The organism is Roseateles sp. (assembly GCF_047654805.1).
GTDB lineage: Bacteria > Pseudomonadota > Gammaproteobacteria > Burkholderiales > Burkholderiaceae_C > Pelomonas.
Genome location: NZ_JASGIV010000001.1, coordinates 2956944 through 3013672, shown reverse-complemented (window position 1 = coordinate 3013672; position 56729 = coordinate 2956944). Strand labels below are relative to the sequence as shown.

At 66.4% G+C, this 56729-nt stretch carries 50 protein-coding genes and 3 pseudogenes (2 of these 53 cut by a window edge); 16 read left to right on the top strand and 37 right to left on the bottom strand.

All coding sequences use genetic code 11. From position 1 onward, the window contains the following. Positions 1-2290, top strand: the 3' portion of a protein-coding gene (locus tag QM732_RS13595) for a TonB-dependent siderophore receptor (protein ID WP_415656660.1). Its footprint begins 230 nt before the window's first position; only the last 2290 of its 2520 coding nucleotides appear in the window; its start codon lies off the left edge, out of view; its stop codon occupies positions 2288-2290. Continuing rightward, complete coding sequence (locus tag QM732_RS13590; RefSeq protein WP_415656659.1) at positions 2287-3468, top strand: PepSY-associated TM helix domain-containing protein; 1182 nt, start codon at positions 2287-2289, stop codon at positions 3466-3468. Before QM732_RS13595 ends, QM732_RS13590 begins: the two co-directional genes overlap by 4 nt. A 197-nt stretch (positions 3469-3665) precedes the next feature. On the opposite strand, the gene QM732_RS13585 is transcribed toward QM732_RS13590, so the two are convergent. Then, positions 3666-4052: an ATP-binding protein gene (locus QM732_RS13585; RefSeq protein WP_415656658.1), complete on the bottom strand. Its 387-nt coding sequence runs from the start codon at positions 4050-4052 to the stop codon at positions 3666-3668. A gap of 115 nt (positions 4053-4167) precedes the next feature. Between QM732_RS13585 and QM732_RS13580 the strand changes: the two genes are divergently transcribed. The 5 genes from QM732_RS13580 (at position 4168) to QM732_RS13560 (ending at position 9988) form a co-directional block, all read left to right on the top strand. Next, positions 4168-6108: an FTR1 family protein gene (locus tag QM732_RS13580; RefSeq protein WP_415656657.1), complete on the top strand. Its 1941-nt coding sequence runs from the start codon at positions 4168-4170 to the stop codon at positions 6106-6108. 542 nt (positions 6109-6650) lie between these two features. Next, a complete protein-coding gene (locus QM732_RS13575) occupies positions 6651-7220 on the top strand; it encodes a nucleotidyltransferase domain-containing protein (protein ID WP_415656656.1) in 570 nt (189 codons plus the stop codon). Continuing rightward, the gene (locus QM732_RS13570; protein ID WP_415659442.1) at positions 7204-7638 is read left to right on the top strand and encodes a hypothetical protein; all 435 of its coding nucleotides are present in this window, start codon (positions 7204-7206) and stop codon (positions 7636-7638) included. The genes QM732_RS13575 and QM732_RS13570 overlap by 17 nt, the downstream gene beginning before the upstream one ends. A gap of 591 nt (positions 7639-8229) precedes the next feature. Next, positions 8230-9042: a type IV toxin-antitoxin system AbiEi family antitoxin domain-containing protein gene (locus QM732_RS13565; RefSeq protein ID WP_415659384.1), complete on the top strand. Its 813-nt coding sequence runs from the start codon at positions 8230-8232 to the stop codon at positions 9040-9042. Continuing rightward, entirely contained in the window at positions 9038-9988 is a 951-nt protein-coding gene (locus QM732_RS13560) for a nucleotidyl transferase AbiEii/AbiGii toxin family protein (RefSeq protein WP_415659383.1), read from the top strand. Before QM732_RS13565 ends, QM732_RS13560 begins: the two co-directional genes overlap by 5 nt. Positions 9989-10257: 269 nt before the next feature. On the opposite strand, the gene QM732_RS13555 is transcribed toward QM732_RS13560, so the two are convergent. From QM732_RS13555 to QM732_RS13530, 6 genes and pseudogenes are all read right to left on the bottom strand, one after another. After that, entirely contained in the window at positions 10258-11457 is a 1200-nt protein-coding gene (locus QM732_RS13555) for an MFS transporter (RefSeq protein ID WP_415656655.1), read from the bottom strand. A gap of 2 nt (positions 11458-11459) precedes the next feature. Then, entirely contained in the window at positions 11460-12239 is a 780-nt protein-coding gene (gene arsH, locus QM732_RS13550) for an arsenical resistance protein ArsH (protein ID WP_415659382.1), read from the bottom strand. Continuing rightward, positions 12185-12982: an aquaporin gene (locus QM732_RS13545; protein WP_415656654.1), complete on the bottom strand. Its 798-nt coding sequence runs from the start codon at positions 12980-12982 to the stop codon at positions 12185-12187. Before QM732_RS13545 ends, arsH begins: the two co-directional genes overlap by 55 nt. Positions 12983-12984: 2 nt before the next feature. Then, positions 12985-13497 (bottom strand): arsenate reductase ArsC, encoded by a 513-nt coding sequence (locus QM732_RS13540; RefSeq protein ID WP_415659381.1) that lies wholly within the window; start codon positions 13495-13497, stop codon positions 12985-12987. A 24-nt stretch (positions 13498-13521) separates the two neighbouring features. Next, positions 13522-13981: pseudogene (locus tag QM732_RS13535) on the bottom strand (arsenate reductase ArsC); the annotation flags it as partial. An 11-nt stretch (positions 13982-13992) separates the two neighbouring features. Further along, on the bottom strand, positions 13993-14319 hold the full coding sequence (locus QM732_RS13530; RefSeq protein WP_415656653.1) for an ArsR/SmtB family transcription factor: 327 nt from the start codon (positions 14317-14319) through the stop codon (positions 13993-13995). Positions 14320-14553: 234 nt separating this feature from the next. On the opposite strand from QM732_RS13530, the pseudogene QM732_RS13525 reads away from it, so the two are divergent. From QM732_RS13525 to QM732_RS13510, 4 genes and pseudogenes are all read left to right on the top strand, one after another. After that, positions 14554-14805: pseudogene (locus QM732_RS13525) on the top strand (Arm DNA-binding domain-containing protein); the annotation flags it as partial. A gap of 185 nt (positions 14806-14990) precedes the next feature. Next, positions 14991-15205 (top strand): annotated as a pseudogene (locus QM732_RS13520) (transposase); the annotation flags it as partial. 225 nt (positions 15206-15430) lie between these two features. Next, the gene (locus QM732_RS13515; protein ID WP_415656652.1) at positions 15431-17596 is read left to right on the top strand and encodes a carboxy terminal-processing peptidase; all 2166 of its coding nucleotides are present in this window, start codon (positions 15431-15433) and stop codon (positions 17594-17596) included. A gap of 229 nt (positions 17597-17825) precedes the next feature. Beyond that, the gene (locus tag QM732_RS13510; protein ID WP_415656651.1) at positions 17826-19205 is read left to right on the top strand and encodes a TAXI family TRAP transporter solute-binding subunit; all 1380 of its coding nucleotides are present in this window, start codon (positions 17826-17828) and stop codon (positions 19203-19205) included. Positions 19206-19518: 313 nt separating this feature from the next. Here the strand turns inward: QM732_RS13510 and QM732_RS13505 are convergent, their stop codons facing one another. The 6 genes from QM732_RS13505 to QM732_RS13480 all read right to left on the bottom strand — a co-directional run bounded on the left by QM732_RS13505 (position 19519) and on the right by QM732_RS13480 (position 26158). After that, the gene (locus QM732_RS13505) at positions 19519-20247 is read right to left on the bottom strand and encodes a hypothetical protein (RefSeq protein ID WP_415656650.1); all 729 of its coding nucleotides are present in this window, start codon (positions 20245-20247) and stop codon (positions 19519-19521) included. 348 nt (positions 20248-20595) lie between these two features. Next, entirely contained in the window at positions 20596-21990 is a 1395-nt protein-coding gene (locus QM732_RS13500; protein ID WP_415656649.1) for an IS1182 family transposase, read from the bottom strand. Positions 21991-22150: 160 nt separating this feature from the next. After that, a complete protein-coding gene (locus tag QM732_RS13495; protein ID WP_415656648.1) occupies positions 22151-22954 on the bottom strand; it encodes a PP2C family protein-serine/threonine phosphatase in 804 nt (267 codons plus the stop codon). Positions 22955-23041: 87 nt separating this feature from the next. After that, a complete protein-coding gene (tagH, locus tag QM732_RS13490) occupies positions 23042-24610 on the bottom strand; it encodes a type VI secretion system-associated FHA domain protein TagH (protein WP_415656647.1) in 1569 nt (522 codons plus the stop codon). Positions 24611-24698: 88 nt separating this feature from the next. Beyond that, positions 24699-24860: a hypothetical protein gene (locus tag QM732_RS13485; RefSeq protein WP_415656646.1), complete on the bottom strand. Its 162-nt coding sequence runs from the start codon at positions 24858-24860 to the stop codon at positions 24699-24701. Next, complete coding sequence (locus QM732_RS13480; protein WP_415656645.1) at positions 24857-26158, bottom strand: TIGR02270 family protein; 1302 nt, start codon at positions 26156-26158, stop codon at positions 24857-24859. The genes QM732_RS13485 and QM732_RS13480 overlap by 4 nt, the downstream gene beginning before the upstream one ends. A 126-nt stretch (positions 26159-26284) precedes the next feature. Here QM732_RS13480 and QM732_RS13475 point away from each other — a divergent pair, with 126 nt between their 5' ends. Beyond that, the gene (locus QM732_RS13475) at positions 26285-27103 is read left to right on the top strand and encodes a LysM peptidoglycan-binding domain-containing protein (protein WP_415656644.1); all 819 of its coding nucleotides are present in this window, start codon (positions 26285-26287) and stop codon (positions 27101-27103) included. Between the two features lie 68 nt (positions 27104-27171). On the opposite strand, the gene QM732_RS13470 is transcribed toward QM732_RS13475, so the two are convergent. From QM732_RS13470 to QM732_RS13420, 11 genes are all read right to left on the bottom strand, one after another. After that, positions 27172-28032: a hypothetical protein gene (locus tag QM732_RS13470; protein ID WP_415656643.1), complete on the bottom strand. Its 861-nt coding sequence runs from the start codon at positions 28030-28032 to the stop codon at positions 27172-27174. Beyond that, positions 28029-29114, bottom strand: coding sequence for a polysaccharide deacetylase family protein (locus tag QM732_RS13465; protein ID WP_415656642.1), 1086 nt, complete (start codon positions 29112-29114; stop codon positions 28029-28031). Before QM732_RS13465 ends, QM732_RS13470 begins: the two co-directional genes overlap by 4 nt. A gap of 4 nt (positions 29115-29118) precedes the next feature. Beyond that, positions 29119-31002, bottom strand: a complete 1884-nt coding sequence (locus QM732_RS13460; RefSeq protein WP_415656641.1) for a protein kinase domain-containing protein — start codon at positions 31000-31002, stop codon at positions 29119-29121. A 13-nt stretch (positions 31003-31015) separates the two neighbouring features. Then, entirely contained in the window at positions 31016-31567 is a 552-nt protein-coding gene (locus QM732_RS13455; RefSeq protein ID WP_415656640.1) for a hypothetical protein, read from the bottom strand. Positions 31568-31854: 287 nt separating this feature from the next. Further along, entirely contained in the window at positions 31855-32619 is a 765-nt protein-coding gene (locus QM732_RS13450) for a hypothetical protein (RefSeq protein ID WP_415656639.1), read from the bottom strand. Then, positions 32601-33524 (bottom strand): type VI immunity family protein, encoded by a 924-nt coding sequence (locus QM732_RS13445; protein ID WP_415656638.1) that lies wholly within the window; start codon positions 33522-33524, stop codon positions 32601-32603. Before QM732_RS13445 ends, QM732_RS13450 begins: the two co-directional genes overlap by 19 nt. 3 nt (positions 33525-33527) lie before the next feature. After that, a complete protein-coding gene (locus QM732_RS13440) occupies positions 33528-34451 on the bottom strand; it encodes a PAAR-like domain-containing protein (protein WP_415656637.1) in 924 nt (307 codons plus the stop codon). Positions 34452-34454: 3 nt separating this feature from the next. Then, positions 34455-35534 (bottom strand): beta-ketoacyl synthase N-terminal-like domain-containing protein, encoded by a 1080-nt coding sequence (locus QM732_RS13435; protein WP_415656636.1) that lies wholly within the window; start codon positions 35532-35534, stop codon positions 34455-34457. Between the two features lie 11 nt (positions 35535-35545). Continuing rightward, positions 35546-36598: a DUF2169 family type VI secretion system accessory protein gene (locus QM732_RS13430; RefSeq protein ID WP_415656635.1), complete on the bottom strand. Its 1053-nt coding sequence runs from the start codon at positions 36596-36598 to the stop codon at positions 35546-35548. A gap of 7 nt (positions 36599-36605) precedes the next feature. Beyond that, positions 36606-37139, bottom strand: coding sequence for a DUF6484 domain-containing protein (locus QM732_RS13425; protein WP_415656634.1), 534 nt, complete (start codon positions 37137-37139; stop codon positions 36606-36608). Positions 37140-37150: 11 nt separating this feature from the next. Further along, positions 37151-39439: a type VI secretion system Vgr family protein gene (locus tag QM732_RS13420; protein WP_415656633.1), complete on the bottom strand. Its 2289-nt coding sequence runs from the start codon at positions 39437-39439 to the stop codon at positions 37151-37153. A gap of 140 nt (positions 39440-39579) precedes the next feature. On the opposite strand from QM732_RS13420, the gene QM732_RS13415 reads away from it, so the two are divergent. Next, positions 39580-40371 (top strand): hypothetical protein, encoded by a 792-nt coding sequence (locus tag QM732_RS13415; protein WP_415656632.1) that lies wholly within the window; start codon positions 39580-39582, stop codon positions 40369-40371. Between the two features lie 4 nt (positions 40372-40375). Then, complete coding sequence (locus QM732_RS13410; protein WP_415656631.1) at positions 40376-40843, top strand: hypothetical protein; 468 nt, start codon at positions 40376-40378, stop codon at positions 40841-40843. On the opposite strand, the gene QM732_RS13405 is transcribed toward QM732_RS13410, so the two are convergent. The 13 genes from QM732_RS13405 to QM732_RS13345 all read right to left on the bottom strand — a co-directional run bounded on the left by QM732_RS13405 (position 40812) and on the right by QM732_RS13345 (position 55796). After that, entirely contained in the window at positions 40812-42131 is a 1320-nt protein-coding gene (locus QM732_RS13405) for a tetratricopeptide repeat protein (protein ID WP_415656630.1), read from the bottom strand. The genes QM732_RS13410 and QM732_RS13405 overlap by 32 nt on opposite strands. Next, positions 42121-44823 (bottom strand): type VI secretion system ATPase TssH, encoded by a 2703-nt coding sequence (tssH, locus tag QM732_RS13400; RefSeq protein WP_415656629.1) that lies wholly within the window; start codon positions 44821-44823, stop codon positions 42121-42123. Before tssH ends, QM732_RS13405 begins: the two co-directional genes overlap by 11 nt. A 2-nt stretch (positions 44824-44825) precedes the next feature. Next, positions 44826-45938: a type VI secretion system baseplate subunit TssG gene (gene tssG / locus QM732_RS13395; RefSeq protein WP_415656628.1), complete on the bottom strand. Its 1113-nt coding sequence runs from the start codon at positions 45936-45938 to the stop codon at positions 44826-44828. Then, positions 45935-47815, bottom strand: a complete 1881-nt coding sequence (tssF, locus tag QM732_RS13390; protein ID WP_415656627.1) for a type VI secretion system baseplate subunit TssF — start codon at positions 47813-47815, stop codon at positions 45935-45937. The genes tssG and tssF overlap by 4 nt, the downstream gene beginning before the upstream one ends. A 9-nt stretch (positions 47816-47824) precedes the next feature. Then, the gene (gene tssE, locus QM732_RS13385; RefSeq protein WP_415656626.1) at positions 47825-48349 is read right to left on the bottom strand and encodes a type VI secretion system baseplate subunit TssE; all 525 of its coding nucleotides are present in this window, start codon (positions 48347-48349) and stop codon (positions 47825-47827) included. A gap of 10 nt (positions 48350-48359) precedes the next feature. Next, entirely contained in the window at positions 48360-49160 is an 801-nt protein-coding gene (locus QM732_RS13380; RefSeq protein ID WP_415656625.1) for a type VI secretion system accessory protein TagJ, read from the bottom strand. A 1-nt stretch (position 49161) separates the two neighbouring features. Next, complete coding sequence (locus QM732_RS13375; RefSeq protein WP_415656624.1) at positions 49162-49680, bottom strand: Hcp family type VI secretion system effector; 519 nt, start codon at positions 49678-49680, stop codon at positions 49162-49164. A 22-nt stretch (positions 49681-49702) separates the two neighbouring features. Then, complete coding sequence (locus tag QM732_RS13370) at positions 49703-50185, bottom strand: Hcp family type VI secretion system effector (protein WP_415656623.1); 483 nt, start codon at positions 50183-50185, stop codon at positions 49703-49705. 53 nt (positions 50186-50238) lie between these two features. Next, entirely contained in the window at positions 50239-51729 is a 1491-nt protein-coding gene (tssC, locus tag QM732_RS13365) for a type VI secretion system contractile sheath large subunit (protein ID WP_415656622.1), read from the bottom strand. A gap of 35 nt (positions 51730-51764) precedes the next feature. Then, on the bottom strand, positions 51765-52265 hold the full coding sequence (gene tssB, locus QM732_RS13360; RefSeq protein WP_415656621.1) for a type VI secretion system contractile sheath small subunit: 501 nt from the start codon (positions 52263-52265) through the stop codon (positions 51765-51767). A gap of 17 nt (positions 52266-52282) precedes the next feature. Next, positions 52283-53287, bottom strand: a complete 1005-nt coding sequence (tssA, locus tag QM732_RS13355) for a type VI secretion system protein TssA (protein ID WP_415656620.1) — start codon at positions 53285-53287, stop codon at positions 52283-52285. Positions 53288-53391: 104 nt separating this feature from the next. Next, the gene (locus QM732_RS13350) at positions 53392-55164 is read right to left on the bottom strand and encodes an ATP-binding protein (protein WP_415656619.1); all 1773 of its coding nucleotides are present in this window, start codon (positions 55162-55164) and stop codon (positions 53392-53394) included. After that, on the bottom strand, positions 55161-55796 hold the full coding sequence (locus tag QM732_RS13345) for a response regulator (RefSeq protein ID WP_415656618.1): 636 nt from the start codon (positions 55794-55796) through the stop codon (positions 55161-55163). Before QM732_RS13345 ends, QM732_RS13350 begins: the two co-directional genes overlap by 4 nt. A gap of 200 nt (positions 55797-55996) precedes the next feature. Here QM732_RS13345 and tssJ point away from each other — a divergent pair, with 200 nt between their 5' ends. Together tssJ and tssK are read left to right on the top strand one after the other, a co-directional pair. Continuing rightward, entirely contained in the window at positions 55997-56473 is a 477-nt protein-coding gene (gene tssJ, locus QM732_RS13340) for a type VI secretion system lipoprotein TssJ (protein WP_415656617.1), read from the top strand. After that, positions 56470-56729, top strand: partial view of a type VI secretion system baseplate subunit TssK gene (gene tssK / locus QM732_RS13335; RefSeq protein WP_415656616.1) — the 5' portion only. Its footprint extends 1084 nt past the window's final position; 260 of the gene's 1344 nt are visible here — the first part of the coding sequence; the start codon lies at positions 56470-56472; its stop codon lies off the right edge, out of view. Before tssJ ends, tssK begins: the two co-directional genes overlap by 4 nt.

Here is a 56729-nt window from a genome sequence, read left to right as displayed (position 1 = left end):
GGGCAAGCGGGCGGCGGCGCTGGCGGGCAGCTTCAGCGCGGCCGAGGCCTTGCAGCGACTGCTGAGCGGGCATGGCCTCGCCGGCGTTGTCCAGTACGACGCCACGGGCAAGACCGTGACGGGCTACTTGCTGGCCCCGGTTGCCGCAGCAAAGGCCGATGCGCCGGCTGACACCGTGCTGCCCCTCGTGAGGGTGCGGGCCAACGCCGCACCGGCCCAACTCGGCTACCGCGCCGAAAGCAGCGACGCGATCGCGCCGGGACTGTCGCAGCAGGAGACGCCGGCGGTGGTCAGCGTCGTGACCAGCGACTTCCTCAGGGACACCGGCGCCACTCGCTTCACGGACATCCTGAACTACGTCCCGGGCCTGACGACAGCTGACAACGTGGGGTCGCCGTCCGAGCGGGTCACGATTCGTGGGTTTCCGCTCGGGGCCGCCGCAGTGGGCGTCACGGGCACCTACTTCAACGGCATGCGGCAGGCCGTCACGCGCGGGCAATACCGTTCGCTGGACAACATCGAGCGCGTTGAAATCGTCAAGGGGCCAGCGGGCGTGGAGGCCAGCGTCTCCGATCCCGGTGGCTTCATCAACTTCATCACCAAGCGGCCCCAGAGGGAGTTCGCCGCCGAGGGGCGGGTGGGCTTGGGGGATCACGGCTACCGCACGCTCGGCGTGGATGTGACCGGCCCCATCGCCGCGGCGCCCGACTTGCAGTACCGGCTGATTGCCGCGCACAACGAGCTGGCCGCCTGGCGCCCCGGCCGCACGAACCGGCCGCAGGATGTTGTCGCGCCCTCGCTGAACTGGGACTACGCACCCGGCAGCCACGTGACGCTGGAGTACGAACACCTGAAGACCAATGACCCGCTGGACCGCGGCACGATCTACGTCCGCGGAGCCGGTTTCAAGGATGGCTTCGCCGGTAGGGACTGGAGCATCCATCAGGCGGGCGACAGCATGCCGGCCACCAGCCAGCGGTTCGACCTCGACTGGACGCACCAGATCGTTCCCGGCTGGCGGGCCAAGCTGCGCCTGCAGCGCATGAAGGAGGACCAGGTCACCGACGCCATCCGCAACAACGACACCAGTGGGATCTACGCCACCGATGGCCTCTCGTGGAACGGCACGACCGCGGTGCCTATCTACATCTCCCATGACAGGAGTCATCTTGAGGCCCGTACGGCCGAGCTAACGCTGCAGGGCGACTTCAAGATTGGCAAGGTGGAAAGCACGGTCAACGTCGGCCTCAGCAGAAACCGCAGCCGGGACGCGTTCGTCAGCCAGGCCGGCGACCACGTGTACTGGGACAACCTCAACAGCATCGACCTGTTCGCGCCGACCAACCACCAGACGATCAACGTGATCGACACCTACCTGAGCGGCGACTTCAGGCGGGGCAGCGACCTGAAGTCGGGCTTCGCGCAGTGGCTGGCGCGCTGGACGCCCGCATGGCGAACGGTCTTCAGCCTGCGCCGCGACCACTACGACGGCTTCGCCGTCAGCGAGACGTTGGACGGCACGCCGCCCAGCTATCACCCGACGGTCTCGAACCAGCTGACGTCCTGGCGGCTCGCCTCGTCCTTCGATGTGACGGAACGCGTGACCGTGTTCGCCGGCTACGGCAACTCTTTCGTGCCGCAGGCCGGCGCCGACAGGGTGGGGACGCAGATCGATCCTTTGCGCGCGCAGTCCCTCGAGGCTGGCGTGAAGACCTCGCTGTTCGACGGCCAGGTGCTCTGGACGAACTCGCTGTTCCAGATCACGCAGGACCACCAGACCGTGTGCGACCCCATCGACCCCGTGGACTGCAAATACCTCATGCTCTACGGCAAGGTGCGCATGCGCGGCCTGGAGTCCGAGCTGGTCGGGCAGGTATCGCCGAACCTGCAGCTCAGCGGCGGCGTCTCGCTGATGGCACCGAAGATCCTGGAGAGCGGCGACGGCTACGCCGGCAATCGCTATCCCAACGTGCCCCGGCTTCAGGCCAGCGCGTTCGCGAGCTACAAGTGGGCCGCGTTCGGCCTGTCGCCGCTGAGCACCCGGCTAGGCGTCATGCGGGTGGCTGAGAGGCAGGCCAACAGCGGCAACACCTACCAGCTGCCCGCCTACACGCGCGTGGACGCCGGGTTGGGCTACGCGTTCAGCCCGAAGCTGTCGCTGGACTTCAACGTCGAGAACCTGTTCGACAAGACCTACTACACGAGTGCGCAGGACGGCGGAACGGCGACCGGCCAGATCGGCGTCGGCAACCGGCGTCTGATGCAACTGATCCTGCGGATGAAGATGTGATTCGGCCAGTCCTGGTACTCGTGCATCGCTGGGTGGGGCTGGTCATTGCGGGCTTCCTGCTGCTGGCCGGGCTGACGGGCAGCCTGCTGGCTTGGTACGACGAGCTGGAAGTCGCGATCAGCCCGCAGCTGTTCCGTGTGAGCCTGCCCGGTGAGGGCGTGCCGATGCTGGACCCCGTGCTGCTGCGCGAACAGTTCCTTGCACGCCATCCGGGTGCCGTAATGCCATATCTGCCCTTGCATGCCGTGCCGGGGCAGTCGCTGCAGTTCTTCGTCGAGGCGCAGACGGACACCGCCGACGACCAGTTCTTCGTCGATCCCTACACCGGTGGTGTCCTCGGCTCGCGCAAGTGGGGCGATGTGTCGCAGGGGTTCAGCAACCTGATGCCCTTTATCTACCGCTTGCATCAGCAACTGGCGCTCGGCGTGGTCGGCACCTATGCCTTCGGCGTGATCGCGTTGATGTGGACGCTGGACTGCTTCATCGGCGCCTACCTGACCTTTCCGGCCCGTGCCCGGCAAGGCGTGGCCAGGGCTGGCAAGTCTTGGTGGACGCGTTGGCGGCCGTCGTGGCGCGTACGCTGGACCGGCGGTGCCTACAAGCTCAACTTCGACCTGCACCGCGCCGGTGGGCTGTGGGTCTGGGCCATGCTGTTCGTGCTGGCCTGGAGCAGCGTGGCCTTCAACCTGACCGAGGTCTATAACCCGGTGATGCGGGCGATGTTTGCGCACCAACCCGACGAGAAGTCGGCGTCGAGGCTCGCGTCGCCGCGGCAGGCGCCCGCGCTCGATTGGCCGCAGGCACGCGAGCGAGGCCGTGAGCTGATGGCCGAACAGGCGCAGCGCCTGGGCTTCGTCGTCCACCACGAGGACTCGCTGCTCTACCTCGCCACGCACGGGCTGTACCGCTACGACGTGCACAGCAGCCTCGACCTGCGCGAGCGTGGCGGCTACACGCAGGTGTACTTTGACGGCGACACCGGCGCCTTGCGTGCCACCTGGCTGCCCACGGGCGGCGCGGCCGGGGACACCGTCCGCACCTGGCTAACAAGCCTGCACATGGCGTTGGTGTGGGGCCTGCCGATGAAGCTGTTCATGAGCGCGATGGGGCTAGCAGTGGCCATGCTCGTGGTGACCGGCGTGGTGATTTGGTGGCGCAAGCGCCGTGCTCGAGGTTGACCTTTCTGTGCGCGTGCATATTCCAGTCCCACTTGAGCACCCGATCCAGCCTCTCTTGAGCAGCCGTTCCGGCGGCTGCTGAGCAGCTGGTCCAGCGCGACTTCCACGCGCGCCAGTCCGGCGATGCGTGCACGCAGTCCGGGGCGTTGGGCACCAAGTCCAGCGACTTGGTCAGGTGTTCCAGCGTGCTGGTGGTCCTAGACGGCCTGGAACATCTTCTTCGCCATCACCTTGCGCATCGACTCGCCCTTGAGGTTGACGCGATGCGCCTTGTGCACGATGCGGTCCAGCACAGCATCGGCAACAGTCGGGTCAGGGAAGAATGCGTGCCACTTCTCGGTGGGGTACTGGCTCCTGATGAGCAGCGATCCCGTGCGCATGCGCCCGTCCACCAGCTCCAGCACGAACTGGCTGGATAGCGGGTCGATCTCCCCGATGCGGAAGTCATCCAGCACCAGCAAGCTCGGCCGGGCCAGCGCGAGTTTGAGCTTCGGTAGCGCGCCCTCATGCGCTCGGTCCCTGATGTTGCGGTACAACTCGCTGGCGCGGAAGAGGAGCACAGGTATGACGGTCTTTGCCGACATGGGCGCCAGCCTGCTGGTGATTTTCAACGGCCTGCGTCTGCTGAAAAGCACGCGCTGAGTCCCACGGCTACATGGGCCCGCAATGCGCGGGCCATCTTTTTGCACAAGAACCGAAATGAGTCTCACTAAGTCCGTCCATCGCAGCGCCAAGATGCTCGCCGTCCTCGCCGCGTTCCTCTTCTCCGGGGTGTTGCAGGCGTCTGAAGCCGACGTGAAGCGCGTCTGGCAAATCCTTGACTACTTGGCCGTCGACTACGCCGGTGCCGTCCAGGATGGCAAGGTGGTCTCACAGTCCGAGTACGACGAGATGAAGGAGTTCGCGCTGACGGCGCGAACCAAGATCACCGCGCTGGAAGCCAAGACCGAGCAGGCGGCGCTGGTTGCCCAGGCCGCTGAACTTGAGGCGGCCATCGCGGCCCGTGCCGACGCGGGCAAAGTTGGCACGCTGTCGAAGGCGCTGGCCAAACACCTCATCGCCGCATACCCCGTGCCGCTGGCGCCCTCGACTGTCCCCGACGTCAAGCTCGGTGAGAAGGTCTACGCGCAGAACTGCGCCAGCTGCCATGGCGCGACCGGCAACGGCGACGGGCCCGTTGGGAAATCGTTGGACCCAACACCCATCGCCTTCACCGACAAGGAGCGCGCAAGCCAGCGCAGCCTCTTTGCCCTCTACCAGGCGGTGTCGCAAGGCATCGCCGGTACAGCGATGCCCGCGTTCAGTCAGCTCTCCGAAGAGGACCGATGGGCAGTGGCCACCTACCTGGGCACCTTCGCGCATGACGGCAGCGAGGTCGAGCAAGGCAAGAAAGTCTGGGCGGAAGGCGGGAAGGCGAAAGCCGCCATCTCCAATCTCGACCGCTTCGTGGGCCTGACGCAGAACGACCTGGTCGAGGCGCTGGGCGCCAAGGACGCGAGTGCGGTCATGGCCTATCTGCATGCAAGCCCGGAGGTGCTGAACCAGGCACCCACAGGTGGCTTGACGCTCGCGCGCAAGCAGCTTGAGGACAGCCTGGCGGCTTACAAGGCCGGCGACCTGAAGAAGGCGCAGGACCTGGCCCTGTCGTCCTACCTGGACGGTGTCGAGCCTTACGAGCAGGCGCTCGCGGCCAAGGACGGATCGCTGAAGAACCAGATTGAAGTGGGGATGAGCCTCTACCGTTCGCGCATCTCGGACAAAGCCCCGGTTGACCAGGTGGCCGCAGCTGCAGCCGATGTTGAGCGGCTCTTCACGCTGGGCGACCAGGTGCTTGCAGACTCGCGGGCGGACGCAACGGCCGCCTTCCTGGGCAGCCTCACCATCCTGTTGCGCGAAGGCCTTGAAGCCCTCCTGGTTGTCGTCGCCATGATTGCTTTCCTGCGCAAGGCGGAACGCCCAGATGTCCTGGCCTACGTGCACGCAGGGTGGGTGACAGCGCTCCTCGCGGGCGCGGCGACGTGGGGTGCGGCGACGTATCTCGTCACCATCAGCGGCGCGAACCGGGAAGTGACGGAAGGGCTATCGAGCCTCTTCGCTGCGGCCGTGCTCGTGAGCGTCGGCGTCTGGATGCACCAGAAGAGCGTCGCCGGCCAGTGGCAGACCTACCTGCGTGAACGCATGTCTGCGGCGCTGAACCGCAAGTCGGCGTTCTTCATGTTCGGCCTGGCCTTCATCGCGGTGTATCGCGAGGTCTTTGAAACCATCCTGTTCTACGCGGCGCTCTGGGGCCAGGGCAACGACCACGCCATCCTGGCCGGGTTGGCGACGGGCGTCGTCTGCCTGATGGCCATCACCGTCCTGCTGCTGCGCTTCAGCGCCCGGCTGCCCATCGGCAAGTTCTTCTCTGCCAGTTCGTGGCTGGTTGCGGTGCTCGCCGTGGTGCTGACGGGCAAGGGTGTGGCCGCGCTGCAGGAGGCAGGCTGGATTGCACCGAGCGCGCTGACGGCTCCTCGGTTTGAGCTGCTGGGGGTGTACCCCTCGACCATCGGCCTTGCCGCCCAGGCCGTGGTCCTCGCCGTCGTGCTGGCATTCTTCCTTTGGCATGGCCGCGCGCAGTCTCAACAAGAGCAGCCGCGATGAGCGTCCGGGCAACTCACAGAGCGCGGCCATGACAGCATCCACAGCAGCGAGTCCCCACGCATCCCCTTCGGTTGATCCGAGCCGATACCGTCGTTGATACCGTCAAACGGCTCGGTTTTTGAACTCCTGATACCGTCAATTTTGCGGTCTCGGGCGGTTCTGCTACTGTTAGGACGTACTCCCAACTGGAGGCAGTTTGGGGTGAGACGGTGGGGGACGATTTGGGATCCGTGCAAGCGAACCTGATTCGCCGGCGTCTCAGACGGTATCGAGCGAACTGGGGAGGGCGCTTTTCTCCATTTATCCCAGTAGGTGGTCGGTTAGGTTGACAATCGAGTGGGAGTGAGGGGTCTAAAAGTCCTATACAAATCAACAGCTTGGATTCGGTCCTTGCCGCTGCAAGTGGACGTGAAATCGAGGTCTAAGTGGCCGTAAGTTGTTGATCTGATAGAGGTAATGCGCCTCCCGCAGGGCGGGGTTGGTAGGCCGCTTGACGTTGGTTCCTTAAATGAGTACATTCATTCCCAATTTAGGAAAATGTCATGCGGCCTCTTGACGCCTTCCTGTCCAAGTCCGAGCAGCGGTTGATGAGCCTGGTGTTGGTTCGCCCGGACCAAGACTTTGGGACCCTTGAACTGCTGAAGCACATGGGCAGCAGCAGGGGGGCAGGGAGCACCGTACTCAAGCGATGGGTTGATTCCGGTCTCCTGCGCGAGCGAAAGGTCGGCAACCAACGCAGGTTGTCCGCCAATCCACAGTTCGTGCTCTATCCCGAGCTCCGGCAGATGGTGCTGAAGACGGTTGGGCTGACTGAACCGCTGGCCAAGGTCCTCGCTCCGATTGCAAGCCGACTGACGGAGGCATTCGTCTTCGGCTCGGTGGCCTCAGGTACCGACACCAGCGAGAGCGACATCGACGTGGCTGTCGTGGGTGATGTCGACTTGTTCGACGTCTCTCCGCTGCTCGACGCAGTTCAAAGTGAACTGGGGCGTTCAGTTCACGTGAACGTCTATTCGCCTCAGGAGTGGGCCGCTGATGACCCGGTGCTGGCTGCCATCAAGAAGGGGCCGCGCGTTGACTTGATGGAGGCGATACGTGCCGAGACCACCTGAGTACGACGGACTCCTGAAGACTGGCAGCTTCAAGGAGGCGGTGTCCAACAAGGACTCCATTGCCCAGTTCCTGCGGACGGCTGACGACATGGCGGCTGCTGCCAAGCTCACCATGCCGGACTCGGCCAGGTTCTTCCTCGCGTATGAGGGGATGTTCAGTGTCGTCATGGCCGTGCTCGAGTTCTACGAGGTGCGGCCGGCCGATACGGGCAGTCACCGTGCGACGGCCATCAAGCGGGTGGCGGTCGACCTTAAGCTTGATGTCCCCAAGCTGAGCGTTCTCAGCAGACTGCACGATGTCCGCAATCGGGTGACGTATCGCGCGCCGCTGCCTCCCATCACGAAGGCTGATGCGGATGCGCTGCGGGCCATCTTGGAAGAGATGTTGCCCACGGCCAAGACGCTCATTGGGGTCTAGGCGAACGCAAACAGTCGTTGGGTTGCGTCGGTGGACTTCCGTGGCGCTTGATGGCGCAACATGGCACTGACTTGACGGTATCAGACCGGGGTGCCAGGACGCTTCGACCGCGGGTACCGCCAAGATGTGGGAGCGGCCCTGACGCCGATACCGTCAGTTCCTCCGGGGAAGCTGTTGTTGATACCGTCAGCTCTGGATCGGAGCTACCCCCGAATACCGTCAGGGCGCTGACAACCGACCGGCTTTTGGATGGAAAGAGGTGGTGCTCAAGGGCCATCAGGCGCTCCGGCGGCGCGCAAGTTTGGCAGTCCTTGTTTTAGATGAGCCCGCATGAACCTCGATGGGATGAATCCGATGTTGCGGTCACCCGGTTTGTGTTGCCGTCCCGGTACGACCCGGAACGTGGTGGTGCCGGTACTGAGTGCGACCGTGTAACAGGGGGATCGCATGCAGATCCTCTTGGAACGTTCCGCCGATGGACGGCGGGTGGTTTATTGTTGTTGCAAAAAGATCACTTTAAGTGATCGAATTTCCAGTTTGACGAACTATCGAGACTTGGTATGGGTTCGAGAAAGCTGTATTTTGAGCACTATGGGTGACCAAAATGCAGGAAAGCTGAACCGCCTCTTGGCCGATCTGGGCGACACGCGCCTGGTTTCCAGTCGTTGGCTACGGGCGCACGGCTACTCGAACAGCCTCGTCGCACGCTATGTGGGCAGTGGCTGGCTAGTTTCGCCGGCCCGTGGTGTGTACCTGCGCCAAGGCGGGCGTCTGCAGTGGGATGGTGTGGTGCGCAGCCTGCAAGCCGGAGAGCGGATGCCGCTGCATGTAGGGGGGCGCTTCGGGCTGACCCTGCAGGGGCACGAGCACTACCTGCGCCTGGGCGATGCCGGGACGATTACCCTCTATGGGCCGGAGCGGCCGCCAGGCTGGATGAGCAAGCTGCCGCTGCAGGAGCGCTTCGCGTTCCTGGGCAAGGGGCCGTTCGATCTGCCTGCCGTGTCGTTCACGGCCGAGGTATCCGAGTCCGTGCTGGCCGGGCAGGGGCTGGCGTGGCATCGGATGGACTCGGGTGCCGAGTCGGCACTGGTGTGCTCCACGCCCGAGCGGGCCATGCTGGAGCTGTGCGATGGCGTGTCGGATGCGGCGCTGGTCTATGAGGCTGATGCGCTGATGCAGGCGATGACGACGCTGCGGCCGCAGCGTGTCGGTCTGATGCTGCGCCACTGCCACAGCATCAAGGCGAAGCGGCTGTTCCTGGCCCTGGCCGAACGCCACAAGCATGCGTGGCTGTCTCACGTACCCCTCGATGGGGTTGAACTGGGCCGGGGCAAGCGCGCGCTGGTGCCCGGCGGGCGCTTGCATCCGACTTACCAGATCACCCTGCCGGGGGACCTCGATTAGCACCTGGCTTGACCATTGGGATCGGCGCTACACCGACCGGGTGCGGCTGCTGGTCGATGTCCTGCCGGTGCTCGCGCAGGAGCCGCACTTTGCGCTCAAGGGCGGCACGGCCATCAACCTCTTCGAGCACGACCTGCCGCGCTTGTCGGTGGATATCGATCTGGCCTGGCTGCCTGTCCACGACTATGCCGAGGATGCGAAGCTGATTGCCGAAGCCCTTGGGCGATTGGCAGACGTGCTGCGCGCCCGCCCGTTGCAACTGCAGGTGCAGACCTCGGTGGGCGAGGGCGCAGGGACGGTCACGCGGCTGGTGGCTAGCCGCGGCCGCGCGCGCGTGCAGATCGAGACGACGCCGGTGATGCGCGGCACGGTGCATCCGGTGCGCAGAATGGTGGTGCGCCCGCGGGTGGCGGACGCATTCGGCTTCGCCGAGGTGCAGGTGCTGGATTTCGCCGACCTCTATGCCGGCAAGCTCGCGGCGGCGCTGTCGCGGCAGCATCCGCGCGATCTTTTCGATGTGGGCTTGCTGCTGAACGATGAACGGGCGGATGAGATGCTCTGGCGCACCTTCCTCGTGTACCTGACTTGCAGCCCCAAACCGGCGTGGGAGATGCTGGCGCCGCGCGCGCCTGCCGATTTCGAGGCCACTTTTGAGGCGCATTTCAAAGGCATGACGACCGAGCCCGTTGAGGTCGGAGCCTTGCTGGAAAGCCGCGAGCGCCTGTTGTCGCGTGTGGCAGCGTGGCTGGATGAGCCGTCGTGTGCGTTCCTGTGCTCCGTGGAGAACGAGCAGCCGGACTTCGGCCTGATCGGGCTTGCGCATGCGGCGGAGTTGCCGGGTGTGCGGCGCAAGCTGCACAACCTCGCGCAGCGCACGGCAGACAAGCGCGCGGCAGACCGCCAGGCGCTTGAGGAAGCGCTGGCACGGGTTGCAGGCGGCGGATGATGGGGAGGGCTGACGCGATGGCTCACAGCTTCACACTGGCCTGTGAGTTAGGCCGAGACTTTGGATGCAGGACTACGCGGGTTTGGGCGTCTTTTTGATGATCGAGTGGGAGTGAGGGGCTGAAAGCCCCTTTTGAAATCAACAAATAGATGAGTTTCCGGCCGCGGGTTGAGCCGGCCACATCGCCTGCCGCGTCACGCGCTGCTGTGCTGGCTGCAAGTTCTCTCTGAACTGAGACTGGGGCCTGTGCTATGCGCCGGCCTTTGCTTTCAAGCGTCGCTGGGCAGTTCGCCTCCTGCGCGGCGCGCCGATTCGACACGGATCAGAAGCAGCGCCACCAGGGCAGTGAGCCCGACGCCCGCCGAGAACCACAGCGCAGTAGTGCCGAAGCGGCTCAGTATCAGACCGAACAGCCACGGTGACAGTGCCTGCGCGAGCCGCGCCGGCATCATCAGCAGCCCCTGCCGATGCCCGTAGCCCGCCGGCCCGAAGAGCGCTAGTGGCAGGGTGCCCTTGGCGATGGTCAGGATGCCGTTGCCAGCACCGTGTAGCAGTGCGAAGGACGCTGCGGCCGGCGCACCCAGCACGGCCAGCAGCGCGGCACCGAGCGGATGCATGAGAGTCGCGACCCGCGCTGACTGCAAAGGGTGCATGCGTCTCAGGAGCCCGAACTCCAGCAGCCGCCCTGCCACCTGGGCCGGCCCGACCAGCGCGCCGATGGCGACGACTGCGCCTGGCGCGGCGCCCATGGCGCCCAGAAGGTGAGGCAGGTGCGCGGCCATGGCGGTACTGATGAACCAGGTGACAGCAAACACCCAGGCCAGCAGCACTGCGGTTCTGAGCGGCGGGCCGTCAACTGGCGACTCAGATTTGATAGCCATATCCCCAAGGGCGGCCGTGGCAGCTGGGCCAACTCTGGGCAACCCAGCATTCAGCGGCAGGCCCACCAACAGGTGCAGCGTCGCCCAGCAAGCGCAGGCGCCGCGCCAGCCCCAGGCATGCTCCAGCAGCGCCGTCAGCGGCCATCCCACGGTGCTGGCGAAGCCAGCGATCAGCGTGATGCCCGTGATGGCGCCGCGTGCCTCGTGCCCATACAGGCGCACGAGCGACGCGAACGCCGCCTCATAGAGGCCGCCGCCCATCGCGACGCCCATCACCAGCCAGGCCGCGAACAAGCTCATGGGCCCGGTGGACAGCGCCATCATCGCGAGCCCCAGCGCGAACACTGCGCTGGTGGTCACCAACACTGGACGACCGCCCCAGCGGTCGATGAACCGGCCTGCATGTGGGCCCACGAGCGCGGAAATGACCAGCGCCGCTGAGAAGGCTGCGAACACCGTGGGTTCGGCCAGGCCCAGCTCGCGCGCCATGGGTCTGGCCAGCAGCGCCGGCAGGTAGTACGACGACGCCCAGGCAATGGTCTGGACGATGCCCAGTGCGGCTACGACGTGCAACCGGCCGTTGGCCATCCTCAGTTGCGGCGGCGCGCTGGTTGCGCCGATGTCTCGGCCACGACGACTGGCACGGCTGCAGGTGTTGCCTTCGACGCGCAGTTGGCGGGGCTACAGCCACAGGAGGCCGCGCCGACCGCCGCGTCCAAGTCGACGCGCCGGCCTAGCTCCGCCGTGCTTTCCTTTCGCTCGCTATAGCGGCTCAGCAGGTAGGGATTGAGGTCGCGCGTCAGCAGCGTGAACTTGAACAGCTCCTCCATCACGTCCACCACGCGGTCATAGAACGACGACGGCTTCATGCGACCCTCGTCGGTGAACTCGGCGAAGGCCTTCGCCACCGACGACTGGTTGGGGATCGTCAGCATCCGCATCCAGCGCCCGAGCACTCGCATCTGGTTCACGGCGTTGAACGACTGCGACCCGCCCGACACCTGCATCACCGCCAGCGTCTTACCCTGCGTGGGCCGCACTGAGCCTGACGACAGCGGAATCCAGTCAATCTGGGCCTTCATGATGCCCGTCATGGCGCCATGCCGTTCGGGCGATGTCCAGACCATGCCCTCGGACCAGGCGGCGAGCTGGCGCAGCTCTTGTACCTTGGGGTGAGTGTCTGGCGCGTCATCGGGCAACGGGAGCCCGCTAGGGTCAAAGATTCGTATCTCTGCACCCATGGCCTCCAGCAGACGGGCCGCCTCGAAGGTCAACAGCCGGCTGTAGGACCGCTCGCGCAGGGAACCGTACAGCATCAGGATGCGCGGCCGGTGCCGAGACGGCACCGGCACGACCAGGCGCTCCTGGATCGGTACATCGAGTAATGCGGCACTGAGCGCCGGAAAGGTGGCGTCGGGAAAGAGACGGTCAGACATGATGGGCGGACTTGGGGGGGAATCTCGCTCGGAGCCTGGCGCGACAGTACCTGGTGCACGCCTATGGCGAAGGCGGCGCCGAGCAGCTCGGCGATGACGAACCCCGGTGCGCTGGACGGCGCAATGCCGGCGAAGCTGTCGCTGAACATCCGACCGAACACAGCAGCCGGGTTGGCGAAGGACGTGGATGCTGTGAACCAGTAGGCCGCGCCGATGTAGGCTGCGACCATCGCGGCCACGCGCGAGCCCGGCGCGCGCAGGATGACCAGCAGCAGCCCGAAGGTCGCCACGCCCTCGGCGATCCACTGGCCGGCGCCGCTGCGCATCTTGGTGGAGAACTGCAGGATGCTCATGTCGAACATTGCGTGGGCCAGCCAGGCGCCCAGCATGGCGCCGACGAGCTGGACTGCGACGTAGGGCGCCAGTGCGGCTACCGGCAGCTCGCCGCGCCAGGCCATGACGGCGCTGACGGCGGGGTTGAAGTGTGCGCCGCTGGTAGGCCCGAAGACCTCGATGAGGATGTAGAGGCCACCGACCGTGGCCAGCGTGTTGGCCAGCAGCGCGATAGCGACGTTGCCACCCGAGAGGCGCTCGGCCATGACGCCGGAGCCGATGACGACGGCCATCAGCAGTGCCGTGCCCAGGCCTTCGGCCAGGAGTTTGCGGGACAGACTCATGCTCAGCTCCTACAGATGCCGGCCAGTGCCTGCTGCATCTCGGCCTTGCTCAGGTCTTCCAACGGCAACTGCAGGAGCTGCAGCATGCGGAAGCCGATGGCCTGGCGAGTCAGCTCGAAAGCGCGCCGCTTGCCCTCGTCGCCACCCTCAGCGTTGGACGGGTCCGGATAGCCCCAATGCACTTTCACCGGCTGGCCTCCATCCCGATTTGCGCCGAAGAACACCGGGCACTGCTCGGCAGCGGCGCTGTCACAGACCGTGATGACAACGGACAGCGGCGGCGCACCGTCCTGGCTGAACTGGTCCCAGCTCTTGCTGTAGTAGGCGCTGGCGTCAACGCCGGCGTTCTGCAGCGCTTCAACGGCGAACGGGTTGATGCGGCCGCTCGGAGCGCTGCCGGCGCTATGGGCCTGCACGTCCTTGCCGAGCTTCTTGGCCCAGTGGTTGAGCATGCCCTCGCTGAGGATGCTGCGAGCGGAGTTGTGCGTGCAGAGGATGAGAACGTGAGTCGTCATGGGAGAGCTCAGCGGGTGCCGATCTGTCAGGGGTTCAAGCTTGGTGATGGGCAGCGGCAGCAGCAGTTCGATGCGGCGCTTGAGGGGGCTGTCCGCGTCGAGGAAGGCCCGCGGTTTCGCGGCCCTCCGTTCCTCCCACATGGCCAGCGTCGGGCACGCCCCAGCGGGCCTTCATTGGCTGGCAAGGCCACAGGGGACAGGGCTCGCCCGCCGCCGAGTCACGGACGGTGAACACGAAGTCCATGATGGGCGAGCCAGCGCCGGCGAACTCATCCCAGCTCTTGCTGCGGACTCCGTCAGTTGAGGCGTGCAACGCGGCCAGTGCCTGAAGGGCCATCGAGTTGACCGTGCTATTGGAGTGGCTGCCAGCGGAGTGGGCCTTGAAGCGCCGCTCGCCCAGGCCGCTCATCAGGCCCTCGGCCATGACGGAACGGGCCGAGTCGCCGGCGCAGATGAACAGGGCGTTGAAGGTGTTGTCGAGCATGGGGGGTTCAGTCAGAAGCCGCAGGAAGCCGAACTGCTCTCGACGACGCATGCTTCGCCCAGGCAGCAGTTCTGGGTCAGGTAGGCGAGTAGCGAGTTCATCTGCTCGTAGTGCGCGCGATAGATCAGGTTGCGGCCGGCACGCTCCTGGGTGACGAGACCGGCATTGACCAGCTCCTTCAGGTGGAACGACAGCGTGGCGGGCGCGACGCCGAGTGCTTCCTGGATCGCGCCCGGTGTCAGACCGGGTTCGCCGACCACCACGAGGGCGCGGAATACCTGCAGCCGTAGCGGCTGTGCCAGCGCGGCGAAGCTCTTGATGACTTCCATGCATTCCATGATTCCAGTTTGATGGAATAATAAAAACATTGCAAGCACCCATTTGAGCGAGCCAGCGACGGAAGGCCGCTCTGCGGGCGTCGAGTTGCTCCTCGCCAAGGCGGCAACATCTGCGCTGCGACGATCCGGTATTGGCTCCGGTTTGCAGCGCGAAGTCCTTGGATCCCCCTTCACATCCCGACAGCCGGCCTTGGGTGCGGGCGGCAGGGGGCTGCCCGATCAACTGCCATCTAGATGCTCACGGACACCGCGTTTCTCAATCTCAAGCCTCGCGTCAAGTCCTTCAAGGTCGCGGACCGAGACGCCATGTACGTCGTCATCAGCCCGGCCGGAGCGATCTCATTTCGGCGCGACTATCGAGTCAGCGGACGACGGGAGACGCTGACTCTTGGACACCATGGCCGCGATGGCCTTTCGTGGGCTGCCGCCCGAGAGAAATCGACGGGTGCCAGGCGCGCCGTGGGTGAGGGCAGGTCGCCGGCAGTCGAGAAGCAGCGCGGGAAGCGCCGTCTGGCTAACGCGCAGACGTTTGGTGAATTCGCCGCCCAGTGGTTCAAAGAGGCGCGCATGGCGGAGCCCACGCAATCGATGCGAAAGAGCGTTCCTGTCCGCGACATTGCACGCTGGTGCGGTCGATACTGCCGATCCTCTCCGTGCCGCGGCGCCACGGTGCAGGCCTGGTGTGCCGTCACCTGGAGGGCATCCTGTCGTGGACGCAGACTCGCCAGACCAACGGATTCCTCGAGACCATCAACGGGCTGCTCCAGCCCCCAAGCGTCGCGTTCGGGGTTTCGTGAGGATATCGACCCTCAGGACCGTAATCTTCCTGATCGCGGGCAAGCTCGATATCCGCGCGATCAACCCTCACGCCCGGCAGCCCACTTGAATTTCAACAGAGTCAGCTGATCTCATGCGGCTTTTCAGGCATCGGCAGCTCTTCTGGCCTGGGCGCAACCCGCACGTAGGCTTCTGTCGCGCCAAGCGCTCGACATCTTCGTGGCCTTGCACACCGACGCGGCGGCGGCAGCGTCGTCGTTGACGTGCGACGATCATGGACTCGAAATGCGACTTGCCACAGACAGGTTTTCTGTTCACCCGCGGTGGAGCGAGATTGAAACAACAACTGATTGGGTTTTTTCTGGCCCTGGTGGTCGCGGCGCAAGGCGCCGCGGCGGATTCGGAGCTTGCTTACCCACCCCTACTTAAGCCGGCGGTTCAGGAAGCCAAGGCCGCCCGCCTGGCCGCAGAACTGCTTTCACGGTATCACTACAAGGCCGTCCCGCTCGACGATGCGTTGTCGAGCAAGGTATTCGACCAGTACCTGAGAGCGCTCGACCCCGAGAAGAGCTACTTTCTGCAATCCGACATCGACCGCATTGGCGTCGAAAGGTCCCGGCTTGACGACGCGATCCTGAGTGAGGATCTGCGCGCGCCGTTCGAGATTTTCAACTTGTACGAACGCCGGGTCGTTGAGCGAATGGCCTATGCCCGCAGCTTGCTGCGCGAGGGGTTCGATTTCGCCAGCGACGAGACGCTGATGATCGATCGCAAGGACCAGGCTTGGCCTGCGACTGAGGCAGACGCGCGTGACCTGTGGCGCAAGCGTGTGAAGAACGATTGGCTACGACTCAAGCTCGCAGGTCAGGACGACGAGGCCATCGCGAAAGTCCTCGACAAGCGCTACGACAGCGCCTCCAAGCGCCTGGGCAAGATCACGGGCGCGGACGCCTTCGAAGCGTTCATGAATGCCTACACGATGGCGATCGAGCCCCATACCAACTACCTGGGCCCGCGCGCAGCAGCCAACTTCGACATCGCAATGCGGCTGTCGCTGGCAGGCATTGGCGCCGTTTTGACCGACATCGATGGTTACGCCACTATCCGCGAACTGGTCGCGGGTGGGCCAGCAAGCCTCTCTGGGCAACTGCAGGTGGGAGACCGTATCGTGGGCGTCGCGCAAGGCGCGACCCGCGCGATGGACGACGTCGTCGGCTGGCGTCTGGACGACACGGTGGCTCTGATTCGTGGCGCAGTCGGGTCGACGGTGCGCCTGGATGTCCTGCCCGCCGACAAGGGGCCCGATGCGCCGAGCAAGACGGTCGTCCTGGTCCGCAACACGATCAAGATCCAGGACAGCGCCGCCAAGGCCAAGGTCTATTCAGTGACGACGGGTGAGGGCAAGCGCTTGATCGGCGTGATCACCTTGCCTTCGTTCTACGAGGATGTTGATGCCCTTCGCAAGGGCGACAAGGAATACCGGAGCGCAGGCGGCGACGTGGCCAAGCTGCTGGTGGATCTGAAGGCCCAGAAAGTCGACGCAGTCTTGATGGATCTGCGCAATAACGGCGGTGGTTCTCTGCGGGAGGCCATCGGTCTGACGGGCCTGTTCGTCGGGAAGGTGCCGGTGGTTCAGACGCGCAATGCCAAAGGGGAGGTCAGCGTTGGGGAAAACGTCAGCACCGACTTGGCATGGGGTGGGCCGATGGGCGTGCTGATCAACAGGGCCTCCGCGTCAGCGTCGGAAATCTTCGCGGCAGCGATCCAAGACTACGGTCGCGGCCTGATCATCGGCGAGCAGAGCTTTGGCAAAGGAACGGTCCAGACCGTGGCCAGCCTCGATCAGGTCGCTCGCAATGTCAGTCCGACCTATGGCGAGTTGAAGATGACTGTGGCGCAATTCTTCCGCGTGAACGGCAGCACAACGCAATTGCGCGGCGTGACACCGGACATCGGCTACTTGCAAAGCGACAACGCCACCTTGTTCGGTGAATCGAGCTACGAAAACGCCTTGCCGTGGGCCCATGTCAAGGCGGCCGACTATGCCGCTGTGGGTGACATCACGGCGCAGCTTCCGCGCTTACTGGCGTGGCATGAGAGCCGCGTTCAGCGCGACCATGAATACCAAGGTCTGCTGGAGGACATTGCCAAGGCACGAGAGCGGCGCAAGGCCAATGTGATTTCACTCAACGAAACGGTACGGCGCAAGGAGCGGGCCGCAATGGAAGCCCGCCTGACAGCCATGTTGGGCACCGAGGGCGCGGCTGCCGGGGGGGAGTTGGCAGACGATGGCTTGCAGTTCAACGAACGCAAGTTGAGCAAGGATCTTGCCCTGGAGAAGACAAGGAAATCCGTCAACGATGTCCTCTTGAATGAGGCGGTCAGCATCCTGTCCGACAGCGTGGCGTTGAAGGAGGGCAAGTCGCAATTGGCCGCGAGCGCGTTGTCGACCCGTCCGGTCGTGGTCACGTCCCTTCCGACAGAGGCATCGAAACCATAGGGCCGCCCGCCCCTGGTGTACGGCCGGTCCAGCGAAGGCAGGCGGAACAGTCCGGCCATTACGCCTCGAATACGATGAGCCGTTCTCCACCGGCAAAGGCCCAGTCCATGCGATGCCTCGGCATCACGATCATGCTCACCCTTGCGGCCACTGTTGATGCAGGTGCTCAGGAGTGTGAGCGAAGCAGCAACACGCAGCTCCAGACCTTGCACGCTCAGGACGGCACACCATGAGCCCGATTCAGCAATGGCGTGCCGCCCGCAGCCTACGCCTGTTGCTGCAGACGCTGCGCGACATGATGGTCTCGATAGGCCCTCTGCTGCTGCTAGGCGGAGGCCTGCTGGTAGCGGCCTACTGGTGGCTGGATCCACAGCCACCGCGCCAGGTGAGGCTGGCCACTGGTCCGGCCGGAAGTGCCTACGCCGGATTCGGTGAGGGCTACGCGAAGGTGCTGGCGCGAGAGCGCATCCGGGTGGAACTGATTGCCAGTGAAGGTGCGCAGGACGATCTGGCCCATCTGCGTGCGGGTACGGCAGATGTGGGCTTCGTACGCGGCGGCATGGCCGATCCTGCGGCCGATACCGAGGCCGGCATCGTCTCGCTGGGCAGCCTGTTCTACGAGCCGATCTGGATCTTCTATCGCCGCGATCTGGGCATCGCGCGTCGTCAGCCCGGCGGCGAGCTGCAGGGCCTGGCCCAGCTGCGCGGCTTGCGAGTCAACGTGGATCAGGACGGGAGTGGTGTGCCGCAAATTGTTGAAAAGCTGTTGGCGCTGAATCAGCTGAAGCCGACCGATCTGCGGCTGTTCAATCTGGCTCCCGACGCCGCCGGCGCGGCCCTGCGCCAGGGCAGGCTGGACGCCGCGGTACTGATCTCGGCGCCACAGGCAGGCTTGATTCGAACGCTGCTGCGCGACCCCACGATTGCGCTGATGGCCTTCGAGCAAAACGAGGCCTATTCGCGCCACCTGCCGTTCCTGTCCACTGTGAGGCTGCCGCGCGGCGTGGTGGATTTGGCGGCGGATTTCCCGCCCCACGACGTGCCGCTGCTCGCCACCACCACCGCATTGCTGGCGCGCGAGCAGACGCACCCCGCGCTGCGCCAGTTGTTCGCACAGGCGGCCTTGAGCCAGCACAGCGAGGCCGGCTGGTTCAATGGCGCGCGCGACTTTCCCAACACCCGCACCAGCGAGCTGCCGGTCAGCGCCGAGGGCGACCGCGCGATCAATGGCACGCCGCCGGGCTGGGCACGCTACCTGCCCTTCTGGGCCGGCAATCTGCTGGAACGCATGTGGCTGGTGGTTGGCGGCTTGTTGGTGCTGATGCTGCCGCTGTCACGTGTCGTGCCGCCGCTCTACACCTTTCGCGTGCGCTCGCGCGTGTTCCGCTGGTATGCGCGGCTGCGTGAGGTGGAAGCAAGGTTGGAAGCCGGCACAGGCGAACGCGACGCTTTGCTGGACGAGCTGGACGAGTTGGACCGGGTCACACACCGCATTGCGGTGCCGCTGTCCTACGCCGAAGAGCTTTACGCGCTGCGCAACAACATCTACGCGGTGCGCAAGCGCCTGCTGGCGCAGCGGTCACAGACAACAGGTGGGCGGACTGACTGATCAACGAAGCGTGGCGGCGCGCTCTGCTTTCCCATCTCGCCATCCAGTTCGATTCCGGGCAAGCGCGAGTCTCTCAGGCGGTGGAGTGTGTTTGTTGCGGACAGGCCGGCGAGAAAGTGCTGTTGGACGGTCGTAGATGCCTTGGTTTTTCCGGAAATCCGATTCAGTTTGCTGCCGACACTCCGTTGCGACCGACAGCTCCGCCGGCGGTTGCTGCCGGTCGCGGCCAACGTCCGTACGGCAGCAATGTGCACAAAGCCGAAACTGACTCTGCTAAAAGAAGCCGCTACCCGCCAGGCAGCCACTAGTCAGCCTACAGCGCTGTATCAAGCGAGATCGTCCGCGCGACCTGGCCCTTGTCATCGAGCATCTGAATGCTCGGCTTGCCATCCGCAGTGACGAGCAGCAACAGCCGAGGCCGACCCTGTGCATCGCTCAATTGCAAGGCTGATGCGCGGTCGGCCGTCGTCCCGATGCGCACTCGGTTCTGCGGCAGCAAGCCCTCTGCCCGCAGCTTTGCCATCTCGGCACGGCGCTCCTCGATCGGCCGGGTCGAGATCTCGCGCATCAATTCCTTGCGTTGCGGCAGATCCAGCTTGAGCGGATCCGCTTCGTCGTTGATCGCGAACTCGGTGCGTACACGCCCATCCTGTTCAGCATGAAGCAGTTGGAGCACCTGGTCTGTCCGGAAACGGTCGAATGTCAGGCTGAGGCCGGCATTCACCTTGCCGTCTGCACCGATGGCTCCCTTCTGGATCAGCCCGCCGTTCTCCGTGCCTTCATCGTTGATGAAGAGCATGCCCGCCATGGTGCGTCGATCGGGTCTTGGCTGTTCGGCACCCTTCCACGGTGTGCCGGGGAACTGCTCGCGGTTGGAGATGACCATGCGCAGTTGGCCATCGGGCTCCCGGATGTTGATGCGGCCAACGTCGATCTCTTCGAACTTGGTCGGCGGCGCCTTGGCGCCCGTCAGAAGCGTGACGGCGGCGAGGATTGTGGCGCAGGCAGTCATGCCGGCGAGAAAGCTTCGGGTTCGGCTCAAAACGGCTCCAATGCAGAAAGGGATCAAAGCGTAGTGCCCGGTTTCGCCAGCGTGATGCAGCTCATCCCACCCAAACGACGTTTCATCGGTTTCTGCGCTTGGCGGCCCCGACGGAAGTGACGGGACACCCACCCCGAGTTGGCCGCTTCCGCTGCGAGGCCGCTTGTGGCCGATCTCAAGCTGCGGCTTTATGGCACTTTGCCGACTCTCGGACGCAAACTACCAATGACGGCACCCAGCCGATTCTGTTGAAGAACTCGTTTGATCCGCGGCGCCGAGACCATGCCGAGGACGCCCGAGACGCTGGAGCGTGGTGATGTTGAGACCGAGGCGGCCCCGTCCGGCCCTTCAGGCCGGTACCGAATCCTGACTTCCCAGTCGCTTGACCATTCGCCGCAGGTTCTGAACCGTGGCGGCCAGCAAGAACTCATCGCGTGCCCCTGTAAGCCCTCGCAGCCGTAGTCGGTCGAGCTTGAGGATCCGCTTGAGGTGGGCGAACAGCATCTCGACCTTCTTGCGCTCTCTGCGGGACTGACGGTACTTCGGCGTGTCCGTCAATTGACGGGCGACATCGCGTGCATCTTCATGGACGCTGCGCGCAATCTTGCGCATCGGCGTGTTTGGACAGCACTGCTGCTTGCGAGGGCACTGTGCGCAGTCATGTTGGCTTGCCCTGTAGATCACGGTGTCCGCCTTGGTCACTCGGTCGCGCTCCACCGTGAAAGTGCGCCGGTCGCAGCGAAGCTCATGACCCTCTGGGCAGAGGTACTCGTTGCGCTGGGCGATCCACTGGAACTCCGAACTGGAGAGCGTTCCATCCTTGCGACCGGTCTTGTCCCACACAGGCACATGCGGCTCGATGCCCTTGTCCTTGACCATCCAGCTGAGCATCGGTGCGATGCCATAGGCCATGTCTCCCACCAATCGCCTTGGCTTGAGGCCGAAGCGGCGCTCGACGCGGTCGACCATGGCCTTCGTTGCCTTCAGCTCATGAGGTCGAAGCGCAGGCGTGGCCTCGACGTCCACGATGACGCCCGCCGCCAGATCGATGAGGTAGTTGGTCGAGTACGCGAAGAACGCTGGGCCAGCAGGCGCGGCCGTCCATTGCGCGGCGGGATCCGTCAATGAGACCTTCTTGGGTGGAAGTGGCGGCGATGGCTCATCGTCGGTGGCAGGATTCGCGGCCTGCAGCGCCTCGATGTACTCGCGCACGGCGCGTGTGCTGGTGCCGTCATCGCGCCACTTCATTGCCTCGGCGCCAGGCACGCCACGGGCACGACTGGCATCGGCCTTGATCACGCTGGCGTCCACGGCAAACCCCTCGCCGCGCACCAGGCCCTCATACATGCAGCGGCGCAAAACGCTCTCGAATACCAAGCGGAAGGCGTCGCTCTGACGGAAGCGCCCGTGACGGTTCTTCGAGAAGGTCGAGTGATCGGGAATCGGGTCTTCAAGGTCAAGCCGGCAGAACCAGCGATAGGCCAGGTTCAAGTGCACTTCCTCGCACAGCTTGCGCTCGGATCGAATGCCGAAGCAGTAGCCAATGAGCAGCATCCTGATCATCAGCTCCGGATCAATCGAGGGGCGGCCGGTGTGGCTGTAGAACGGGGCGAGCTGTTGGCGAAGGTCGCCGAGGTCGAAGTAGCGGTCTATACCCCTGAGCAGATGGTCGTGCGGTATATGGTCGTCGAGGTTGAAGCTGTAGAAGAGTCTGTCCTGCGTGCCGCCGCTCTGACCCATCATCTGCTTGCCCTCCGCCGCCGCGATGCAAGAACTTAGGTCAGCAGGCTCAGATTGCCATCGGGTTTTTCAACAGAATCAGCCTGAACCCGACCATGAGCGCGCTGCATCGGAGCGCCGCGCTGGGGCTGGGTGAGACGCCCGGTTAGGGCGGTGGCTCCGCTCAGGTCGAGGGTAGGCGTGGCCGCGTGTCCTCATCGCCGTATAGGGGGATCTCGCCCGGGTCTCCCACCCAGACTGCGATGGCGCTGTAGTTGTCCTGGCGCGGCTTGGCGCGGGCTGCGATCTGACTGCGCATGTCGGCCAGCCAGTCCTGCGGCGCAAGGGCGCGTTCCAGGCTGGCAGCTAGATCGTCGTCGCTGAAACCCTCCCACCAGCCGTCGCTGCACAGAAGGAAGGCGTCGCCGTCCTGCAGTTCGACCGGCCGTGCCACCGTGTGAGGCTCGATGTCGCCTTCCATGCCCAGCGCCGCCAGCAACTGATTCTTCTGCGGATGGCTGCGTACCTGCTCGGCGCTGATGAGACCGGCCAGCAGCATCTGTTGCACGACACTGTCATCGGTGGTGACGATGTCCACGCGACCGCGGCGCAGCCGGTACAGGCGCGAGTCGCCGACATGGGTCCACAGTGCATGGCGTTCGTCATCGGAGATCCAGAGTGCGACAACGGTGGAATGCATGCGCGCCTCGGGACTGTCGGAGCCCTGGTGGTGCAGCAGCTCGGAGTGTGCGAGCCGCACGATCTGCGTCAGGTTGGCCGGCGAGAAGGCAACGGTGTCGTCGCGTAGCAGGCGTTCCAGGCAGGCCACGGCCCGCAGCGAGGCTTCGCCACCGCGGCGATGGCCGCCGGCGCCGTCGGCCAGTACTGCGTAGTGGCCGTAGCGCGCCGCGCCATGGGCGAGCGTGTCTTCGTTGTAGGTGCGCGCCCCCTGCTCGCTACAGCAGGCCAGACGGATGCGACCGCTCACGGTTGCGCCTCCAGCCCTACGGGCTCTCCCGACACGCGGGAGCGAGCTTGCTTGGAATGACTCGTGGCGACGCTCATTGCAGTGCCCTCAAGGGGCCTTGTGCTCGCGCCTCAGGCGCTCCACCTGCTGGTCGTAGGCCGCGAGGAAGGCCCGGCCAAACAGCGTGTGGAAGTCCTCCTGCGCTTCTTCGAGGATGGCGCGGTGGCGCTGCACGTACAAGTCCCACAGCCGCGCCTTGCGGTTCATGGGTAGCAGGTTGTCGAGCATGGAGCCACCGACGAGCTTCGTTTCCAGTGCATCGGGTGCGAAGCGGCTGAGCATGCCTTCTACCGCCGCGCGCATGCCGGCCACGGTGCCAATGGCGTGGCCAACGAGATCCTGCATCGCGTCGTCCATCGCAGCCGGGCCGGGTAGGAAGCCGCGCAGTGGTGGTTGCAGCAGCTGCTCCAGCCCTGATTTGCCGTCGGGCGAGAACTTCAGCGGGTTGTTGTCGCGCTGCCGGATCACGGTGACTTCGGCGCGCAGCTCGTGCTTGGTGCTGGCGCGCACCTGCATCAGCTGCAGGCTACCGTCTATGGCGCTGCGCAGCAGCCGGCCGACGAGTTGCATGCGCTCGGCAGCCTCGGCGGGCGCTAGCGGCAGCTCGATGCCTGCGCCGTCGCAGAAGGCGCTCCATAGCGCGGCAGTGTCGGCCGGGTTGGCACTCGCCGGCGCCGGGGCGGGCTGGGTCAGGGGGGCAGGAGCCGGCAATGGCGCCGCGACCCGCGGCAGCGCGAATGGGGCATGGATCGCAGGCAAGTCGTCCGGTTGCGGTGCGCCCGCCGTGGGGAGCGGTGCAGCGGCGCCGAACAGCGCCAGGGGATCGACCGGCAGCTCTCCTGTGCCTGCGATGGAGGGTGGAGCGCCGAGGCCGGCCATGAAGTCGGCCAGTGGGTCCGTTCCGGCTGGGGCTGCCTGACGCTGCGCGTTGATGAGGTCGTCGATGCTGCCCCCCGCGCTGCCTGGCAGCAGGCCGGCGAAGGGGTCGTGCGGGGCCGCCGCGGGCATGTCGGGGCGCCGCTGTGGTGGCGGTGTGGGCGCGAAGGGGTCGAAGTCGTCAGGCAGCAGCGGCCGCGTGGCTTGCGCTGGTGCTGAGAAGGCGGGTGGTTGGGGCGCCAGGCCTGCCGGGGGCGGCATCAGGTCGGCGAAGGGGGCGCGCGAGCGGCCGGGGCTGGTAGTGGGCGGGAGCAGGTCGGCGAAGGGGTTGCTTCCTGCGGTTGTAGGCTGAGCAGCGGGTGCACGCGGCGAGATCGGATGGCCGAGCACCGGCGGCAACACCACCGTCGAAGGGTCGAGCTCGGCACCGGCCTGCACTTTGAGCAGGTAGCCACCGATGCGGACCATGTCGTCCAGCCCCAGCGGCGCGGATTCGCCCTGAGCCAGCGTGCGGCCAGAGACGACGATGGGATTTGCACCGCCGACGTTGCGGATCAGGTAGCCACGCTGAGCGGGTACGACCTCCGCCTGACGGCGCGAGATGTGGCGCTCGGGGTCAGGCAGTGCCATGGTGTTGTGGTCGGCGCGGCCGATGGTGCCACCGCGCGCGTCAAAGCTGGCCGTGATCGGCTGCGAGAGCGGCTGCTCGTTGAGCGAGACAGCGACGAGCGTGATTGACATGAGGGGTTTGTGCCTTGGCGGGTGGCGCCAGGGGCCGGCACCGCGCCGCATGCTGGCGCTGCTGCCGGCCAGCGGCAACGAACCAAAGTCACGCGCCGCGGTTCAGCCAGAGGCCGATGCCACCGAAGATCAGCGCCATCAGCAACCAGGTGGAGGCGGCGCCGCGCCATGCACCGCTGTGCCAGCGCTTCAGCAAGGCTGCGGCCGCGAAGGCCAGCGCCAACAACGGGAACAGCCAGGCCGGGTTCATGGCACGTTGGTTGCCGGGAGCCGGCGGCGTTGGCGCCGTGCGGGCGCGGCGATCTGGAACAGCGCCTGACCCGGTTGCAGCACGCAGCGCCACAGCGCCGCCAGCGCGCGCATGCGCTGCGTGCCCTCGCGCAGTACTTCTTCGGCAACTGCCAAACCACAGGGTGAGCCGGCGAAAAGTCGCGTTCCGGCCGCCGCAGCAGTCTGCAGGCTGGCCTGCTCCTGCCACCAGGCGCGCAGCCGGGCAGCATCGGGCCAGGGCAGGCTGTCGTCCTCGTCGAGCGATACGTCGTCGTCCTCGGGATCGTCGCTGGGGTGCTCTGGCAGCTGCGGCGGCGTCAATGTCTCCAGCCCCTGTCGAACGAGGTCGGCGCCGGTGATCCAGCTGAAGGATTCGCCGGCCAGCCGCATCGTCGCCGGCTCCTGCATGTTCTCGATCAGCCAGGGCAGGAAGCGCGCGTCGCCCAGCAGGCCGATCACGCGCAACGCACGCCGGGCGCGCGCCGGCCCGTGGGGCGCGGACAGGCGACGTGCCAGCTCGCGAGCCTGCTCGAATGGGCTGGCCAGCAGCGCGAGAGCCAGGGCGCGCGGCGCCAACGGCGAAGGTTGCTGCGCTGCAGCGCCCAGTACCTGCAACGACACATGGCGATCACCGAGCAGGCAGGCTGCCCAGGCGGCCCAGAACACGACGTCAGGCTGATCGTCGGTGATGGCGGCGCGTGCGGCATCCAGCAGACCGAGGCGGCCCAACTCGCCGGCGCAGCGCAGCGCGGCGGCGCGCAGGTTGGCATCGGCATCGCCCAGCGCGGCCTGTAGCGCCCCACCCGGGTCCACGCCGTGCATGCGGCAAGCCGTCAGGCCCAGCTCGCGCTCGTGGGTGGAGCGCGCCCCGAGCAGCTCGCGAACGACGCCTTGCAGCGTGGAAGGAGACACCCAACCCAGTGCCGAGGCAGCGCCACGCCGAGCTGCCGGCAGCGCCGACGTTAGCGCGAGCACGTGATGCCAGGCGCGGTTGTCGCGGCCTTCGAGCGCGCGTACCGCCAGCGCGAACACCTCGCCCGGGCCGGGCGTTTCCAGCGCCGAGACGCAGCGCTCGGTGCCGTAGGCGCCGGCCACGCACAGGCCGTCCAGGTGGGCGGTGATGCGCTCGTCGAGCCGGCCCAGCTCCAGCAGCCGCACATGCGGCGCACGCACCATGGCGCTGCGGACGTGGCGCAGCATGGCCGACTCCTCGGCATGCTGCTGCACGACGACCGGGATCACGTGCTGGGCGGCATTGGGGTGGGGTAGGGCGGGCACGGAGCGGGCGACAGATGGCTCGGCGAAGCTAGCCGCCTGGCCGGTGCGCGGCCAGCGCCCAAAGTCATATCCGTTCCGCCAATGTGACCCTCGCGTGCCGGCCCGGTGCTCGGCAGAATGCGTGGCGTGAAAACCGTGTGCAAAGAGGCTCGGCTTGCCGTCACCCTTGGTGTGGCGCTGTTGAGTGCCTGTGCGGAAGTCCGCCCACCGGCCGCGGCGGGACGGCCGGCGGCGCCGGTCGTCGCAGCGGTACCGGCGTCCGCGCCTGCCCCCGAGGCGGCGCCGGCGCCAGCTCCCGCGGTGCCGATGTCGGCCGAGGAGGTGCGCGCCGCTCTGGAGAGCGTGCGCAACCTGCTCGACCAGGGGCATGAAGAAGCGGCGCTGGGCGAGCTGGACCGTGTGCTGCGTGCCGACCCGGGCAACCGAGCGGCGCAGTATCTGCAACGCCAGATCCAGGAAGACCCGGTCGTGCTGTTCGGTCGCGACTCCTTCTCCTACGTCGTGAAGCCTGGTGACACGCTGGCGGTCATTGCGCAGCGGCAACTCGGCGAGCGTGACGCCTTTTATGGGTTGGCACGCTACAACGGCATCAAGGTGCCGCGCCAGTTGCCGCTTGGGCAGTCCATCAAGCTGCCAGGCAAGCCCCGGCCTGCGCTCGCGGCGCCCGCTGCGGCGCCAGCGCCGGTAGCTGCGGCACCGCAAGTTGCAACGCCGGTGCCGCCACCGGTTGATCCCGAGGTGCAGGCAAGGGCGCAGGCCCAGCAGACCAAGGCGGCGATCAACAAGGCGTCGCGGGCAGCACGGGTCTGCATGGTTCGTCAGGACGTCTGCTGCGCGATCCGTCACTGGGACGAAGTACTCAAGCTCGACCCCTCCAACGGCCCCGCCCAGGCCGAGCGCGAACGCGCGATGCAGTCACTGAAGAAGCTCAACGGCAAGTGCTGAGGGCCATCTAGAAACGAGGGCTGCTGCGTTCGAGGCGCTCGACGCAGCCGGGGCATCAATGTCCAGCTTCAGCGCGCCGTGTCACGCAGCTTGCGCCACAGCAGTGCGGCGTCCTTGTGCCGCGGGTCCAGCTGCAGGCAGCGCATCAGGGCCCGCTTCGCGCTCGTGGGATCGCTAGTGGCCAGCATGGCGGCCTGCCGGTAGTACACGTCGGCCAGCGCGCTGCGGGCCTCGCGGTCCCCACCGGGGGCAAAGGCAAGGGGTTCGAGCAGCTTGATCGCGGCATCGAACTCGCCCTGGCGCGCCAGCAGTCCGGCATGCTCGAACTCGTTGCGTGGGCCGGGGGAGGCGGCGGGGACGGTGCTGCTGGGCGCTGTGCTGCGGAGCGTGGGGGCGGGGTTGCGCGCGACCGCGCGGGGCGCGGCGCGTGCGGCCACCGCGGCGGCATTGCGCCGTGGCGCCCGGGCGGCTTCAATCTCGCGCAGCGCGGTGGCGGCCGATGGATCGTCGGGGCGATGTGCCAACGTCTCGAGGTACAGCTGCACGGCCGCATCCGTGTCGCCGCGCTGCTGGGCGGATCGGGCCTGCTGCAACCTGTCGCTGGCCGCCTTGTCGGCCGCGCTGGCGGCGGCTGCCCGTCGTGCCAGTGCTTCGCGGTCGTCGGGCTCCAGTGCCAGCACCACGTCCCAGCCCCACACGGCATCAAGCCAGCGGGACTGCTGCTCCGCGGCCCGAGCCGCCTCGCGATGGCGGCGGCTGAAAGCGTCCAGCGCAGCCTCCGGACTGGGCGCGCGGACGGCAACAGGCGGCGCTGCGACGGGCGTCGGTGCCGTCTGCGGTGGGGGCGCGGCGCAGGCCGCCAGCAGCAAAGTGACTGCCAGGCTGCCTGCTGGCGGCACGCCCCGCCGACGTTGCGTGCGCGCTGTCACGGCTCGACCGCGCCCTGTCGCGCCGGTGCGCGCAATTGCACGCGGGCCCGGAACTCGTCGAGATCCTGATCGCCGTAGACCATGGTGCGCCTGAGCAGCAGCGGCGCGGCGTAGAAGGGGTTGCCGCCAGGGTCGACCGTCAGCCCCAGGGCCCAGCTGCCATCGCGCCGCATGGCGTTGAGCACGGCCTCGTTGGCGTCGCCGTAGGGGTAGGCGTATTGCGTCACGCGGGCCCCGGCGGCGCCGAGATTCTTCTCGATAAGCGTCCGCGGCTGGCGCAGTTCCATGTCGATGCGCTGGCGGTACGCGCTCTCGTTCTCGCTGCTGAGCCGATCGACCAGGTTGCGGTGCGACTTGGAATGCGCCTGCACGTCGATCAGCCCGGAGCGCTGCATCTCCTCCATCTGCTGCCAAGACAGGCCATCGCGAGAGCCGACGAAGTCGCTGTAGACGAACAGCGTCGCCGGAAAACCGTACTTGCGCAGCACGGGGAACGCCTGCCGGTAGACAGATTCGTAGCCGTCATCGATGGTGATGACGACCGAACGTCTGGGGAGCGCGCGTCGGCCGGCCAGGAACTGCGCAAAGTCCGACAGGCGTACGACCTGGTATTGGTGGGTCGCCAACCACTGCATCTGCGCCTCGAAGCGTGCGGCGGTTATGTTCATGCGGGTCGGCGGGCCGCCGAAACGGTGGTAGCAGAGGATGGGCACGGCCTGCACGCCGTCGCTGCCGACGCCCAGCGTGCGGGGCCAGGCCAACGGCACCACCAGCGGCTGGCCCGGCACGGGCTGCCAGACGTCGCCATTGGCCTCGGCGATCTGCCAAGCACGCTCGGCGCTTCCGAGGTGGCGGACTGCGATGTCGGCCAGCGTGTCGCCGGCGCGCGGCACGTAGACCAGCAGGCGTTCACTGCGGCCGACCACCTGACCCTGCGGGCCGGCATCAGCCGGTGCCGCGATCGTCGGGGGGGGGGCTGGCGGCATGGCCGGCGGGTTGGGCGTGCTGCATGCGCCGAGCAGAGTCAGCAGTGCCGCGGCGAATGCGGCAAGCGGCGTGCGGGGCCTGTTGCCTGGCGGCATGGCGTCAGCCGCCGGGCTTCGCCTCGAGGGGCGGCTCGGGGGGCGGATCGGCGGGCATGGCCGCCACGGGCTCTGCGGGCGTCAGCCGAGCCTGCAACGCGGCTGCCATGGCGTCGAAGGCAGAGAACAGTTGGCCGAACTCGTCGTTGCGTGTTTCCGCGATGCGAGTGGCGAAAAGGCCCTGGCCGATCTCGGCCATAGACTCGCTGACCAGCTTGACCGGCTTGGCGATCCAGTCCATCAGGAAGTACATCGCGACGGCGACGGCCAGCACCGTGACGAGCAGCAACAGCCCCATCAAGGCGATGGACAGCCGCGCCACCTGCGTCAGCGGCTTCTCGGCGATGCCCAGGGCGACGCGGCCGACCAGCTTGTCCTGGAAGGTGATGGGCGCCTCGAAGCCCAGTACCGATTCGCCGCTTGCCTGGTAGCGCACCGCATGTGCACCGCCAGCGAAGCGGCTCAGCAGTTCCGTGCCGGCGACGTTGTAGGGCTTGCCGACCAGCGCCGCGTTGCTGGCTGCCCGCGTCGTGCCATTGGCATCCATGACGACGATGCGCTCGAAGTCGCGAGTCTGCATCATGTCCTGCAGTGCCACGTCGATGACCTCCCATTCGTCATTGAGCGCCTTGTCGGCGTACTGACGCGCGATGAAGCGGGCTTGCGAGCTGCCGTACTGCAGTGCCTGGTCCATCAGAGCCGCGTACTGGCGCTGAGCGACCACCGTCGCGGTGATGCCCATCACTACGGCGACGACCAGTGCCATCGCCAGCGCCCAGCGCACGCGCAGCGAGACGATGCGCGGCCCGCTGCGCTCGCGTGCAGCCTCATCGATTTCGGCCAGCACCTTGGCGAGTGCGTCGGCCAGCTCTTTGCCGTTCTGGAAGCGCTGCTCGGGTCGCTTGGCCAGACAGCGGTCAACCACGCGCCGCAGCGAGGCCGGTGCGTCGGGCCGCGCCTTGGCCAGTGGGGCCGGTGCGTCGTTGGCGATCTTGCCGGCTAGCGCTACCAGGTTGTCACCGGCGAAGGGGCGCCTGCCGGTCAGCATCTGATACAGCACGACGCCGGCGGAGAACAGGTCGGAGCGGCCGTCGAGCTTTTCGCCGCGCGTCTGCTCGGGTGACATGTACTGCGGTGTCCCCAGTACCTCTCCGACCTGGGTGCGCTGGTTGGCACCGTCATCCATGTGGGCGATGCCAAAGTCGGCTACCTTCACCGTTCTACCGTCGGCCAGCACCATGATGTTGCTGGGTTTGATGTCGCGGTGGACGATGCCGCGCTCGTGCGCATACCCCAGCGCGCGAGCGAGCTGCATGCCCATGATGACCGCATCGCGAACAGCCAACGGGGTCTGCTTGTCCAGCAGGTCGGAGAGCGGTTGGCCTTCGATCAGCTCCATCGCCATGTAGGGGCGACCTTCGATCTCGCCTACGTCATGGACGATGACGATGTTCGGGTGCGATAGGCCGCCAGCGGCGCGCGCCTCGCGCAGAAAGCGCACTCGGCATTCCTCGTCTTCGGCCAGCGAGGCATGCAGGAACTTGATCGCCACCGCGCGGCCTATCGACGGGTCGAGCGCCTTGTAGACGGTCGCCATGCCGCCGCGGCCCAGGCGCGACTGCACCATGTAGCGGCCCACCTGGCGCACCGTCTCGCCGCCAGCTCCGACCACGCTGCCTCGCGGCAGTCCCGGCAGGCCGCTGGTGGAGGGCGAAGTCAGAGGGTGAAGGGTCGCGGGCGTGCCGGTGTGGATGGTGCTGTCAGCGACCTCGGGCGCAGCGCTGGGCAGCGTGCCGGGCGGCAGCACGAGAGTCCGGTCCTCGCTCCCCTGGGGCGCGTCGGGCTGGCGTGGGATCAGCTGGGTTGGCTCGTCGTCGCTTGAGTTCATGCGAGGCTCAGAGCTAGAGCGCTGTCAACTGCACAGGTTGGTCGAACACGGTTTCGTACAGCTGCGGCCTGTGACCGCGAATGAACAGACCCGGCACATAGAGTTGGCGCACGCGCACATGCTGAGTGGGAATCCATGCGGTACCGCGGTCGGCGCCCTGGTCCGCGCCCTGGGCCGGCTTGCCAGCGCCCGCGTAGGCGCGCAGGGGCTCGCGCAGGAGTGCGCGTACGAGGCGGTCCACGCGGGTCCAGGCATAGGGCAGGGCCAGCATCAAGCGCGCCGCTTCGCGCAAGCTGTAGTCGTTGTCGGTGGCGAAGCGGCGGATGGTGTTGAAGCTCTCGAAGTCGATCCACCAGCCGCCGCCCAACTGCGATTCACGCGATGCGGTGCTGCTGGCGAAACGGTAGTAGTACTGGCCGCCGGGCAGCCGCTCGGGCTGTGGATTGGCGATCCCGCCGGTGCCGACGGCCTGGCCGTCGTTGAACCATCGTTCGGTGTCGAAGCCGCAGGCGATGACACGCCAGTGAGGCTGGGCGAAGACGTCGGCGTTGGCGGCGGTGGGCATGGCGCTGGTGGCGGAAAGCCCGGCGATGCTGGCTCTGCACGGCGAGGGCAACAATGGCCGAAGGTCACGCGGGCGTCGTCAGGTGATGGCCCTCCGGGCCCTCGTTGCGCTGCGGTGCACGCCAGTCCGGCATCGGCAGCGCCAGTTCCGCACCTCTCGATAAAAGGGCCACGCCCACCGAGCGCGATGATCAGCGGTGCCGCATGCGTTGGAGCAAACCCGAGGTGGCTGGCTTGGCATCAGCACGCTCAGCGGCGCAAGGGCCAGGCCAAGTTGATGGGCTCCCGTCAGGTGATTTCAACGAGCGCCAACCCGCCGAGCCCGTAGTGAAAGCTAGTCAGCATGTTCGTGAGCACCTGGAAGCCAGACCTGCCAACCCGCGAGCGCCCGTAGACCACCTGCATCCCGATGGAAGTGATCTGCAGTTCGTTCTCCAGCACGATCGCGACCTCTTCCGACGGGCGAAATTCCTCGTCCGAGAATCCTGCAGCGGCCGCGACCAAATACCACGCGTCGAACTCATCTCGGCATGGCTGCCAGCGCTCCGCGTCCTGTCGGTCAACAAATTCAACGTCAACGACGACGGTCGGCGACCTCACGTCCAATTTGTACTCGTAGGGCAATGGCTGATAGACCTTCACCTCCCGAGTGGCCGGACCGTGGCCCTGGTCGCTGAATGCCGTCCAGATCCTCACGCCCTCCAAATGGCTGTTGCGGCAATGCAATCCGTGGGCTAGGTTCTCCAGGGTGAGGATCAGTCCGTCGCCGACATTCATGTGCGCAAATGACCAGTGAAACTGGTCGCCAGCCAGGTTCCGGTGCCCATTGAGGATGACGCTGGATTCCCTCGGATGGAACTGCTCACCGCTGAATCCGCCACGTCTTCCCACGATTGCTACCGACGTCATCAACGCCGCGATGTCGCTTGCCACCTTTTTGCTCGAACCGCTGTCCAGGGATCGAAAGCTGAATTCGATGCGTGTCTCATTGGGGTCTTGCGCAGGCAAATAGGCGCAAGTGAATGGCCGCGCACTCACGTCGATGGGCGCCATGGTCGATTCTCCAACTCGTCGTATCGAGCCAGCCATTCCTGCGCGTTCACGGGACCTCTGAATGCCGACACAGGGGTCCGCAGCGGCTTGAAGAGCCTGGCGATCTCTGGAATCGATCCGATGTCGGGCGCACGACGATTGATATCGCCGACGGGTGGCATGGGCGCCCCTTGAACCAACAAGCCGTTCTTCAGCTTTGTCAGCCTGCTTTCTGGCAGTGCCTTGGCGATGCGTGCCTCGCCTCCCAGTTGTTCCACCAGGGTCATGTCGAAAGCATTGAGCCACTGCGGATTGCCGGTACGTCCCGCCATCATGTCACGCAGCGGCTCGTAGCCTGGATCGAACCCGTAGTACCTGGAGATCTTTCTGTCCACGCCGGTCGCTGCTTTGTCCTTGGAGCAGTCCAAGCGCTTGTAAGCGTACCCCGCATGGCTGCTGTGAAACGGCAACTTCTCAAGGAGGTCGCCGTACCAGCGGACGAAACGGTCAACCGTGTCAGGCTGGATGAAACTGATGTCGAAATCCAGCCGGAAAAAGTTGGTTGCGAGTGGCTCCGACTCCAGGAACTTCTCAATGATGTGGATGTAGGCTCCGTAGGATCCGGGTCGGCCGATCACGTCATCGGAGTTGTATTCAAAGATGAACCCGAGAACGTCGCTCGGATAGTCCCGGAGCTTGGCCATGTCCTTCTCGAGCTTTTTTCTTGCCAGCGCACGCCACTCTCCGCTGTTTGCCGAGTATTGATTCAGCTTGTCGCGGCCGACGAGGTCTTCGTAGGCGTTCATCGCATCACAAATCGGTCGCGCGATTTCGTGAGCCGGCTTCGAGAAGTAGACGCAGATGCTGATGGTGGGTAGGGCAACGAGTTTGCCTGCGTGGAGCACGGCCAGAGTAGACAGGTCCATCGGCTAGCAATCCTCGTTGGTGATGAGCTCAGGTGCTTGCGACTGCTGGTTCGGGTCGATGCCAAGCCGCTTGCTCAGGTCCTTGTACTTGTGTTCCTGCGAAAGAAACTTGGACCCTTTGGCGCCGCTGTATTTTGTCCACCCTTGCTCACGCCACCCATCCGAGTCGCCGCGTTGGCATTGGAACTTGAAGTCCACGACTTTCAGTGGGTTGCCTTTTCCGTCGGTGATGATGGCGTCAGGCCAGCTGGAATCTGCCGGTGCAGCAGTACCCCTGGGGCCTTTCAGCTCCGTGGGCGGGGTGCCGGTGGCCGAGTAGCCCGTCTCGCCCTTGACTCCGGACTTCGAGCCTTGCCTCGTGTGATCCCGGATCTTGGCCTCGCAACACTTGTGTTTCAGGACGCCAAGAAACTGGCAGCTCCTCTCGTTGTCGGTGCCGTCAGCGTTCTTGTCCTTGATCTCTTCGTTGCATTCACATGCGATCTCCTGGAGTTGCGCCATGCGCCACGCGACGATCGCCTGGATCTCTCCAGCCATGTCGGCCGTGTTCTCGTGATTTTGAAACTTCTTGTCCGTCAATCGGCAGGCATTGCTCCCATCCATCTTGACGTCGAACGAGTACAGGATCCAGGTACTCTCCTTCATGAAGGTAGATGACTTGACGCCACCTGCCACGCCAGCGTTGTCGCCGTTGGATAGCGAGAATTCGCTGCCTTTGATGGCGATCATCATGCCGCCGTCTGCTTTGACGGTCGTGGTGCCCTTGTCTAGGGTGGCCGACTGACTGATGTTGGGGTACGGGATTGGTACCGGTCCGCCGGGTGAGGGTGTCTTGCACACATCGGGGATCGTGGCGGTCGAGATGCCATTGCTGCCTTTGTGCACTAAAGAGTTTGCGGTGCCGTTGACCTTGACGGTGACGGACATTGCTCAGCTCCTCATCACGCGCCGGGTGCCCGGTGCGCTGCACGCAATCAGCGCCGCAGCGCGCTCACCGGTCGTGGCGCTGGCCCATACCAATGCCGTAGGCCCACTTGCGTAGCCCTTCTCGGCTGCGGCGCAGGCCAGGGCCAAGTGCAGCGGCGAGCCCGCTGCACCAACGTCTCCCCAACAGTCGGCCGGCGCAGTGAAGTGAGAGACCGACGCGAAATGCTCCTTCGTTCGCAACGCCGTGAAGCCGAACTCGTCGGACCGGTATGGCTCGCCATTCATGTCGCAGTAGGTGTCACTGACCCTCGCCCCGCCCATTGGCAGCGAGGCCAGCGCGCCGCGGAATGCGTCAGTGAGCCCTTTACCGATGCAGATCGTGTTGGTCATGATCCGATTCGGCTCGTTCGCCAGCCCCACCCCGAGCACCGAAGCCAGTGCGGGTTGCTTCAAAGAGTTCGCGACGGCGGCACGCACGAGCAGCAGTGCTGAGCCGGCTTCGCCGGGGATGAAGCCCCAGGCGTTGTTGAGCGCTCCGGCGCCGTGCAACTGGTCGCAGGATTCGAGCCACTCAAGCGTCTCAGGTTCTATCCAGCTGTCGACACCGGCGACGATGCAGGCGTCCAGGTCGCCTTGGCTCAGCTTGGCGCATGCGGCCTGCAGCGCGAACAGCCCCGCGGCATGCCCGGCGTTGAAGGCCGCCGCAGCGCTGAACAGTTTGGCGTAGCGGCGCTTGACTCGCTTGAGAAGTTCGGGGCCAATGTTCTCCGGCAACCCCGGTCGGGAACTGGGCAGCCCCAACGCAATTGCCCAACGCCCGGCGTCTACGGACGCTTGAAGGGGCGTCGCCAGGGCCTCATCGATTGCAGGGAAAAGCAGGGCCTCGAAACGGTCGATGCCTTGCACGGTGATGTCGATCCACGGCGCGATGGCGGCCCGCATCGGTTCGCCCGCGGTGTCGATCATGTAGGGGTGCTGCGTGAAGCCGCTGACGCCCGCGCGAACCGCAGCTGCGCTGGCCCAGGCGTCCTGGCCCACCGCTGTGGTGGCACCCAGGCTGATGATCAGCGCAGCGTCGTTCATGCTCGCCACGTTCAGGCCAGTTCGAAGTTGATCCGTTCAGCGCGCGGCGCACCAGTGCTGAGGTCGGTCTTCAAGGTAACGACAGTACGTTCCAACTTCTGCACCTTGAAGTGGCAGGGCAGGGCGCTGTGCCAGACGAGCGAGACGCGTGGAAAGTCGGGCTCCAGGATCACGGTGTGCAGCCTGCGGTTCTGGTGCACCTGGCGGCCACCGTCGTAGAAGCGGGTCTCGAAACCAAGGTGGAGTTTCGGCAGCGTGAATCGCAGCTCGCCACCAGGCGTGAGCTTGAGCAGCACCGCGGGCTCGCCGCCGCGCAGGAACTCGGGTGCCTGCTGGTCGGCGGGCGCGCACTGGAAATAGCGGTCGTCAAGATCTTCGGCCAGCAGCGGCTGGCGTGTCTTCATCCAGTGGTCGTCGTACGTGCCGGCAAAGCCGACGCGCGGCTGCCAATGACTCGCGACCACGCCAAAGCCGGCAGGGGCGGGCCGGTCACTCCAACTGCCGATCAGGCGCTTCGGATCTTCGATGTTCGGCAGCGCCAGACCGTTCGCATGGCTGCCGCTCGTCGCAAAGCCTGCGCCGACCGGGTTGCGCCACTCCCAGTCCTTCTCTGGCGTCTTGGAGGCCAGGTCCGTGCCGCCGTAGGCGCGTTCGTAGATGATGGGCATCTTCTCGAACGGCTCGGGCGCACTCATGCCCATGGCGCGCCAGCGCCGATCACCGAAGACGCGCAGCACCTTCTGCACCGGGCCGACCTTGAAGCCGACATCGGCGTGCGTCACCGTCGCTCCTGCTGGCGGGTAAGCGTGGCCGACGACGATGACGTCGGTGGTCTTCTTCGTGAGCACCAGGTCTGCGTCGTACTTGATGCTGCTTTTCCCCGGCTCGCCGAAGTGTTCGGGCAGGCGCAGCACCGCCGGCTGCTCCTTGGCGATCTCGGTCGTGCCGTCAGGGCGGATGTCAAACGTGGCCTTCACCGCAACGACCCAGATCTCGGCGCCGTCGCGGTCACGCAACCAGCCGCGCTCGGCGGCGAAGGGTGTGCGGTTGTCGACCTGCCACATCGCCGCGTCAGTTGATGTCGACGGCGGCACCTTTGATCTTGTTGTAGCCGGTGGAGCGGCTCAAGACGTAGTTGCCCTTGATGATGACCTTGCCGGCACGCGTGAGCGTGATGCTGGCGTCGCCGCAGCGCAGCACGATCTCGCGTTCGGCCTCGATGAGCTGGCGCTCCGAACCATCCACTTGGATTGTTGATGGGCTCGGTGCCGCCGGCTGCAGCGCAGCCGGCTCGATCAGGCCGACGATGATGGGCTTTCGCGTGTCGCCACCTTCGAACAAGACGAGCACGTCGCGACCGACCATTGCCTGGCGCAGCACCACGGTGCTGCGGCAGGCCAGCACTTCTCCCGGATGGGCCGCGAGCGCATGGATCAGTGGCTGCTCGAGCAGGTCGAAGCCACGCAGGCGAGCGATCGCGGGTGCCGCATAGGGCATCGCGGGCGACATGTGCAGGCTGCTGCTCATGTCGCGCCGTTCGAGGGCGTCGAAGTCGTCCACCGCCGTTTCGACGAGCGGGATGAAGGGGTCGGTGGCTCGATCCATCGCTGGCGTCCTCAGTTGATACCGACCTTGGAGCCCTTGACCACCACGTCGCTGTCCGCCTTGACGTTGATCTTTCCCGATCCCTGCAGCGTGATGTCCTTGCCCTTGATCTGGATGGTTCCGTCCTTCTTCATCGTGATGCTGGCGCTGCCCGTCTTGATCGTCACCGAGTCTCCGGCGTCGATAACGAGGTTCTTGCCAACCTTGAGGCTGTCGTCCTTCGAGACACTGGCATTGCGCCCCTTGCCGACGGTCGTTGATTGATCGCCGCCGACGCTGATCGAGCGGTTGCTGCCGACGTCGGTGCTCTGGTTGGCCCCCACGCTCGTGCTCTGATTGGCACCGACGCTGATGCTTTGCGCCGCACCAACCGCAACGGTCTGCGCTGCGCCGATGACCACTTCCTGCGCGGCGCCGATGGCGATGGTCTCGTTGACGCCCACGGAGTGCGTGCGCTGCAACGCAACCGTCGCGGTCTCGCTGGCACCGACGCTGATGCTGCGACTGCTGCCTATCGTGATGGTCTCGTTCGCGCCCACGCTCTCGGTGCGGTTGACGCCTATCGTGATGTGCTCGTTCTGGTCCACCGTCTCCGTGCGATTCTGGTGGATGGTGATGGTCTCGTTCTTGTCCACGGTCTCGGTGCGCTGGCCGTGGACTGTGATGGTCTCGTTGTTGTCGACGGTCTCAGTGCGGTCGTGCTTGACCAGCGTGGTTTCGTCGTGATCGACGGTCTTCTTGCGGTCATGGCCCACCCAATGGGTCTCGTCGTTCTCGACCTCGATGTCCTGGTTCTTCTCGGCATGCAGCCAGACCTGCTCGCTGCCTTTCTTGTCCTCGAAGCGCAGTGCGTTCGCGTTGCCGTAGGCACCACCCTTGCTGCTGCGGGTGAGCACGCCGCTCTGCGTCGCGTTGGCCGGCAGATCCCACGGGGGCATCTGGTCGGCGTTGTATACGCGGCCCGTCACCAGCGGCTGGTCAGGGTCGCCCTCAAGGAAGTCGATCACTACCTCCTGGCCGATGCGCGGCAGCTGCACGAAGCCGAAGCTCTTGCCCGCCCAGGGACTGCAGACGCGTACCCAGCAGGAACTCTTCTCGTCCTTGTTGCCCAGGCGGTCCCAATGGAACTGGACCTTCACGCGGCCGTACTTGTCGGTGAAGATCTCGTCGCCCGCCGGGCCGACCACGACTGCCGTCTGTGGTCCCTGCACGAAGGGCTTGGGCGTGCGGCGTGGCGGTCGGTAGGTCTGGTCCGCCGGGATCGCCTCGAAGCTGCATTGCAGGCCGCCAGGCCCGCCTCCAGCCTCGCCGGCCTGGTCGCTTGCACTGAGCCGGATCTGCGTGCATAGGTAGTCGGCATTCATGTCCTCGCGAGGGTGGCGTGCCAGCGTGAAGCTGCGGCCCGGTGCCATTGCATGCGAGACGCATTGACCGGTGCTCTGGTCGAAGCGGCACTGCTGCTCGTCCAGGCGGTCGTCAACCATCTGCTGGCCGTCGGACTTCTGGACGTAGTCGCCCTGGAAGTCATACAGCTCCAGTGCAGCGAAGTCATGCTCGCGAGGACTCTTCTGCGTGACCTCCAGCGTCATCGCCGGGCGCTCGAAGTCATAGCTGCGCAGCGCGGTAGACCCGGACTTGACGGCTCGCGCGGCCTGCCAGTCGCAGACGTAGTCCAGATCAGGTGGCAACTGGCCTTCGTTGCCGTAGAAGGGCAGAGTTCTGTCGCCAGCAATGGGGTCATGCGAACTGGGGGCATCCACCAGGATCAGCTTGTGCTGGCCTTCGCCATGCTCGAAGTACCAATAGATGCCTTCGTCTTCCAGAAGCCGGGCGACAAAGTTGAAGTCGGTCTCGCGGTACTGCACGCAGTAGACGCGCTTGCGATAGCTACGCAGCAGGTTGAAGTGGTAGCTGGCCTGGCCGCCGTAGTCCTTGAAGACGGCCTCGACGATCTCAGGCACGGTCTGTTCCTGGAAGATGCGGCAGTCGGCACGACGCGTTAGCAGCCAGAGCCAGGGACGCACGGTGGCCTGGTAGCTGAACGCTCCGTGGCTGTGATGCCCTACCGAGAAACGCGTGACGATGCCGCAGAAATGGCGCTTGCCACCCTCCCGCAGCCGCACCGACAGGTCGATGGGCTTGCCAAGCAGCTTCTCGGGTTCGATGTCGGCCTTGGGGCTGAGCAGGGCGAGCTGCATCTCTTCCAGCGCACTCAATCCTGCAGTGTGCGTCATGGCCTCGAAGCGCAGATCCTGCGCAGGCAGTGGCGTCTTGATGGAGAAGGGCGTGGGCGATGCCATGGGTGGTTTCGCGTATCGACGCGCCCGGGCATGGTCGTGGACGCGGGCCGGCGGCGACAGCGCCGAAAGTCATGCGAAGGCGTGTCGGGTCCGTCCGTATGGGCTAGCCTTGGGGGTCGCATTGCCGGAGGATTCCAAAGATGGGCGGCGCCGCAACTACCCCAGGCCCCACTGGCGCGGGCGAGAACCGGGCCGTGGTCAACGCGAGCACGCTCGCGCGAATCGCCACGCCGGCGCCAGCTGGCGACGACCGACGCCTGTTCGACGGTGCCCGGCAGGCGCTGGAGGCCGAGATCGCCAACATGGGTGCCCACGGCGCGATCGACGGCGCGACCCGGCTGGCCTATGCGCGTCAGGTGCGCGCTGCGGCCGATGAACTCGCAGCGCAGGCCGCTGCAGGCCGCATCAGTTGGCGTCAGGCCGCCGAGCGGGCGCATGGCCTGCGTCACTCGGTCATGGAGATCATGCGCGTCCGCAGCACGCCGGTCGGACGCGCATTCGCCGAGTGGCTCAAGAGCGAGGGACTGACGCTCAACGAGCTGATTGCCCGCTACACGGTCAAGCTGCATGGATCCGGAGCCGACTTCAATGCGCTAAGCGCGGCACAGAAGGAGGCGGTGTACGCCGAGATCGTCGCCGCGGCAGGACGGGCCAACCCGCGCGTCACGGCCTGGATGCGCGGTGCCTCGCGTGCCGGACGGGGCTTGATCGTGCTGTCGCTGGCGCTATCGATCTACCAAGTCGCAACGGCTGACAACAAGCTCGATACCGCCAAGCGTGAGGTCGCCGTTACTGGGGGCAGCATCGCCGGCGGCATCGCGGGGGGCGCGCTCGCGGGCCTGGCCTGCGGGCCTGGTGCGCCGGTCTGCGTGACGGCCGGAGCCTTCGTCGGCGGCGCGCTGGCCGCTTTCGGCATCGATTTCTTCTGGTAGCGCGATGCAGATCAAGACGGCGGCTGACGTGGAGATCGCGCGCCTGGATGTCCCGGACGATGCGCTGCCGCAGGCCGAGCTCGTGCTTGCCGGGCGCCGCACGGGCTGGCACGTGCGCGGCGCCGTGCTCGAGGCGGCGTTGCGCTTCGACGACCGCCTGCTGCTGTTCATGACCGATGACCGTCCCTACGAGGAGTCGCTGTCGCTGCACCTGCTCGATATGGACGGCCGGCTGCTGGACTCGGCCACCCTCGACGCCCCCTATTCGACGGGCACCTTCTCGGACCTGGCCGTCGAGCCGCCCGATGGCGTCCGCTTCCGCTTCATCGGGGGCGTGGACTGGCGCGTGCGGCTGCTGGCCAGGCGACGTTGGCGCTGGCCGCCGGTGCCGGATGCGCCCGGTGTGCGCCACCGACCGGGTTTGACGCAGTACTTCGTCGTCAGCGGCAGGCCGCAGCCGCAGCCGCGCTGACCAGCCAGCCATCGACCGGCAACCCGGCTTCCAGGCGCAGCACCTCGGGAGAGATCGTCGGCGCAGAGAAACCGGCGTCGTTCAGGGCCCGGCCCAAGTATTCCCGGTCATGCACGTAGCGACCATTGGGCTGAAGCGCATGCGGCCGTGTGCCGGCTGCGGACTCGACGGTGAACACCAGCCAGCCGCCCGGCCGCAGCGCGCGGCGCGCGGCGGCGAACACCGCTTCCAGCGGGCCGAAATAGCACAGCGTGTCGGCCGATACGATGACGTCGAAGGTTCCAGGCTGGGTGTCGAGGTAGTAAACCAGCTCGGCCTTGTGCAGCAGGTCGTAGACGCCGCGGGGGCGGGCCTGGCGCAGCATGCCCACCGACAGGTCGCAGCCGGCGAGCCGGCGTGCGAATGGCCTGAGCAGCGGGCCGCACAGCCCGGTGCCACAGCCGACATCGGCGATGTCCAGCATCGCGCGGGGTTCACCGGCCGCGGCACGCAGTGCCTGCGTGACCAGCTCGGGGGCACGGTAGTGCAGTGACTGAAGCTTGGCGTCAAAGCTTTTCGCGAAGCTGTCGAACACCTTTTCGACATAGGCATCGCTGGCGCGTTGCGGCGGGGCTTGGCCGAGGCAGGCTGCGAGCTGGTGCTGCACGACCGGGTTGTCGGGATCCTCGGCCAGCCATTCGCGGTACAGCGTGGTGGCCTGCTCGCGCTCCCCCTGCAGCAGCAGCGCGCGGATGAACTGGTCGCGCGCCGTCAGGTGGCGCGGCGACAACGTGATCGCGTGGCTGTTGGCCAGCAGTGCGTCGTGGATGCGATCCTGGCCCATCAGTGCGAGCGACAGGTTGTACCAGGCCCCGGCCAGCTCGGGCCGAGCCGCTACGGCCGCGCGGCAACTGGCCTCGGACGCTGCCCATTGCCCGCGCATGCGTTGCACGGTGCCGAGATTGTTCAGCGCCTCGGCGCCGCCGGGCCCGTCCCGGGCCAGCTCGGCGCTGCGGCGGTAGGCACGCTCGGCCTCATCCAGTCGCCGGCATTCGACCAGCACGTTGCCGAGGTTGTTCCATGGGCCGGGCTCGCCGGGCATGGCCTGGATGGCCTGCTCGATCAGCGCCAGGCTTTCAGTGCTGCGCCCCTGGGCGTGGCGCAGCACGCCCAGGAAGTGCAGTGCATCAGGCTGGCCGGGTGCCATCCGCAACGCCTCCTCAAGCAGCGTCTCGGCTTCGGACAGGTGCTCATGACGCAGGTGCGCGATGGCCTGTTCGAGCAGTGCTTCGGCAACCTCAGAACTCATAGCTGAAGCCGCCGTCCTGAACGCCGACCGTCACGCGCTCGATGGGGCGGCCTTCGAGCATGCGGTTCAGGAACTCGCGTGAGATGTCGGGCAGCATGGTGTTGGTCAGTATGGCGTCGATCATGCGCCCGCCGGACTCGCTCTCCGTACAGCGCGAGACAACAAGTTCCACCACCTCGTCACGGACTTCGAACGGTACCTTGTAGCGTCCCTGCACCCGCTTGGCGATGCGTCCCAGCTGCAGCCGCACGATGCTGGCCAGCATCGCGTCCGATAGCGGGTAGTAAGGCACGGCTACCAACCGGCCCAATAGGGCCGGTGGGAACACCTTCAGCAGCGGTTCGCGCAGTGCCTTGGCCATGGCCTCGGCGTCAGGCATCAGCTCAGGGTCCTTGCACAGCCCCGCGATGAGTTCGGTGCCGGCGTTGGTTGTCAGGATGATCAGCGTGTTCTTGAAGTCAATGAAGCGGCCTTCGCCGTCTTCCATGAAGCCCTTGTCGAAGACCTGGAAGAAGATCTCGTGCACGTCCGGGTGGGCCTTCTCGACCTCGTCCAGCAGCACCACGCTGTAAGGCTTTCGCCGCACAGCTTCTGTCAGCACACCGCCCTCGCCGTAGCCCACGTAGCCCGGCGGCGCGCCCTTCAGGGACGAAACGGTGTGTGCCTCCTGGTACTCGCTCATGTTGATCGTGATGAGGTTGTGCTCGCCGCCGTACAGCGCCTCGGCCAGAGCCAGCGCGGTTTCGGTCTTGCCGACGCCTGAAGTGCCGGCCAGCATGAATACGCCGATGGGCTTGCCCGGGTTGTCAAGCCCGGCGCGGCTGGTCTGGATGCGCTTGGCGATCATCTCCATCGCGTGGTCCTGGCCGATCACGCGCCGCGCCAGGATGGCTGGCAACTGGAGTACGGTCTCGATCTCGTTGGCTGCCATGCGGCCGACCGGGATGCCGGTCCAGTCGGCAACGACGCTGGCGACGGCCTGCTGGTCCACTGTCGGCAGGATCAGCGGGCTCTCGCCCTGTAGGGCGGTCAGCTCGGCCTGCACCGACTTCAGCTCGGCCAGTGCGGCGGCGCGCTGGTCGGCGTCCAGCCCAGCCTCGGTGCCCTCGGCGGCCCTGGCCTCGAGGGCGCTGCCGGTGCCTTCCACGGGCGCGGCGCCGCCGCGCAGCTGCGCGCGCAATGCCAGCAGCTTGTCTACCAGCGCCTTCTCTGCCTGCCAGCGCGCCTGCAGCGCATCCAGCCGCTGGTGCTCGTCGGCCAGCGCCTGGTCCACCGCCTGCTGCCGCTGTGTGGTGTCGATGCCGATGGCGGCCTCGCGGCCGATGATGGCGTTTTCCGTCTCCAGCGCCTCGATGCGCTTCATGCTGTCGTCCACTTCGGCCGGTGTCGCGTGCAGGCTGACGGCCACGCGTGCGCAAGCGGTGTCTAGTAGGCTGACGCTTTTGTCGGGCAACTGCCGCGCCGGGATGTAGCGGTGGCTGAGCCTGACGGCGGCCTCCAACGCCTCGTCGAGGATCTGCACGCGATGGTGCTTCTCCATCGTGCTGGCTACTCCGCGCATCATCAGCGTGGCCTGAGCCTCGCCGGGCTCGTCCACCTGCACGGCCTGGAAGCGCCGTGTCAGGGCGGGGTCCTTCTCGATGTGCTTCTTGTACTCGGCGAAGGTGGTGGCGCCTATGGTGCGCAGCTGGCCGCGCGCTAGCGCGGGCTTGAGCAGGTTGGCGGCGTCGCCGGTTCCGGCAGCACCGCCGGCGCCGACCAGCGTGTGGGTCTCATCGATGAACAGGATGAGGGGCTTCTCGGATGCCTGCACCTCGTCGATGACAGATCGCAGCCGCTGCTCGAACTCGCCCTTCATGCTGGCGCCGGCCTGCAGCAGGCCCACATCCAGTGCCAGCAGTGCCACGTCCTTCAGTGCCGGCGGCACGTCACCGCGCGCGATGCGCTGCGCAAATCCTTCAACGACAGCAGTCTTGCCCACGCCCGCCTCGCCGACCAGGATGGGGTTGTTCTGGCGCCGCCGCATCAGGATGTCGACAACCTGGCGGATCTCGTCGTCGCGGCCGACGATGGGGTCCATGGTGCCGCCACGGGCCTGTGCGGTCAGGTCGGTGGTGAAGCGCTTGAGCGCCTCTTGCCTACCCATGGCCGCGGGGGGGATGGCGTCGCTGGCCTCGCCAGGTGCCGCCCCGGTCTCACTGGCCGCGCTGGCGGCCTCGGGCGACTGCGCCAGCAACGTTGCGAAGCGGCTGCAGAGGTCGTCGACGTTGATGCGCTCAAACTGCCGCGAGATTGCCAGCAGGGCACCGCGCAGCGAGGCGGTCTTCAGCATGCCGATCAGCACATGGCCGGTGCGCGCCTGGCGCTCGCCGAACATCAGCGAGGCATAGACCCAGGCGCGCTCGACCGCGGTGTCGACGAAGCTGGAGATATCGCTGATGGAGGCCGCGCCGCGCGGCAGCCGGTCCAATGCCTGTGTGAGGTCGGCCGCAAGTGCCGACCCGTCCAGCTCGTAGTGGCGCACGATGCGGTGCAGGTCGCTGTCAGGCGCGTTGAGGATTTGCACCATCCAGTGCTGCAGCTCGACGAAAGGGTTGCCTCGCAGCTTGCAAAACACGGTGGCACCTTCGATGGCCTTGTATGCGACAGGCGACAGCTTGCCGAACGATGCGGTGCGGGAGATGTCGGGCATGGTCAGGTCTCCGGTCCAGGGGCTGTTGGCTGGCACTCGCGTTGCAGAAAACAGGTGCCGGGACGGATACGCAGCGGGCGCACAGGCCGTTGCGGTGCGTCGCCGCGGCCGGTCAGCCAGCACGCGACGCCCAGCCTCGCGCCGGCCAGGCCGTTGCGGCGCGCGCCCAGGCGAGGCTCGGGGCGCTGCGGGTCGGCCAGGGTGAGTTCCAGTTCCCAGCTCAGCTCCGCGCCGGCCAGCAGCCGCACCCATTCGAGCAGGGGCTTCCAGGCTGAGCCGCCCGGCAGGAAGCTGTCGTGGCGCGCCAGAGGCAGGGGCCCCAGCCGCAGTCGGAAGCGGAACTGGCGGTCCCAGACGCGCGAGCCGGCGGTAGCGCTGGCGCCCAGCTGCGCGGCAGGGTCGCGCGCCGCAGCCTCGGCGCGGTTGCGCGCATAGCCCAGACGCGAACGGTCCTCGGCCGGCAGCGAGAGCCAGTGGCCGGCGTGGGGCGTCACGCCGACCGGCACATCGAAGTACTGGCCCAGCACCTTGACCAGCGCCTCCGCGTGGCGGCTGCGTCCGGACAGCAGGCCGGCCTGGTAGGCCAGTGCCGGTGCGGCCAGGGCGGGCGGTGCCGGCGGCAGGCCGGCCGCCGCGCCCAGCCAGACCAGATAGCGATCTGCGCCTGGGCGATCATGCTGCACCACCGGCTGGGCCTGCGCCCAGGCGCGGTAGAACAGGCCCAGCATGCGGTGGTGGAAGAGGTCGAGGAAATGTGCCGCCGCACGGTCGCCGTGCTGGTGGACGCGCTCCCGCACATACTCGGTGAAGTGCAGCGGCATGGGCCCCTGAGGTCCTAGCAAGCCGAGGAAGCGCACCGCCAGTCGCGGCACACCATCGGCGCGCCGCTCCAGGCGTGCAACCGGTGCCGGTGCGAAGTCCAGTTCCGGGGGGTGGGCCAGGCGCAGCGCCTCCTGGGACGGGCGCAACGCCTCGCCAGTTCGCGGTGCAGCAGGCCGCAGCGCGTCGATGCGGCGCAGCAGCGCGAAGAAGTCATGTGCCCATGGCTGGGCCTGCACGTCGACGAGCAGCCGCTCCAGCGCAGCGGATGGACTGGGGGCGGGGCTCGCGCTCACAGCCGCGCCTGTGTGCCGGCGCGCGGCGGCCAGCTCATCATGCGGCCGCGCTGCGCGCTGCTCAGCGTCAGTTGCACGAAGCTGTTGACGGCCACATGGCGCGCGAACCAGGCCTCGATGGCGCTGCTCAGCAAGAAGGCGCTGGCCCCCTGGAATGCCTGCTCGTCCACTTCAAGGTCGAGTGCGGTGCCGCTGGCAAAGGTCAGCGGCCCCTTGAAAGGGAGGCGGCGCACGGTAGGCCGTGCACGTAGCGCGCGGATGCCGTCGGCCTGACGTGCCCAGCTCACGTCATGGGCCGGCCCGTGCAGGCGCAACAGTTCGCGCAGCGAGGCTGCGTTTTCTTCGGCGTCATCACCCAGTCCGGCGTGGTTGCGCGCCAGCTGGGCGATGAGCTGCCAGCCGATGTCGCCCGTGGGGCGGCGCGAGACGGGGCGCGTTGGTCCTCGCAGACAGTGCACGGCGGATACCGGGCCGGGCACTTCCAGCCGCCAGGCTGTCGCGCCGCCGGCCTCGCCCTGCGGCAGCAGTGCTGGCAGGTCGCGGTTAGTAACCCAGGCGTTGACCGAGAGCTGGCGCAGCGTCTCTCGGAACGGGCCGTGACCCGGATCGACGAGCGACAGGAACACCTCCTCGCCCAGGTAGGACGGCACGCGGGCGCCCTGCAGGCGCTGCTTCTCCGACGGCAGGCGCGGCTCGCGACGCAGTGTGTAGTAGCCATGAGACCCGGGCCGGCTGTCGTGGCGCCAGTGGTAGAGCGGCCGGAAGTCCAGCACGCCTTCGCTTGCGACGCCATGGCCTTGCAGGCGTTCGATGCTGTGCACCTCATAGTCCATGGGCCGTGTGCGGTCGGGGACGACGTGGTACTCCCACTGGTCGTGGCCCGGCGCGATGCGGTCGAGCCGCTTGGGGAAGAGATTGATGGCTGGCGTGCAGTGCAGCGCCAAGCTCTTCGCGTCCACCAGCGCTTCGAGCGCTGCGTCGCCGCGCTCGAAAAGGAGCGCAATATCTACCTCACTGGCAGCCACGGCGGCCAGCCTCGGCGCGAGGTCGGCAACCTCGAAGAAGAGCAGGCGCTGCGGCAGCGCCGCAACTTCCTGCAACAGCCGGTGGCCGGAGAAGCCGCGCAGGGAGTCGGGTAGCAGGGCCTCATCATCTGCAAAGCCCACGGGCCGCACGCTGTCGGGCCCACGCCATCGCGACGAGATCTCGCCCCCGCCCTGGTGGGCAACGAGGCTGCCCAGCGCGGTGCCGAGGACCAGTTCGTGCAGCCGGAAGGCCACGTCGTCGGGGGCGCTGATATACAGCCGCAACGCATCGAGCGCGATCTGGTCGAAGCGCAGGCCGCCGCCAGCCTTGAGCCGGATACGCAGACCGCCGCGGGTTGCGCGAGCCGCAGGCCAACGTGTCAGGCCCAGATCCGGCGCGTGGCTGAAATACTGCACTTGCTCGATCTGGATCGGCCACAGCTGCACGGCCATCGCCGTGCGGAACTCGCACAGCGTCTGCTGGCCGCGCGGCAGGGTTGACAGCAGGCTGCTGCCGCGCGGCATCACCTGCCCCTGGGCCAGGTTGGGGTCCGCGGTGTCGACGGCCAGCCGCGCCACCATCATGGCCGGCAGGGGTGCGAGAAAGTTGGGATACATGGACTCCAGCAGTTGCGCGATCAGCCGCGGCTGCTCGGCATCCAGCTTGAGCCGCACCCGCGCGGCGAGGAAGGCGAAGCCCTCGAGCAGGCGCTCGACATACGGGTCGGCGACTTCCATGCCCTCCATCCCCAGACGGCCGGCGATCTTGGGGTGCTCGCGCGCGAACTCCTGGCCGGACTCGAACAGATGCGTTAGCTCGTCCTGGTAGAGCCGGGCAAGGCGGGCGTCCATCGTCTCTCCCTACCGGTTGCCCGAACGCGGCAGCGGGGCTGACGAGGCGTCGCTGACTTCGACCAGCCCCGCTTCAAGGTCCATGTGGGTGCGCAGCAGTACCTCCAGCGGCACAGGTTGGGCCCACAGCCAACCGCGGATCTCGAATTCGATCATGTTGTGGCTGTCGAGCACGCTGCCAGTCTCGACGGCACGCACAGACAGCGTGTCAGGCAGGATGCGTGGTTCGAAGCGACGCACCGCCTGCGCAATGGTGCGCTCCAGCGCGTGCACGTCAAGCCGTGAGACGCGCTGCCCGGCCAGCGGAGGAAGGCCGAAGTTGAGGACGCTGGCAGCGACCGCGGGCGGCTGATCATTGCCAGGCGGCTGCGTCGCGTTGAAGAGCCAGGCCAGGTCGCGTAGCACCGCCTGGCGCAACTGGGCCTTGCTCATCACCCGCTGGTCTTCGGGCTCGTTTCGCAACTCAGGCGCCTCGTCGGTGAGGCGGTCGAGCAGCGCGGGCTGCAGGCGGTCGCGGAGGTCGGGGCCGGCCATAGTGCCCGGCTCAGGTGCCGTCCAGGACGAGGTGGCGCGCTTCGAGCAGGCCGATCTCGGCGGTGTCGGTGGCGAGCACGCGCTGGCCCAGCCCGCAGTACTGGTCCTGGCCAGCGCCGAGCTCGAGCCAGTCGGTGCGGCGTGCAAGTTGCAGTGCGCCATCGGTGCAGGCTGCCGTACCGGCATATCGCGCCGGAATCAGCGCGACAGTCTGCGCGCCGTTGGCGAAGCTGAGCTGGGCCGGCGCCCAGACCAAGTCGCGCAGGTCGGATACCGGCTCGATGAGCAACTCGCCAACGTGGGCAAAGGGTAGCCAGCCGTAACGGCCATTGATGATGACTTCAAGCACTGGGCCGAGGCGGGAGTCTGCGTCGGCGATCCACTCGAAACGTCGGCCATCGAGCGTGCCGCGGCTGGCCGGTGCCTGCTCCAGCGCGGCGGTTCGCGCGGCCGATGCCTGTTCGGGATGCCCCTGCGCCTGGAGCTGCATGGCCTGCGCCAGTTGCGCGACCCAGGCCGCTGGCGGGCCGAAGACGTGGGGCAGGGCGCGGCCCTCGAATACCGCCTCGCGCACCGCCTCGCATTGCAGTGCGGGCGCGTAGGTGTTGACCATCGCCAGTGTTCCGGCGTCGAGTTCGCCGCAGACCTTGAGTTGGTCGAGTGCCCGCTGCCATTGACCCAGCACGGCCAGCAGCTGGAACAGGAAGATGCGCAGCCGTGCGTCGGCGGCGTTGGCGCGCACTTGCTGTTGCAAGGCGCCCAGCGCACCCGCGGGGTCGGCAGCGACGAGCAGCTCTTGTGCTGTGGGCATGTCAGGTAGGCAGCAGTTCGTCGCTGAAGACCTGGCTACCGGCGCGCAAGCCGCTGGCCTGCTGAGGACGGTACTCGACCTGCACCTTGGCGAAGGCGAGGGTCACCGTCTCGAGCGTTTCTCCAGTGGCGTCACTTGAGTGCTGCAACGAGCTGATGCGGGCGTTCTTCAGCGTGATGATGAAGTAGTCCTGCTGGTCGCCGCCGGAGCGACGCATCGTCAGTACCGCCTCCTTGACCTCATCGTTGGTGGCCAGCGCCGACATCAGCGCGGTGGTGGCGCTGTCGATGCGCTTGTGCACCGTGAGTGCGCTGTAGCTGCGCCGGGCGCTGGCCTGGGCGCTGTCGATCGCCGTGCCAGCGGCCATGCCCCATTGCCAGGCGGTGACCTCGATCTCGCCTTCTCGGCTGCCTGAGGCCTCGCCCTTGACCTTGCCGGCGCGCTTGGTCTGCACGCTCAGGAAAACGTCGCCTCCGCCGCCGGCCGCGGCGGCGCCGATCTGCTGCAGGTTCAGCGGCATGGCATGACTCCCGTGCTGGCGCTCAGGTGATCTCGGTGGTCTTGACGTTCCATGCGAACTTCACCTCGCCGCCCAGGCCGCCCTTTTCGTCCTGAGGCTTGTAGGCGAAGTCGATGGAGCCGTAGCTCATCGTGATGGACTCGAGGATGTCGCCTCCGGCGGAGCCCGACGGTGAAGCCGCCGTGATGAAGACCTCCTTCATGGTGACCTTCAGGAAGTCCTTCTGGCCCTCGCCCGACTTGCGTGCAGTGATGACGGCTTCCTTGAAGTGCACGCCCTGAGCGCACTTCTTGGCAAGTACCGGCGAGGCCTTGTCGTAGAAGTGGGTGAACGCCAGGTCGCCCGGCGTTGCCTTGCCCTTGCCGCTGCCGCCGCCCGACGTGGCGGTGGTGGCATTGGAGACGCCCCAGCTCCAGGAGAGCAGTTCGATCTCGCCCTTGTGATCCTTGTGGGTCGATTCGCCGTCAACGCCGTCGAGCTTCAGATGTGTGTCGATAGTAGCCATGAGGGAATGCTCCTGAGAGGGTTATCGGTCGCCGTCCGGGACGACCACGGGGCCTACTGCTTCTGTGAAGGCAGCTTGGAGACGAGTCGCAGCGACACGGTCAGCCCTTCGAGCTGGTAGTGCGGCCGCAGGAAGAACTTGGAGGTGTAGTAGCCAGGATTGCCGGGCACATCCTCGACGTGGACCTCGGCTGCCGCGAGAGGCTTCTGCGCTTTCACGGCGTCCGAGGAGTTGGCGGGGTCGCCGTCCACGTAATTCATGATCCAGTTGTTCAGGTACTTCTCCATCGAGTCGCGTTCCTTGAACGATCCGATCTTGTCGCGCACGATGCACTTCAGATAGTGGGCGAATCGGCAGCATGCGAACAGGTACGGCAACCGCGCCGAGAGGTTGGCGTTGGCGGTCGCGTCGGCGTCGGTGTACTCGGCAGGCTTTTGCAGCGACTGCGCACCGATGAAGGCGGCGAAGTCGCTGTTCTTGCGGTGCAGCAAGGGCATGAAGCCGTTCTTGGCCAGTTCGGCCTCGCGCCGGTCGCTGATCGCGATCTCGGTGGGGCACTTCATGTCCACGCCGCCATCGTCGGTCGGGAAGGTGTGCGCTGGCAGCCCCTCGACCGCGCCCCCCGACTCGACGCCGCGGATGCTGGTGCCCCAGCCGTAGAGTTTGTAGGAGCGGTTGATGTTGACGGCCATGGTGTAGGCCGAGTTCGCCCAGGTGTACTTTTGGTGGTCGCCGCCAGCGGTGTCCTCCTCGAAGTTGAACTCCTCGACGGGGTTGGTCTTGGCGCCGTAGGGCAGGCGTGCAAGGAAGCGTGGCATCGCCAGGCCGATGTAGCGCGAGTCTTCGGCGTCGCGCAGCGAGCGCCAGGCGGCGTACTCGGGCGTCGAGAAGATCTTGGTCAGGTCGCGCGGGTTGGCAAGCTCCTGCCATGAGCCCATCTGCATGATGGTGGGCGACGCCGCGGAGATGAAGGGTGCGTGCGATGCGGCAGCGATCTTGGCCATCTCGCCCAGCAGCTCGGTGTCGGGTGCTGAATGGTCGAAGTAGTAGTCTCCGACCAGGCAGCCAAAGGGATGGCCGCCGAACTGGTCGTACTCTTCGGTGTAGACCTTCTTGAAGACGGGGCTCTGGTCCCAGGCAGTACCCTTGTAGCGCTTGAGCGTCTTGCCGAGTTCGCTTTTGGTGATATTGAAGACCTTGATCTTCAGGTTTTCATCGGTCTCGGTGTTGTTGACGAGGTGATGCAGACCGCGCCAGGCGCCTTCAAGCTGCTGGAAGTCGGCATGGTGCAGCACCCTGTTCGTCTGCTCGGAGAGCTTGCGGTCCAGTTCGGCGATCATGGCCTCGATGGAGACGATCACATCGCTGCCAATCAGCTTCGTGCCGGACAGCGCCTGCTGGGCCAGCGTGAGCACGGCCTGCTCGACGGCCGACTTGGCCTCGTCGCTCTTGGGCTTGAACTCCTTGTTGAGCAGCGACGCGAACTCGTTGCCCTCAAGGGTGAGACCTTGCAGGGCTTCGGTGGAGGTGGCGGTTTCAACCATATTGACCTCGGTGTGGGCGGTAGGTGCGGCGCGACTCAGCTCGCTTCGCCGGACTTGGCGGCGGCGAGCGACTTGAGCAGGGCTTCATCCTTGATGACCTTGGCGATCAGTTCCTCGGCACCCGTCTTGCCGTCCATGTAAGTGATGAGGTTGGCGAGCTGCTGGCGTGCTTCGAGCAGCTGTTTCAGGCCATCGACCTTGGCCGCGACGGCGGCGGGCGAGAAGTCGTCCATGCTCTCGAAAGTGATGTCCACCGCGAGGTTGCCTTCGCCCGTCAGCAGGTTGGGCACCTGGAAGGCCACGCGCGGCTTGGTCGCCTTCATCCGCGCATCAAAGTTGTCGACGTCGATCTCCATGAACTTGCGGTCGGCCACCGGTGGCAGTGGCTCGCTGGGCTTGCCTGAGAGGTCGGACATCACGCCCATCACGAAGGGCAGCTGCACCTTCTTTTCGGCGCCATAGAGCTCGACGTCGTACTCGATCTGCACTCGTGGTGCGCGGTTGCGGGCGATGAACTTCTGGCTGCTGGTGGCCATGGCGATCTCCGGTGAGGTCAGGCGGTGGTTTCGGGACCCGCGATGCGCTCGACCTGGCCTAGGCCGTCGGGCGCGAGGTCGCGGATGATCTCGATGAAGCTCTTGTCCATCAGCCGCTGCGCGCGGCGGATCAACAGCGGCGCGGGGTTGCTGGGCTCGTGGCTTTCTATCCACTGACAGATCTGCTCGAGCTGGCGGATGACGTCGGCGCGGCTGCGGGCCGGAGCACCTGCGACGCCGTCTGGCGCCGCGGCAGGTGCAACTGCTTCAGCCTCGGTGACGGCGCCTGTGGTCCTGCGCAGGGCCTGGCCGGCATGTTCCAGCAGGCGCGTGAGCGGTGCAAAGTCGAGGCCGTTGCCCGCGGCGATGCGCGACTCGAGCGTCGCTGCAATCTGGCTCACGGCGCGGGCCGCGTCGGTGATTGCGGCGCCGGCTTCGGGATGCTCGGACAGCAGGCCTGACAGGGCTTGCAGCGCACCGGTCTCGGTGGGCCGGGCTTCGCCGGGCCAGGGATCGTCCAAGCCCAGGCCGATTTCCAGCTCGCGCAGTGTCAGGCTGCCGCGCACGGGCGCGAGCGCGGCGGCGCGCAGGTCGGTCAGTACGGGACCGCCAGCGCCCAGGGGGGCCAGCGCGCTGACGCGCATGGTCGGATCGTTGCCGTCATGGGTATCCAGCTGCGGGTGAACGCCATCCCAGAGCCGCTCCAGCAGGCCAGCCGTCAGCAGCAGGGCCTGTGCGGCGCCCGGTAGACCGAACAGCCTGGCGCGGCTGCGTACCAGCCAGACGGCGACGCGCAGGTCGCGCGTGCGCGCGCTCAGTTGCTGCGCCAGCTCATGGACTTGCGGCCAGTCAGGTGGCTCGGCGGGGTAGACGGTTTCGCCGTACTGGCGCTCGGGCTTGCCCGCGCCCGCCAGCTCCAGGGCGACGAACTGGGGGTCGTACTCGAGATCGGCGCCGCCGGGGGCATCCGCACTGAGCGGGCTCCACAGCGTTTCCAGGTCCAGCGTTGCTTGGGAAGACATCGAGCGCGCGGCTTGTCGCCATGCTGATGGGATCGGCGCACTCTAGGGGCGAGGCTGCGCGCTTTACAGTGGTCGAAAGTCATCTCCGCGCCCGGCTGGGACGCTCAGGCGAGCGCAGCCTGCAGCGCATTGAAGAGCTGTCGCGGGGGCACGGGCTTGAACAGCAGCACGGCACCTGCCGACGCAATGCGTTGCAACTGCTCGTGGCCGGTATCCCCAGTAATGAGGATGGCAGGCAGCTCGGGGCCGCACAGCCTGCGCACCGCTGCGATGACGTCCACGCCATCGGCGCCGTCGCCGAGGTGCAGGTCCGACAGCACCAGGTCCACGTGGCCGTCCAGGGCCTGCACGGCGCGCTCGGCCTCGTCGGCGTCGGCCGCGGTCACGGGCTGGTAGCCCCACTCCAGCAGCAGCAGGCGCACGCCTTCTCGTATAGCCTCCTCGTCATCCACAACCAGCACCACTAGAGGCCGGTCGATGGCCATGGGCTGGGTGTCTGCCGGGGCCAGCTCGTCCTGGATGCCCGGCAGCCCGCCTATGGGCACGCCGACGCGGAACAGCGTGCCGCGCCCCGGTTGGGACACAACCTCCAACCGGTGCTGCAGCAGCGCCGCCAGCCGCTTGACGATGGCCAGGCCCATGCCCAGCCCGTGGGCCCGGTCGCGCTGTGCGCGGCCGACCTGATAGAACTCTTCAAAGATGCGCGGCAGGTCCGCGGGTGCGATGCCGCTGCCGGTGTCCCAGACCTCGATGTTGATACGCTCGGCCGTGCTGCGGGCGACCACGACGACGCCGCCCTGGGTGGTGTACTTGAGGGCGTTCTGCACCAGATTGCCGACGATCCGCTCCAGCAGTTGCGGGTCGCTGGTGACCGCCTTGCCGCCGGGCGAGAAACGCAACCCCAGCCCAGCCAGCTCGGCCTGGCCGGCGTACTGCATGTGCAGCCGGCGGAACAGGTCGCGTAGCGCAAACGTCTGCAGATGCGGCACCAGTGCGCCAGCGTCCAGCTTGGAGACGTCGAGCATGGCGTTGAAGGAGCGTTCCAGGGCGTCAACGGCACGCACCAGGTTGCGCGCCAGCGGCTCGTCCGCCGAGGTGGCCAGGCGCTTGTGCAACGAGGCCGCGAACAGGCCCAGTGCATGCACTGGCTGGCGCAGGTCGTGGCTGGCGATGGCGAGAAAGCGGCTCTTCTCCTGGTTATGCCGCCAGGCGCGGTCGCGTTCGCCTTCGAGCTGGCGCAGGCGGTCGACCTGCTCGACGATCGCGCGCGCCGTCGACAGCCAGGCACGGCGGCGCAACATGCAGGCGGCCAATGCCAGGGCGCTGGAGGTCGCCGCCGTCGCCACGGCAGAAGCCGTGCTGCCGCCAAGAGCCGGGCTGACGCAGGCCAGCCATGGGGCGACGCCGGCCGCCGCCCAGACGGTAGCGGGCCAGGTGGCCAGTAGCATGGCCGTACCGACGCTCGTGGCGACGGCCATGAGCGCCAACCCCGGGGTGGCAGGCGGGGCCAGCCAGCATGCGAGCGCTTGCAGCACGGCGCCCGCATTGACTGCGGCGACGAACAGACCGGGGTGCGTGGCCTTGTCTTTTGGGTGTCGCCACAAGAGCATGACTGTTGCGCACGCGGCTGCAGTCGCCAGCCAGAGAGCCTGTTGCGAGCCGCCTGCGCCGGCCATGGCCAGCATGAGGGCCGCGGCGAGCCCATGGCCACCCCACAGCAGCGCCATGCCACGCGCCTGGGCCAGAGCGCTGCGCCGCGCAGCGTCGCTCAAGCGGCGTGTGACGCTGCGACGTTCGCCGAGCTCGGCCGCTGCAGCCTCGCTGGCCGAGCCATCAACGGCGACATGACGGCCGCGCGGTGCGGCGCTGGCGCTCATCGGAACAGGCTGATCAGATGCGAGCGCGATCGCACGTCCAGCGCCAGTAGCAGCGAGGACACGTAGTTCTTCACCGTACCCAGGGACAGCTGGGTCGAGTTGCTGATCTCCTGGTTCGTGCACCCTGAGAGTACGAGTTCAAGGATCTCCAGATGACGCGGCCCGAGCTCGGACACGCGGTCGTACATGGCCGACGGGGGCATGCGCGGAAATGCCGTCGCCGTGCTGCCGATGGCATGCGAGCCCGGCAAGCCGTGCGGCCACAGCAGGGCGTTGAGCGTGTCGCGCATCTGGGCGGCAAGAGCGCCCTTGGCAACGTAGCCGACGGCACCCAGCGCGCGTGCCTGGCGAATTACGAACTCGTCCTGCGTGCCGCTGAAGACCGCGACGCGCGCCTTGGGATGGGCTTCGAGGAACATCCGCAGGCCTTGCAGGCCCTTGCAGTCGGCCAGGTTCAGGTCCAGCAGGACGGCTTCGATGTCGTTGCGCTCGCCATAGATGCGGATGGCATCCTCCAGTGCCGATGCCTCGATCCAGTCGATGGCCTCGCCGTTGAGGTCGGCATAGGTCGTCTTGACGCCGATGCGCACGAGTTCGTGATCGTCAACGAGCAGGACCAAGCGCGCCGTCATGCAGACCGTCCTCGTGGTGGATGGAAGGCGAGGATAGTGCCTCGGTGCCGATCAGTGCATCCCTGCGATGACTATTGCGAGTGATTCGACGGTTTGATATGCCGGCGTATCTTGCGCCGGCCACGGAGCGGCGGATTACCTAAGTCACGCCGCCGTCGAATCGGTGCTGCTTATCCTCGCTGCCTATCTTGGAGCCGCGAGTGAAAAGACATTTTTCAAGGCCGCGGCGCGCGGTCGTCGTGGCCGGCGCGCTGCTCATGCTGGCCGGCTGCGGCTCGCTGCTTCCCGCGTCGCCGACGCGCGTCAAGGGTGACATCCAGGCGGTCGACGCGCTCAATCCAAGCGTGTCCCAGCGGCCTTCGCCGCTGCGGCTGCGGATCTACGAACTGCGTGCCGACTCGGTGTTCACGAAGGCCGACTTCATGTCTCTCTACGAGGGCGACCGTGCGCTGCTGGCCACCGACCTGGTGGCGCGCGACGAGATCACCTTGCAGCCAGGTGAAAAGCGGCCGTACGAAAGGCAACTGAACCCCGAGACGCGCTTTCTAGGCGTAGTGGCGATCTACCGTGACCTCGATCGGGCCACCTGGCGCGCCGTCGTGCCGGTACGGCCCAACAAGACGCAGGCGTTGAGTATCCGCGCCGACTCGCTGGCGATCACGGCCGTCGTGCAATGACCGCGCGCCATCGGGTGATCTGGTCGCAGGGCATGTTCCTGCAGCCGCATCATTTCCAGCAGGAGAGCCGCTTCATCGAGCAGCTGCTGGATGCTCGCGTCCGCGCCGCCGGTGATTACGCCTGGGGCTTCGGCGTTCTGGTCATCGACGAATCCCAGCTCGCCCTGGGCCGGCTCGCGTTGCTGCGTGCCAGCGGCGTGCTGCCTGACGGTACTGCCTTCTCGATGCCGGACGCCGACGCGCTTGCGCCGCCGCT

What these genes read in the sequence shown, in the direction of transcription:
- QM732_RS13585 (WP_415656658.1), bottom strand. Translation starts at nt 4,052, where the DNA reads ATGTCGGCAAAGACCGTCATACCTGTGCTCCTCTTCCGCGCCAGCGAG.
- QM732_RS13580 (WP_415656657.1), top strand. Translation starts at nt 4,168, where the DNA reads ATGAGTCTCACTAAGTCCGTCCATCGCAGCGCCAAGATGCTCGCCGTC.
- QM732_RS13575 (WP_415656656.1), top strand. Translation starts at nt 6,651, where the DNA reads ATGCGGCCTCTTGACGCCTTCCTGTCCAAGTCCGAGCAGCGGTTGATG.
- QM732_RS13565 (WP_415659384.1), top strand. Translation starts at nt 8,230, where the DNA reads ATGGGTGACCAAAATGCAGGAAAGCTGAACCGCCTCTTGGCCGATCTG.
- QM732_RS13555 (WP_415656655.1), bottom strand. Translation starts at nt 11,457, where the DNA reads ATGGCCAACGGCCGGTTGCACGTCGTAGCCGCACTGGGCATCGTCCAG.
- QM732_RS13545 (WP_415656654.1), bottom strand. Translation starts at nt 12,982, where the DNA reads ATGAGTCTGTCCCGCAAACTCCTGGCCGAAGGCCTGGGCACGGCACTG.
- QM732_RS13540 (WP_415659381.1), bottom strand. Translation starts at nt 13,497, where the DNA reads ATGACGACTCACGTTCTCATCCTCTGCACGCACAACTCCGCTCGCAGC.
- QM732_RS13530 (WP_415656653.1), bottom strand. Translation starts at nt 14,319, where the DNA reads ATGGAATGCATGGAAGTCATCAAGAGCTTCGCCGCGCTGGCACAGCCG.
- QM732_RS13510 (WP_415656651.1), top strand. Translation starts at nt 17,826, where the DNA reads ATGAGCCCGATTCAGCAATGGCGTGCCGCCCGCAGCCTACGCCTGTTG.
- QM732_RS13500 (WP_415656649.1), bottom strand. Translation starts at nt 21,990, where the DNA reads ATGATGGGTCAGAGCGGCGGCACGCAGGACAGACTCTTCTACAGCTTC.
- tagH (WP_415656647.1), bottom strand. Translation starts at nt 24,610, where the DNA reads ATGTCAATCACGCTCGTCGCTGTCTCGCTCAACGAGCAGCCGCTCTCG.
- QM732_RS13485 (WP_415656646.1), bottom strand. Translation starts at nt 24,860, where the DNA reads ATGAACCCGGCCTGGCTGTTCCCGTTGTTGGCGCTGGCCTTCGCGGCC.
- QM732_RS13465 (WP_415656642.1), bottom strand. Translation starts at nt 29,114, where the DNA reads ATGCCGCCAGGCAACAGGCCCCGCACGCCGCTTGCCGCATTCGCCGCG.
- QM732_RS13460 (WP_415656641.1), bottom strand. Translation starts at nt 31,002, where the DNA reads ATGAACTCAAGCGACGACGAGCCAACCCAGCTGATCCCACGCCAGCCC.
- QM732_RS13455 (WP_415656640.1), bottom strand. Translation starts at nt 31,567, where the DNA reads ATGCCCACCGCCGCCAACGCCGACGTCTTCGCCCAGCCTCACTGGCGT.
- QM732_RS13450 (WP_415656639.1), bottom strand. Translation starts at nt 32,619, where the DNA reads ATGGCGCCCATCGACGTGAGTGCGCGGCCATTCACTTGCGCCTATTTG.
- QM732_RS13445 (WP_415656638.1), bottom strand. Translation starts at nt 33,524, where the DNA reads ATGGACCTGTCTACTCTGGCCGTGCTCCACGCAGGCAAACTCGTTGCC.
- QM732_RS13440 (WP_415656637.1), bottom strand. Translation starts at nt 34,451, where the DNA reads ATGTCCGTCACCGTCAAGGTCAACGGCACCGCAAACTCTTTAGTGCAC.
- QM732_RS13435 (WP_415656636.1), bottom strand. Translation starts at nt 35,534, where the DNA reads ATGAACGACGCTGCGCTGATCATCAGCCTGGGTGCCACCACAGCGGTG.
- QM732_RS13430 (WP_415656635.1), bottom strand. Translation starts at nt 36,598, where the DNA reads ATGTGGCAGGTCGACAACCGCACACCCTTCGCCGCCGAGCGCGGCTGG.
- QM732_RS13425 (WP_415656634.1), bottom strand. Translation starts at nt 37,139, where the DNA reads ATGGATCGAGCCACCGACCCCTTCATCCCGCTCGTCGAAACGGCGGTG.
- QM732_RS13420 (WP_415656633.1), bottom strand. Translation starts at nt 39,439, where the DNA reads ATGGCATCGCCCACGCCCTTCTCCATCAAGACGCCACTGCCTGCGCAG.
- QM732_RS13415 (WP_415656632.1), top strand. Translation starts at nt 39,580, where the DNA reads ATGGGCGGCGCCGCAACTACCCCAGGCCCCACTGGCGCGGGCGAGAAC.
- QM732_RS13410 (WP_415656631.1), top strand. Translation starts at nt 40,376, where the DNA reads ATGCAGATCAAGACGGCGGCTGACGTGGAGATCGCGCGCCTGGATGTC.
- QM732_RS13405 (WP_415656630.1), bottom strand. Translation starts at nt 42,131, where the DNA reads ATGAGTTCTGAGGTTGCCGAAGCACTGCTCGAACAGGCCATCGCGCAC.
- tssH (WP_415656629.1), bottom strand. Translation starts at nt 44,823, where the DNA reads ATGCCCGACATCTCCCGCACCGCATCGTTCGGCAAGCTGTCGCCTGTC.
- tssF (WP_415656627.1), bottom strand. Translation starts at nt 47,815, where the DNA reads ATGGACGCCCGCCTTGCCCGGCTCTACCAGGACGAGCTAACGCATCTG.
- tssE (WP_415656626.1), bottom strand. Translation starts at nt 48,349, where the DNA reads ATGGCCGGCCCCGACCTCCGCGACCGCCTGCAGCCCGCGCTGCTCGAC.
- QM732_RS13380 (WP_415656625.1), bottom strand. Translation starts at nt 49,160, where the DNA reads ATGCCCACAGCACAAGAGCTGCTCGTCGCTGCCGACCCCGCGGGTGCG.
- QM732_RS13375 (WP_415656624.1), bottom strand. Translation starts at nt 49,680, where the DNA reads ATGCCGCTGAACCTGCAGCAGATCGGCGCCGCCGCGGCCGGCGGCGGA.
- QM732_RS13370 (WP_415656623.1), bottom strand. Translation starts at nt 50,185, where the DNA reads ATGGCTACTATCGACACACATCTGAAGCTCGACGGCGTTGACGGCGAA.
- tssC (WP_415656622.1), bottom strand. Translation starts at nt 51,729, where the DNA reads ATGGTTGAAACCGCCACCTCCACCGAAGCCCTGCAAGGTCTCACCCTT.
- tssB (WP_415656621.1), bottom strand. Translation starts at nt 52,265, where the DNA reads ATGGCCACCAGCAGCCAGAAGTTCATCGCCCGCAACCGCGCACCACGA.
- tssA (WP_415656620.1), bottom strand. Translation starts at nt 53,287, where the DNA reads ATGTCTTCCCAAGCAACGCTGGACCTGGAAACGCTGTGGAGCCCGCTC.
- QM732_RS13350 (WP_415656619.1), bottom strand. Translation starts at nt 55,164, where the DNA reads ATGAGCGCCAGCGCCGCACCGCGCGGCCGTCATGTCGCCGTTGATGGC.
- QM732_RS13345 (WP_415656618.1), bottom strand. Translation starts at nt 55,796, where the DNA reads ATGACGGCGCGCTTGGTCCTGCTCGTTGACGATCACGAACTCGTGCGC.